The sequence below is a fragment of the Agathobacter sp. genome (assembly GCF_977054825.1).
Genome location: NZ_CDRTEH010000007.1, coordinates 1 through 57,671 on the forward strand (window position 1 = coordinate 1; position 57,671 = coordinate 57,671).

At 42.5% G+C, this 57,671-nt stretch carries 49 protein-coding genes (1 of these 49 running past the window's edge); 48 read left to right on the forward strand and 1 reads right to left on the reverse strand.

The window, feature by feature from the left end:
- The 45 genes from ACW6PM_RS07770 to ACW6PM_RS07990 form a co-directional block, all read left to right on the forward strand.
- On the forward strand, positions 1 to 1,937 hold a 1,937-nt coding region (locus ACW6PM_RS07770; protein ID WP_456056777.1), incomplete at its 5' end, for a polysaccharide biosynthesis protein.
- Positions 1,938 to 1,975: 38 nt separating this feature from the next.
- Positions 1,976 to 3,193: a DegT/DnrJ/EryC1/StrS family aminotransferase gene (locus ACW6PM_RS07775; RefSeq protein ID WP_456056778.1), complete on the forward strand. Its 1,218-nt coding sequence runs from the start codon at positions 1,976 to 1,978 to the stop codon at positions 3,191 to 3,193.
- Complete coding sequence (locus ACW6PM_RS07780; RefSeq protein WP_456056779.1) at positions 3,186 to 3,875, forward strand: sugar transferase; 690 nt, start codon at positions 3,186 to 3,188, stop codon at positions 3,873 to 3,875. The genes ACW6PM_RS07775 and ACW6PM_RS07780 overlap by 8 nt, the downstream gene beginning before the upstream one ends.
- A gap of 26 nt (positions 3,876 to 3,901) precedes the next feature.
- Positions 3,902 to 4,729 carry a glycosyltransferase gene (locus ACW6PM_RS07785; protein WP_456056780.1) on the forward strand — a complete coding sequence of 276 codons (828 nt, stop codon included), beginning with the start codon at positions 3,902 to 3,904 and terminating at the stop codon, positions 4,727 to 4,729.
- Positions 4,730 to 4,816: 87 nt separating this feature from the next.
- A complete protein-coding gene (locus ACW6PM_RS07790; RefSeq protein WP_015517254.1) occupies positions 4,817 to 6,547 on the forward strand; it encodes a phospho-sugar mutase in 1,731 nt (576 codons plus the stop codon).
- Between the two features lie 5 nt (positions 6,548 to 6,552).
- Entirely contained in the window at positions 6,553 to 6,753 is a 201-nt protein-coding gene (locus tag ACW6PM_RS07795; RefSeq protein ID WP_012743432.1) for a hypothetical protein, read from the forward strand.
- Between the two features lies 1 nt (position 6,754).
- Positions 6,755 to 7,981, forward strand: coding sequence for an LCP family protein (locus tag ACW6PM_RS07800; RefSeq protein ID WP_456056781.1), 1,227 nt, complete (start codon positions 6,755 to 6,757; stop codon positions 7,979 to 7,981).
- Positions 7,982 to 8,172: 191 nt separating this feature from the next.
- A complete protein-coding gene (locus ACW6PM_RS07805) occupies positions 8,173 to 9,381 on the forward strand; it encodes a UTP--glucose-1-phosphate uridylyltransferase (RefSeq protein WP_456056782.1) in 1,209 nt (402 codons plus the stop codon).
- 241 nt (positions 9,382 to 9,622) lie between these two features.
- Positions 9,623 to 11,206: a S1C family serine protease gene (locus ACW6PM_RS07810; RefSeq protein ID WP_456056783.1), complete on the forward strand. Its 1,584-nt coding sequence runs from the start codon at positions 9,623 to 9,625 to the stop codon at positions 11,204 to 11,206.
- Positions 11,207 to 11,346: 140 nt separating this feature from the next.
- Complete coding sequence (locus ACW6PM_RS07815; RefSeq protein ID WP_456056784.1) at positions 11,347 to 13,116, forward strand: NTP transferase domain-containing protein; 1,770 nt, start codon at positions 11,347 to 11,349, stop codon at positions 13,114 to 13,116.
- Between the two features lie 2 nt (positions 13,117 to 13,118).
- Entirely contained in the window at positions 13,119 to 13,835 is a 717-nt protein-coding gene (locus tag ACW6PM_RS07820; RefSeq protein ID WP_456056785.1) for an NTP transferase domain-containing protein, read from the forward strand.
- A gap of 4 nt (positions 13,836 to 13,839) precedes the next feature.
- The gene (locus ACW6PM_RS07825) at positions 13,840 to 15,363 is read left to right on the forward strand and encodes a BCCT family transporter (protein ID WP_306771856.1); all 1,524 of its coding nucleotides are present in this window, start codon (positions 13,840 to 13,842) and stop codon (positions 15,361 to 15,363) included.
- A gap of 171 nt (positions 15,364 to 15,534) precedes the next feature.
- The gene (locus ACW6PM_RS07830; protein WP_306774135.1) at positions 15,535 to 16,416 is read left to right on the forward strand and encodes a carbohydrate ABC transporter permease; all 882 of its coding nucleotides are present in this window, start codon (positions 15,535 to 15,537) and stop codon (positions 16,414 to 16,416) included.
- Positions 16,417 to 16,426: 10 nt separating this feature from the next.
- Positions 16,427 to 17,275: a carbohydrate ABC transporter permease gene (locus ACW6PM_RS07835; protein ID WP_456056786.1), complete on the forward strand. Its 849-nt coding sequence runs from the start codon at positions 16,427 to 16,429 to the stop codon at positions 17,273 to 17,275.
- Between the two features lie 30 nt (positions 17,276 to 17,305).
- Positions 17,306 to 18,640, forward strand: a complete 1,335-nt coding sequence (locus ACW6PM_RS07840) for an ABC transporter substrate-binding protein (protein ID WP_456056787.1) — start codon at positions 17,306 to 17,308, stop codon at positions 18,638 to 18,640.
- 98 nt (positions 18,641 to 18,738) lie between these two features.
- The gene (gene arcC, locus ACW6PM_RS07845) at positions 18,739 to 19,671 is read left to right on the forward strand and encodes a carbamate kinase (protein ID WP_118257388.1); all 933 of its coding nucleotides are present in this window, start codon (positions 18,739 to 18,741) and stop codon (positions 19,669 to 19,671) included.
- Positions 19,672 to 19,811: 140 nt separating this feature from the next.
- Positions 19,812 to 21,617: an oligoendopeptidase F gene (gene pepF, locus ACW6PM_RS07850; protein WP_456056788.1), complete on the forward strand. Its 1,806-nt coding sequence runs from the start codon at positions 19,812 to 19,814 to the stop codon at positions 21,615 to 21,617.
- A gap of 15 nt (positions 21,618 to 21,632) precedes the next feature.
- Positions 21,633 to 22,091 carry an S-ribosylhomocysteine lyase gene (locus ACW6PM_RS07855; RefSeq protein ID WP_012743422.1) on the forward strand — a complete coding sequence of 153 codons (459 nt, stop codon included), beginning with the start codon at positions 21,633 to 21,635 and terminating at the stop codon, positions 22,089 to 22,091.
- A gap of 48 nt (positions 22,092 to 22,139) precedes the next feature.
- Positions 22,140 to 22,835 (forward strand): 5'-methylthioadenosine/adenosylhomocysteine nucleosidase, encoded by a 696-nt coding sequence (locus tag ACW6PM_RS07860; protein WP_456056789.1) that lies wholly within the window; start codon positions 22,140 to 22,142, stop codon positions 22,833 to 22,835.
- A 48-nt stretch (positions 22,836 to 22,883) separates the two neighbouring features.
- Positions 22,884 to 23,735: a polysaccharide deacetylase family protein gene (locus tag ACW6PM_RS07865; protein WP_456056790.1), complete on the forward strand. Its 852-nt coding sequence runs from the start codon at positions 22,884 to 22,886 to the stop codon at positions 23,733 to 23,735.
- A 126-nt stretch (positions 23,736 to 23,861) separates the two neighbouring features.
- Positions 23,862 to 24,008, forward strand: coding sequence for a hypothetical protein (locus tag ACW6PM_RS07870; protein ID WP_015568255.1), 147 nt, complete (start codon positions 23,862 to 23,864; stop codon positions 24,006 to 24,008).
- Positions 24,009 to 24,268: 260 nt separating this feature from the next.
- Positions 24,269 to 28,036: an efflux RND transporter permease subunit gene (locus tag ACW6PM_RS07875; protein WP_456056791.1), complete on the forward strand. Its 3,768-nt coding sequence runs from the start codon at positions 24,269 to 24,271 to the stop codon at positions 28,034 to 28,036.
- A 49-nt stretch (positions 28,037 to 28,085) separates the two neighbouring features.
- Positions 28,086 to 29,582, forward strand: a complete 1,497-nt coding sequence (gene glpK / locus ACW6PM_RS07880) for a glycerol kinase GlpK (RefSeq protein WP_456056792.1) — start codon at positions 28,086 to 28,088, stop codon at positions 29,580 to 29,582.
- An 84-nt stretch (positions 29,583 to 29,666) separates the two neighbouring features.
- Positions 29,667 to 31,103, forward strand: a complete 1,437-nt coding sequence (locus tag ACW6PM_RS07885; protein WP_456056793.1) for an FAD-dependent oxidoreductase — start codon at positions 29,667 to 29,669, stop codon at positions 31,101 to 31,103.
- 74 nt (positions 31,104 to 31,177) lie between these two features.
- Positions 31,178 to 32,509 carry an NAD(P)/FAD-dependent oxidoreductase gene (locus tag ACW6PM_RS07890; RefSeq protein WP_456056794.1) on the forward strand — a complete coding sequence of 444 codons (1,332 nt, stop codon included), beginning with the start codon at positions 31,178 to 31,180 and terminating at the stop codon, positions 32,507 to 32,509.
- 4 nt (positions 32,510 to 32,513) lie between these two features.
- A complete protein-coding gene (locus tag ACW6PM_RS07895; protein WP_456056795.1) occupies positions 32,514 to 32,882 on the forward strand; it encodes a DUF1667 domain-containing protein in 369 nt (122 codons plus the stop codon).
- A gap of 716 nt (positions 32,883 to 33,598) precedes the next feature.
- Positions 33,599 to 36,247, forward strand: a complete 2,649-nt coding sequence (locus ACW6PM_RS07900) for a valine--tRNA ligase (RefSeq protein WP_443753497.1) — start codon at positions 33,599 to 33,601, stop codon at positions 36,245 to 36,247.
- A 224-nt stretch (positions 36,248 to 36,471) separates the two neighbouring features.
- On the forward strand, positions 36,472 to 37,860 hold the full coding sequence (locus ACW6PM_RS07905; protein ID WP_456056796.1) for a DUF342 domain-containing protein: 1,389 nt from the start codon (positions 36,472 to 36,474) through the stop codon (positions 37,858 to 37,860).
- Positions 37,861 to 37,985: 125 nt separating this feature from the next.
- Positions 37,986 to 38,141 carry a hypothetical protein gene (locus ACW6PM_RS07910; RefSeq protein ID WP_012743396.1) on the forward strand — a complete coding sequence of 52 codons (156 nt, stop codon included), beginning with the start codon at positions 37,986 to 37,988 and terminating at the stop codon, positions 38,139 to 38,141.
- Entirely contained in the window at positions 38,138 to 39,505 is a 1,368-nt protein-coding gene (locus tag ACW6PM_RS07915) for a tetratricopeptide repeat protein (RefSeq protein WP_456056797.1), read from the forward strand. Before ACW6PM_RS07910 ends, ACW6PM_RS07915 begins: the two co-directional genes overlap by 4 nt.
- Positions 39,506 to 39,605: 100 nt before the next feature.
- Positions 39,606 to 39,914, forward strand: coding sequence for an STAS domain-containing protein (locus ACW6PM_RS07920; RefSeq protein WP_456056798.1), 309 nt, complete (start codon positions 39,606 to 39,608; stop codon positions 39,912 to 39,914).
- Positions 39,915 to 39,956: 42 nt separating this feature from the next.
- Positions 39,957 to 40,436 (forward strand): ATP-binding protein, encoded by a 480-nt coding sequence (locus ACW6PM_RS07925; protein ID WP_456056799.1) that lies wholly within the window; start codon positions 39,957 to 39,959, stop codon positions 40,434 to 40,436.
- The gene (locus tag ACW6PM_RS07930; RefSeq protein WP_456056800.1) at positions 40,433 to 41,107 is read left to right on the forward strand and encodes a sigma-70 family RNA polymerase sigma factor; all 675 of its coding nucleotides are present in this window, start codon (positions 40,433 to 40,435) and stop codon (positions 41,105 to 41,107) included. Before ACW6PM_RS07925 ends, ACW6PM_RS07930 begins: the two co-directional genes overlap by 4 nt.
- 692 nt (positions 41,108 to 41,799) lie before the next feature.
- Entirely contained in the window at positions 41,800 to 42,579 is a 780-nt protein-coding gene (locus ACW6PM_RS07935) for an HAD family hydrolase (RefSeq protein WP_456056801.1), read from the forward strand.
- Positions 42,580 to 42,727: 148 nt separating this feature from the next.
- Positions 42,728 to 44,077 carry a sodium:proton antiporter gene (locus tag ACW6PM_RS07940; RefSeq protein ID WP_456056802.1) on the forward strand — a complete coding sequence of 450 codons (1,350 nt, stop codon included), beginning with the start codon at positions 42,728 to 42,730 and terminating at the stop codon, positions 44,075 to 44,077.
- A 12-nt stretch (positions 44,078 to 44,089) separates the two neighbouring features.
- A complete protein-coding gene (locus ACW6PM_RS07945; protein WP_456056803.1) occupies positions 44,090 to 45,085 on the forward strand; it encodes a cytidylate kinase-like family protein in 996 nt (331 codons plus the stop codon).
- A gap of 127 nt (positions 45,086 to 45,212) precedes the next feature.
- Positions 45,213 to 45,707, forward strand: coding sequence for a CarD family transcriptional regulator (locus ACW6PM_RS07950; RefSeq protein ID WP_308668351.1), 495 nt, complete (start codon positions 45,213 to 45,215; stop codon positions 45,705 to 45,707).
- 208 nt (positions 45,708 to 45,915) lie between these two features.
- A complete protein-coding gene (locus ACW6PM_RS07955) occupies positions 45,916 to 46,626 on the forward strand; it encodes a CDP-alcohol phosphatidyltransferase family protein (RefSeq protein WP_456056804.1) in 711 nt (236 codons plus the stop codon).
- Positions 46,626 to 47,447 carry a phosphatidylserine decarboxylase gene (locus ACW6PM_RS07960; RefSeq protein ID WP_456056805.1) on the forward strand — a complete coding sequence of 274 codons (822 nt, stop codon included), beginning with the start codon at positions 46,626 to 46,628 and terminating at the stop codon, positions 47,445 to 47,447. The genes ACW6PM_RS07955 and ACW6PM_RS07960 overlap by 1 nt, the downstream gene beginning before the upstream one ends.
- Positions 47,404 to 48,063 carry a phosphatase PAP2 family protein gene (locus ACW6PM_RS07965; RefSeq protein ID WP_456056806.1) on the forward strand — a complete coding sequence of 220 codons (660 nt, stop codon included), beginning with the start codon at positions 47,404 to 47,406 and terminating at the stop codon, positions 48,061 to 48,063. The genes ACW6PM_RS07960 and ACW6PM_RS07965 overlap by 44 nt, the downstream gene beginning before the upstream one ends.
- Before the next feature lie 68 nt (positions 48,064 to 48,131).
- On the forward strand, positions 48,132 to 48,794 hold the full coding sequence (locus tag ACW6PM_RS07970) for a GTP pyrophosphokinase (protein WP_308656470.1): 663 nt from the start codon (positions 48,132 to 48,134) through the stop codon (positions 48,792 to 48,794).
- A 230-nt stretch (positions 48,795 to 49,024) separates the two neighbouring features.
- Positions 49,025 to 51,625 (forward strand): ATP-dependent chaperone ClpB, encoded by a 2,601-nt coding sequence (gene clpB / locus ACW6PM_RS07975; protein WP_015517283.1) that lies wholly within the window; start codon positions 49,025 to 49,027, stop codon positions 51,623 to 51,625.
- A gap of 235 nt (positions 51,626 to 51,860) precedes the next feature.
- The gene (locus ACW6PM_RS07980) at positions 51,861 to 53,672 is read left to right on the forward strand and encodes a GmrSD restriction endonuclease domain-containing protein (protein WP_456056807.1); all 1,812 of its coding nucleotides are present in this window, start codon (positions 51,861 to 51,863) and stop codon (positions 53,670 to 53,672) included.
- 231 nt (positions 53,673 to 53,903) lie between these two features.
- Complete coding sequence (locus ACW6PM_RS07985) at positions 53,904 to 54,161, forward strand: AbrB/MazE/SpoVT family DNA-binding domain-containing protein (RefSeq protein ID WP_456056808.1); 258 nt, start codon at positions 53,904 to 53,906, stop codon at positions 54,159 to 54,161.
- Between the two features lie 9 nt (positions 54,162 to 54,170).
- Positions 54,171 to 54,569: a putative toxin-antitoxin system toxin component, PIN family gene (locus ACW6PM_RS07990; protein ID WP_456056809.1), complete on the forward strand. Its 399-nt coding sequence runs from the start codon at positions 54,171 to 54,173 to the stop codon at positions 54,567 to 54,569.
- Between the two features lie 80 nt (positions 54,570 to 54,649).
- Here ACW6PM_RS07990 and ACW6PM_RS07995 read toward each other — a convergent pair whose 3' ends face one another.
- A complete protein-coding gene (locus tag ACW6PM_RS07995) occupies positions 54,650 to 54,757 on the reverse strand; it encodes a hypothetical protein (protein WP_456056810.1) in 108 nt (35 codons plus the stop codon).
- On the opposite strand from ACW6PM_RS07995, the gene ACW6PM_RS08000 reads away from it, so the two are divergent.
- The 3 genes from ACW6PM_RS08000 to ACW6PM_RS08010 form a co-directional block, all read left to right on the forward strand.
- Positions 54,756 to 54,965: a hypothetical protein gene (locus ACW6PM_RS08000; protein ID WP_456056811.1), complete on the forward strand. Its 210-nt coding sequence runs from the start codon at positions 54,756 to 54,758 to the stop codon at positions 54,963 to 54,965. The genes ACW6PM_RS07995 and ACW6PM_RS08000 overlap by 2 nt on opposite strands.
- A 215-nt stretch (positions 54,966 to 55,180) precedes the next feature.
- Entirely contained in the window at positions 55,181 to 56,509 is a 1,329-nt protein-coding gene (locus tag ACW6PM_RS08005) for a replication-associated recombination protein A (RefSeq protein ID WP_456056812.1), read from the forward strand.
- An 83-nt stretch (positions 56,510 to 56,592) separates the two neighbouring features.
- A protein-coding gene (locus tag ACW6PM_RS08010) for an aminotransferase class I/II-fold pyridoxal phosphate-dependent enzyme (RefSeq protein ID WP_308668361.1) crosses the window boundary here: on the forward strand, positions 56,593 to 57,671 show its 5' portion. The gene runs 205 nt beyond the window's last position; only the first 1,079 of its 1,284 coding nucleotides appear in the window; its start codon is at positions 56,593 to 56,595; the stop codon falls past the right edge of the window.

A 57,671-nucleotide genomic window follows, 5' to 3' on the forward strand; every position in this document is an offset into this window, starting at 1 on the left:
GACTTGACATGAAAAAAGATACAAATAATCGAAAAGACAAAACAAAATACGATGGTCCGGAGAAGCCGGACGCATACATGGGCAATGACAAGCAATGGGTTTTCAGGGCATTGGTTCTTGCTTTTGTAGATATGTGTATTATTGCAATCTCATTCTTTTTTGCTTTGATGATCAGATTTGAGTTTTCATATTCACATATTCCGCTCTCATATTTGGAGGGTTATCTGCACATTGTGCCATTGTTTATGGTGATTTCACTGGTGGTGTTTTATATTTTCAGGCTGTATCACAGTATATGGCGCTTTGCGAGCATCAACGAGTTTATGCATATTATTGGTGCCTTTCTGGTGCTTGCGGTTGTGTGCGTTATCATTCATGAGGTGTATGAGATTAAGATGCCTTATGCCTTCTGGATTATCGGACTGATGCTCAGCTTTGCACTGTGCACAGCGTGCCGTTTTGCATACAGATTTATCAGGACAGGTCAGAAGATGCTTGAGCAGAGAGGCTCCGCAAACGGTGATGAGAAGGTCATGATTATAGGAGCAGGAAATGCGGGCAGGATGCTTATCAGAGAGCTTATCATGAGCTCACATCTGCACACAAAGGCCTGCTGTATCATAGATGACAATCCGGCGAAGCTTGGGCGCTTCATAGATGGCGTGCCTATTGTCGGCAACAGAAATGACATTCCGGAGATGGTTGAGAAGTATGATATCACAAAGATTGTGTATGCTGTACCTTCCACATCGGGTAAGGACAGGAAGGATATACTCAATATTTGTAAGGACACAGGCTGTGATGTGTCTGTGGTTCCGGGAATCTATCAGATGGTGGACGGCAGGGTTTCGGTTTCCAATCTGCGTCCGGTAAGCATTGAGGATTTGCTTGGAAGAGATCCGGTTGTTGTGGATAATGATGGTATTCATTCATTTTTACAGGGCAAGGTAGTCATGGTTACAGGTGGCGGTGGCTCCATAGGTAGTGAGCTTTGCCGTCAGATAGCCAGGGAGAATCCGAAGCTTCTTATCATTTTTGATATTTATGAGAATAATGCATACGATATACAGCAGGAGCTGAAGCGCAAATATCCTTATGTAAGGGTGGAGACGCTGATTGGCTCTGTGCGCAACACTAACAGGCTGCACTATGTATTCCAGACATATCACCCTGAGATTATCTACCATGCGGCAGCACATAAGCATGTACCGCTGATGGAGGAGAGCCCGAATGAGGCAATAAAGAACAATGTGCTTGGCACTTTAAAGCTCTCAAGGATTGCAGCAGAGTACCATGTGAAGAAGTTTGTGCTTATCTCTACGGATAAGGCGGTCAATCCGACTAATATCATGGGTGCGTCAAAGCGTCTGTGTGAGATGGTTATACAGATGATGAACAGGCAGACTGAGACTGATTTTGTCGCTGTGCGTTTTGGAAATGTGCTTGGAAGCAATGGCAGTGTCATTCCGCTGTTCAAGAAACAGATAGAGGATGGCGGTCCTGTCACTGTGACGGACAAGCGTATTATAAGGTACTTTATGACAATTCCTGAGGCTGTGGCGCTTGTGCTGCAGGCCGGGCTCTATGCTCATGGAGGAGAGATTTTCGTTCTCGACATGGGTGAGCCAGTCAAGATTGATGATATGGCAAGGAATCTTATCAGGCTTTCGGGACTGGAGCCTGATGTGGATATTCAGATTGTATACACAGGTCTGCGTCCGGGCGAGAAGCTCTACGAGGAGATGCTGATGAGTGAGGAGGGCCTCAAGGAGACTCCGAACAAGCTGATTCATGTGGGTGAGCCTATTGAGATGGATGACGAGCTCTTTGAGAAGCAGCTTGAGATGCTCGAGAAGGCATGCACCTCAGAAGCAAAGGATATCAAGCAGATAGTTGCATCCGTGGTCAAGACATATCATCCGGATCTTGAGGACTAAAATATCTTTTGTTTAAACCGGAAGCGAGGAACATAACTATGGAAAAGAGACAGATTTCATTTTCACCACCTGATATAACAGAGGCAGAGGTATCAGCCGTTGCTGATGCTCTGCGAAGCGGCTGGATTACAACAGGTCCAAGAACTAAGGAATTCGAGAAGAGGATTGCTAAGCTATGCGGCACGAATAAGGCCGTGGCTCTTGGCTCTGCTACTGCGTGTCTTGAGTCGATACTCAGATTCTTAGGGATAGGTGCAGGTGATGAGGTCATTACAAGTGCATACACATATACTGCATCTGCAAGCCCTGCGGTGCATGTCGGGGCGACACTTAAGTTTATAGATGTAGCACCTGATTCCTTTGAGATGGATTACGATGCCTTAGAAGCTGCTATCACAGAAAAGACAAAGGTTATAGTGCCGGTTGATATTGCAGGCGTGCCTTGTGACTATGACAGGATTTTTGATATTGTGGAGAGGAAGAAGGCTCTTTTTCATCCGTCAAACGATGTGCAGAGGGCAATCGGGCGTGTGATTGTGGCGGTTGACTCAGCACATGCCTTTGGCGCCTCATACATGAGAGACGGTGAGAGGATTATGTGTGGCAATGTGGCTGATTTTACAAGCTTTTCGTTCCATGCGGTCAAGAACCTGACCACTGCAGAGGGCGGAGCACTCACCTGGAGACCTATAGAGGGCTTTGATGATGAGTATATCTATAAGCAGTTTATGCTGCTTTCACTCCACGGACAGACAAAGGATGCTTTACACAAGAATGGTCTGGGCAACTGGGAGTATGATATAGTGGCTCCTTCATATAAGTGCAATATGACTGATATACAGGCTGCCATTGGTCTGGTACAGCTTGACAGATATGATGGGCTTCTCAAGAGGCGCCGTGATATTATAGAGCGCTATGACGAGGCATTTAAGCCGCTTGGACTCTTGACAGTGCCTCATTTTACAGACAGGCATACATCGAGCGGACATCTGTATCTGCTTCGAATACCTGGCATCAGTGTGGACAGGCGCAATGAGCTTATAGTGCAGATGGCGGAGCGAGGTATCGCCACAAATGTGCATTACAAGCCACTTCCGATGATGACAGCATATAAGAATATGGGCTTTGACATAGCTGATTTTCCTAATGCTTATCATCAGTATGAGAATGAGATTACACTTCCTCTAAACACAAAGCTGAGTGATGAGGATGTGGAGTATATAATTAACAATTTATTGGAGATTTTACATGAGTAGATGGAGAACATGGGGAGAGATTCCTACATTCATGAAAAATGATTTTACACTTAAATATTACAGGCATCTGAGCAGAAAGAGGACAAGCATGGTATTCAAACGCATTTTTGATGTGATTATGTCCGCTGTTCTTCTTGTGCTGCTTTCGCCTGTTATACTGGTCCTTGCTGTCTGGATAAAGGTGGATAGCAAAGGACCTGTTTTTTTCAGGCAGGAGCGTATTACACAGTACGGCAGGAAGTTTCGCATATTCAAGTTCAGAACCATGGTGAATGATGCTGACAAAAAGGGCTCGCTGGTAACTGTCGGTGGGGATTCAAGAATCACGAGGGTCGGCGCTGTCATCAGAAAATACAGGCTTGACGAGATTCCGCAACTCATAAATGTGCTATGTGGTGATATGAGCTTTGTTGGCACAAGACCTGAGGTGGAGAAGTATGTCATGGCATATACACCAGCGATGATGGCGACGCTTCTGATGCCTGCCGGAATCACAAGTGAGGCAAGCATCAGGTATAAGGATGAGGACAGGCTTCTGGAGGCTTCTGATGATGTGGATTACACATATATCCACAAGGTGCTGCCGGGCAAGATGAGGTACAATCTTAAGTATTTAAAGAAGTTTTCGCTGATAAATGATATCAGGCTGTGCATTGAGACTGTGCTTGCGGTGATACATTAGTCTGCTTGTCTGGGAGGATGATATTTATGAATAAAGTTAAATTTTCAGTATTACTGTCAATTTATTACAAGGAAAAGCCTGAGTATTTCAGGGAGTGCATGGAAAGCATATATTCACAGACTGTTTTACCGGACGAGATAGTGCTTGTGGAGGATGGCAGGCTGACAGATGAGCTTTATGAGGCAATCAGTGAGTATGAATGCAGACCTTCGGAGATAAATTTTGTTACGGTAAAGCTTGAAAAAAACAGCGGGCTCGGTCTTGCTCTTGCTGAAGGCATAAAGCACTGCTCTAATGAGCTTGTGGCAAGGATGGACACGGATGATATATGCGTGCCTGACCGGTTTGAAAGACAGCTGAATGCTTTTTCGGAAAATCCAAAGCTTGATATCATAGGCGGCTACATCAGCGAGTTTTCCGATGATATGCATAATATTTTATCAGAGAGGACAGTGCCTCTCGGAAATTATGTGATAAAGCAGTATCAGAGAAGGCGCGATGCGTTTAATCACATGACTGTGATGTACAAAAGGTCTGCGGTGCTTGCAGCGGGAAATTATCAGGATTGTCTGCTTATGGAGGATTCTCTTCTATGGGCGAATATGATCAGAAATCACTGCCGTATGGCAAATATAGGCGAGACACTTGTATATGCCAGAACCGGTGATGATATGCTAAGGAGGCGAGGAGGCTTTGATTATTTCCTTAAATACAAAGCCGGAAGAAAGCGTATTTTAAAGACAGGGACCATAAGCACAGCCGATTATTTTGTTACGGTTGCGGCACAGCTTGTTGTCTGTATGATGCCACTTTGGATGAGGAGCCTTGTGTTTAAAAAAATATTAAGGAACTAAAACTTTTCAAATGCACGTTAATGTGGTAAAATCGTTATGGTTAACATTAATAGGCTTATAACTAGCTGACATAGGAGGTTAATATAAATGGATTTCAGAGCGGAGTACGAGAAATGGTGTACAGACCCATATTTTGATGAGGCTACAAAGGCTGAGCTTAAGGCTATCGCAGGTGATGATAAGGAAATAGAGGACAGATTCTATCGCACACTTGAGTTTGGTACAGCAGGTCTTCGTGGTGTAATAGGAGCCGGCACCAACAGGATGAATATATACACAGTCCGTCAGGCTACACAGGGACTGGCAAATTACATACTTTCACAGGGAGAGGACGCAGTAAAGAGAGGTGTTGCAATAGCACATGACTCACGTAATATGCATGATGAGTTCACAGATGCCACAGCACTCTGTCTTGCAGCTAACGGAATCAAGACATATGTATTCCCACAGCTCGCACCTGTTCCGGAGCTGTCATACGCAGTAAGGACACTCGGTACAATAGCCGGTGTTGTTATCACAGCAAGCCACAATCCTCGTGAGTACAATGGATACAAGGTATACTGGGAGGATGGTGCACAGGTTACTCCACCTCATGATACAAGCATCATGGCTGAGGTGGCAAAGGTTACATCGTTTGATCAGGTAAAGACTATGGACAAGGCTGCTGCTATTGAGGCAGGCCTTTACAATGTCATCTCTGATGAGGTTGAGGAGGGATATTTCGGAGAGCTCCGTAAGCTTTCTATCCATCCTGAGATTATCAAGGCTATGGCAAAGGATATCAAGATTGTTTACACACCACTCCACGGCACAGGTCTTCGCCCTGTACAGAGAGTACTTAAGGATATGGGCTTTGAGAATGTATACATTGAGCCAAGCCAGGCAGTACCTGACGGCAATTTCCCTACATGTCCTTATCCAAATCCTGAGAATCCTGATGCATGGAAGCTAGCACTTGAGCTTGCAAAGGAAAAAGATGCTGATATCGTTTTAGCAACTGACCCTGATGCCGACAGACTCGGTGTATACTGCAAGGATACAAAGACAGGTGAGTATGTGACATTTACAGGAAATATGTCAGCTATGCTTATCGGTGAGTATATTTTAAGCCAGAAGAGTGCCAATGGTACTCTGCCTGAGAATCCTGCATTTGTTGAGTCAATTGTTTCTACAGATATGGGTAAGGCAATTGCGGCAGCATATGGCGTAAAGCATATCGAGGTTTTAACAGGTTTCAAGTATATCGGAGAGCAGATGCTCAAATTTGAAAAGACCGGCTGCAACAACTATGTATTCGGTATGGAGGAGAGCTACGGATGTCTGCCGGGCACATATGCAAGGGATAAGGATGCTCCTGCAGCGGTATGTATGCTGTGTGAGGTAGCTGCCTTCTACAAGTCACAGGGCAAGACACTCTGGGATGGCATGATTGACATGTACGAGAAGTATGGCTACTACAGAGAGGGTATTTCCACAATGACCTTAAAGGGCATTGATGGTGCTGCACAGATAAATGAGATTATGACAAAGGCACGTGCCGCTGAGCCAAAGAAATTTGGTGATTATCAGGTGCTTGCTATCCGTGATTACAAGAATGACACAAGAAAAGATATGACAACAGGAAAGGTTGAGCCGACAGGTCTTCCTTCTTCTAATGTACTTTACTACGAACTTAACGATAACGCTTGGTGCTGTGTACGCCCTTCTGGTACAGAGCCTAAGATTAAATTCTATTTCGGAGTTAAAGGAGTGTCTCTTGAAGATTCACAGGCTAAGCTTGATGCTTTGTCAGCTGAGGTTCTCGGACAGTTTGAATAAAGACTATGATGAAAATATACATTTGCCCGGATTGTGGCTGGATACGGATGGTTTCAAGAAGGAAAGAGGTTGAATGCTTCAAGTGTGGCAGGCCGCAGATGCGTCTGACGAATCTGGAGTTTGGAAAGTATACCAATATGTCGGAGAAGGAGCGTCAGGACTACGCAGACGCGTGGCTTTACATTCATAGGAAAAAGGAAAAATAACATGGCAAAGAAGAGAAGAAGAAAAAAGAGAAGAAGTGGACGTAAGAAGATTATACTTTTTGTATTTGAAATCCTGTTGCTGTTAATTGTTCTGTTAGTGGTTTGGGCTTATAATAAGACACTCGGACAGGTTAAATATGAGGATGCGCTGACAGCTAGTGAGGCCGGAATCAATGAGGATATTGATGATGATGCTCTTGCCAATATGCATGGATATCTCAATGTAGCGTTGTTTGGTCTGGACAACAGAAGTAATGGTTCATACAATGAGGGAAATTCCGATTGTATTATGATTGCAAGCTTGAATTATGATACAAAGGAGGTTCAGTTGGTATCTGTATATAGAGATACGTATCTTCCTATCGGCAATGGAAAATTTGCGAAGGCGAATGCCGCATATGCTAATGGTGGGGCAAAGAGAGCAGTAGCTATGCTTAATTCAAATTTGGATTTGAATATTACGAAGTATGTTTGTGTTGATTGGAAGGCTCTTGTAGATGCTATAGATGATATCGGAGGTCTTGATCTTGAGATTACTAAGGCAGAGATGAAGGAAATCAATTATCTGATTCCTGAGGTTGATTCTACTACTGGATATAATACTCCTTATCTTGAGGGGGATGGTATGCAGCACCTTGATGGAACTCAGGCTACATGCTATGCACGTATCAGAAGCACCTCCGGTGATGATTTCTTAAGAGCTTCCCGTCAGAGAATCGTGCTTCAGGCTATGCTTGACAAGGCTAAGCAGTCAGATTTAGGCTCGCTCACTGAGATGTGCAAGGATATCATGAGTCAGATAAGTACCAATTTTACAGCTGCAGAAATTGTTCAGTATGCAACAGCTGTTACCAAATATCAGATGAAGGAGACAACAGGCTTCCCATTTGAGCTGACTACAATGAATCTTTCTACAACAGGCGATACAGTTATTCCGATTGATTTAGCAAAAAATGTTTCAGAGCTTCATCAGTTCCTGTTTAATGAGACTGATTACCAGCCGACAGATACAGTCCAGACTGTAAGTGACAAGATCGCTAAAAAGACAGGTGTTACATCAAAGACCTCTGCATTTGACCTTACCCAGTACAATGATACTGTTGGTTCTGATGGAACTGAAGGGGCAAAGAAAAAGAATAAGGATAAGCAGGATTCATTAAAGAAGAGTCAGTCGGAGTCTGAAAATAATTCTGGAACTAAATCGTCATCAGATGATTCAGATGAGTAATTACCTAAGGGTATTTATTAAGATGTTATGAGGAATAAGCTTTAGAAACAATATTAATATAAACAATATATCAGGGGCCAATCATTAGATTGGTCCCACATAATTTAATATGGTTAATAGAGTAATAACCTACAATTGATGAATAGTTAATGGAAAATCAATGACTAAATTACAAGAACAAGGGAGAATTTATGAAAACAGTAATTAAAGAAAAAATCACAGCAACAAACCAGAAATACTTAAAGAAATTCTTAACAGAGGAAGTACCGGCAAAGCTTGAGTCACAGCTTGAGCACATGGACTGGTCATACCTTGATATGATTCACAACAAGGAGCAGCAGAGAGGTACATTCTCACCGCTTGCTGCTATGGAGCTTTCAGAGATTGAGGAAAATAAGGACAAATATCTTGCAACAGGTCTTGAGGCAGTCAAGAATGGCAAGGTCGGTGCAATTCTTCTTGCCGGTGGACAGGGCACACGTCTTGGCTTTGACAAGGCTAAGGGCATGTTCAATATCGGAAAGACAAAGGAGCTCTACATCTTTGAGCAGCTTATCGCAAACCTCATGAAGGTTACAAATGAGGCCGGCACATGGGTACCTCTGTATGTCATGACAAGCGAGATAAATGATGGCATGACAAGAGAGTTCTTTGAAGAGCATGACTATTTTGGATATAACAAGGACTATGTGAAGTTTTTCGTGCAGGAGATGGTTCCGGCAGTTGATTTTGACGGCAATCTGCTCATGAAATCTGAGGATTCACTTGCCATGTCACCAAACGGTAACGGTGGATGGTTCAAGTCGCTTATCAATGCCGGTCTTGACAAGGATTTGAAAGACAAGGGTGTTGAGTGGCTCAATGTATTTGCAGTGGACAATGTGCTTCAGCAGATTGCAGACCCTGTATTTGTCGGTGCTACAATAGAGTCCGGCTGTGTCAGCGGCTCTAAGGTGGTCAGAAAATGCGATCCATATGAGAGAGTCGGTGCTATGTGCCTTGAGAATGGCAAGCCTTCGATTGTCGAGTATTACGAGCTCACTCCGGAGATGGCAGAGGCAAAGAACGAGAATGGTTCATTGCAGTATGGCTTTGGTGTTATCTTAAACTATTTATTCCGCGTGGACAAGCTCATGGCTATCGCAGAGAAGAGCCTTCCGCTTCATGTGGTAGAGAAGAAGGTGCCTTACATTGATGAGAACGGCACAGAGCATAAGCCTGAGACTCCGAACGCGTACAAGTTCGAGACACTCATTCTCGATATGGTATACATGATGGACAACAGCCTGCCATTTGAGGTAGACAGAGAGAAGGAGTTTGCACCTGTAAAGAATGCGACAGGTACAGATTCTGTTGAGACAGCGAGAGCGCTCCTTGAGAAGAACGGAATTGAAATTTAATATATGATTTATGGTAACTGTTCATTGGCAGGGATGTATTGATATTCTGCAATTTCTATTTATCGCAGATTAAGAGGTGCATCTGCTGATGAGCAGTTATTTTTATAATCGCGTAGTGGCCTGCAATGTGGAACATGGGCTATAAATAGTTAATTGATTTATGAAAAAATAAATAATCCCGTCACAAATTAAACACAGATTGACAGTATACTTCTAATTGTAAACGAAAGGAGAAATTATTATGGATAACAATTATGGAAATATGAATGATACAAATAATACAAACAACACAAACAATACAAACAATGTAAATTTCACCATGTCCGGTAATCCTTACAATCCGGATGAACAACAGAAGGCTGCACAGACTAATAATACGTCGGCTGAGAGATATTCACAGAGCTACAACCCATATTCGCAGGCTTCTGCAGCAGGACAGCCAAATGTAAATCAGTCATATGCAAACCAGCCTTATTCTAATCAGGCATATAATTCAGGCACAAATAATAATGCATATTGTGGCACATCAGCAGGTTCGACAGATAATTCATATAGCCGGACGAATATGAATGGTCAGGCATACCAGCAGACTGCAAAGCCTAAGAAACAGAGAGCACCTAGAAAGCCTGGTGCATTTGGACCATTTGCAGCAAAGACAGTAGCGGCAGCTCTTATCTTCGGACTCGTCGGAGGCGGCGTTTTCACAGGAGTAAGCTATATTGGCACGAGAGCTATTTCAAGTTCTTCTACTGCAAGTGCAAAGCTTACCACTACAACATCCGGTGGGACTAAGCAGACATCCTCAGGGGATGCAAAGGATCTGACAGATGTATCATCAGTTGTCGATGAGGTCATGCCTAGTATCGTTGCTATCACAAATACAGGAACAGTCACCTACAACAGCTTTTTCGGAAAGAAGTCGCAGCAGTCACAGAGCTGCGGCTCAGGTATCATTGTGAGTGAGGATAATGATTATCTCTACATTGCTACAAACAATCATGTTGTGGCAGATTCAGAGGAGCTCACAGTACAGTTTGATGATGATTCAGTGGTAAAGGCAGAAATCAGAGGAACGGATCCTGACGATGATCTTGCAGTTGTACGTGTAAAGAAATCAGATCTTGGAAAAGATACTTACTCAAATATCAAGATTGCGACAATCGGAGATTCAGACAGTGTAGCTGTTGGAAGCCCGGCAATCGCTATCGGTAATGCACTCGGATACGGACAGTCTGTCACAACAGGTATAGTAAGTGCACTTAACAGAACTGTTACTACACAGGATTCACAGACAGGCGAGACTGTAACTAACAACAATCTCATCCAGACAGATGCAGCAATAAACCCTGGAAACAGTGGTGGAGCACTCTTAAATGAAAACGGTGAGGTTATCGGTATCAACTCCGTAAAATATTCTTCGACAGATGTTGAGGGTATCGGATATGCAATTCCGATGTCAGTTGCAAAGCCTATTATTGAGAGCCTCATTCAGGATGGAAAGTATACAAACGAGAATCAGGCATACCTTGGAATAAAGGGTGGCGATGTTTCGTCTGAGATGGTAGCCTACGGCTTCCCACAGGGTGTGTATGTTTCATCTGTTTCAGCTGGTTCAGGTGCCGCAAATGCCGGCTTACAGGAGGGAGATATCATCACCGCTGTTGACAGCACAAAGATTTCTTCTATGACAGAGCTGCAGTCAGCGTTAAAGAGCTACAAGGCCGGAGATAAGGTTACTCTTACTGTTGCCCGTCAGAGTGGCAGACAGTACGAAGAGAACAAGGTTGAAGTAACCTTAAGCTCTGCAAAGGATATTCAGCAGTAATTAATTTATTTATATTTATGAGTAAAAAACGCGCCAGGTTTGGTGCGTTTTTTGTTTGGAAAAATATAGTTAAGGGTTGATTTTTTAAATAAAAAGGTGTAATATTATGAATGTTCATAAAAGCATAAGGAGAGACGAACATGAACAAACAAGAGAAAGATATACTGAACACGTTATATCATCATTCTGTTACAAACCAAAGAGAAATATCAGAGATATCCGGTCATTCTCTGGGAGTTGTAAATAAATCAATAAAAGAATTGATGAATGAAGGTTATATAAATGAAAAATGTGCTGTTACACCTAAGGCACTTAAAGAATTCAAAGAAAAGGTTCCGAGGAATGCTGTGATTCTTGCAGCTGGATATGGCATGCGAATGGTGCCTATAAATACTGAGATTCCAAAGGGACTATTAGAGGTAAATGGGGAAGTTCTTATAGAGCGGACAATCAGGCAGCTTCATGAAGTGGGAATTTATGAGATATATGTAGTTGTCGGCTTTATGAAAGAGAGGTATGAGTATCTCATTGATGATTTTGGAGTGGAGCTCGTTGTCAATGAAGAGTATACGACTAAAAATAATCTTTATTCAGTAAAGAAGGTTTTGAATCATTTATCAAATACATATATCATACCGTGTGATATATGGTGTGACAAGAATCCGTACCATCACCATGAATTATATTCCTGGTATATGGTCAGTGATTTGATTGATGATGACAGCACGGTGCGTGTTAATAGAAAAATGGAACTGGTTACCATACCGAAGGCTGCCGGAGGCAATGCTATGATAGGAATTAGCTATTTGCTTGATGATGATGCACAAATTGTCAAAGGCAGAATTGAAAAACTGTGTAGTAATTCGGCTAATGATGGTGCCTTTTGGGAAACTGCACTGTATGATAAGGACAGAATGTTTATTACTGCCAGGGTAGTGCATTCGTGGGATGTGGTTGAAATCAACACATATGAGCAGCTCAGAGAGATGGACAGCGATTCGAATCATCTGAAAACTGATGCAATACAGGTTATCTGCGATGCTTTATCTGTATCAGCGGATGATATTGTAGATATTACGGTATTGAAAAAGGGCATGACAAACCGCTCGTTCCTGTTTTCATGTAATGGGAAAAAATATATCATGAGAATTCCGGGAGAGGGAACAGATCAGCTGATAAACAGACGTAATGAAGCAATGGTTTATAATACTATTGATGGCAGACATATATGTGATGATATCGCTTATATAAATCCGGATAATGGATATAAAATCACTGCGTTTTTAGAAAATGCGAGAGTATGTGATCCGGAAAATAATGATGATGTTTGTAAATGCATGAAGCGTCTCAGAGAATTTCATGATATGAAGCTTAAAGTAAATCATGAATTTGATATATTCGGTCAGCTTGAGTTTTATGAGAGCCTGTGGGATGGTTCGCCTTCTGCATACAGACATTACAAGCAGACTAAGGAAAATGTCCTTTCACTCAGACCGTATATAGAAGCTCATGTAAATGAAAAGGTTCTTACGCATATTGATGCTGTTCCGGATAATTTCCTTTTTGTTAAGAATGAAGATGGAAATGAGGACATCAGACTTATTGACTGGGAATATGCAGGAATGCAGGATCCGCATGTAGATATAGCCATGTTCTGCATATATTCTATGTATGACAGGGAGCATGTGGATAAGTTAATTGATGCATATTTCACAGAAGGGTGTTCAGCTGAAGTCCGAATAAAGATTTATTGTTATATCGCAGTATGTGGACTTTTATGGAGTAACTGGTGTGAGTATAAGAGAAATCTGGGCGTTGATTTTGGTGAATATTCACTTAGACAGTACAGATATGCAAAGGATTATTACAAAGTAGTACAGGATGAAATGCAGAAATTGGAGGATAATTAAGAATGCATGAAGTAAAACGCGCGATTATCATGGCAGCAGGACTGGGTAATCGTATGAGACCGGTAACGCTGACTACTCCGAAGCCATTGGTAAGGGTGAATGGAAAGCGTATGATAGATACGGTTATTGAAGGCTTACATGATAATGGAATCATGGAGATTTATATTGTTGCCGGATATTTAAAGGACCAGTTTTATGAATTGGAACAGGAGTATCAGGGCGTGACTATAATTGAAAATCCTTATTATGAAAGCTGCAATAATATTTCATCACTATATGTTGCAAGAGATCATATTGAGGATGCCATTATACTTGATGGCGACCAGATTATATATAATCCTGAAATTCTTTCAAAAGAATTCGAACGCTCAGGTTATAACAGTGTATGGACTGATGAAGAAACAGATGAGTGGCTTCAGACAGTAGAAGATGGAATTGTAACATCCTGCAGCAGGAGTGGCGGAAGTCATGGATGGCAGCTTTATAGCATCTCCAGATGGACAGCAGCAGATGGACGCAAACTGAAAAAACATCTTGAAATAGAATTTGAGGACAAAAAAAATACTCAGATATACTGGGATGATGTTGCCATGTTCTGTTATCCGGATGAATATCAGCTTGGTATATATGAGATGAAAAAAGGCGATATTATTGAAATCGACAATTTGCAGGAGCTTGTTGAGATAGATAGTAGCTACAAGAAATATATGGAGGATTAGTATTATGAAAGAGAAAAAAATTGATTGGATTATCACACTTGTGCCATTAGGTATAATTGTAGCATTGTGTATATTATTTTTCGCATTACCTGAGCAGTCAAATGCCATACTCAGTCAGGTGAGATTTTTCTTTGGAGATACGTTTGGTATTTATTACCTGATTATAGGTTTAGGCATATTTTTGATATCGATATTTATAGCAGGCTCGAAGTATGGAGATATTGTTCTTGGAGAGCCGGATGAAAAACCTAAGTACTCATTCTTTTCATGGGGATGTATGATGTTTACATGTGGTCTGGCAGCAGATATTTTATTCTACTCATTTTCTGAGTGGATTATGTATGCAACCAATCCCCACATTAAGGAGCTTGGAAGTATACAGGAATGGGCCGGGGTATTTCCTTTGTTTCACTGGAGCTTTATTCCATGGGCGTTTTATCTTGTTTTAGCTGTTGCATTTGGTTTTATGCTTCATGTAAGGAAAAGAAACCGTCAGAAATATTCGGAAGCATGCAGACCTGTTCTTGGAAAACACACAGATGGTTTTGCAGGACGTATTATCGACCTGTTAGCTGTATTTGCGCTTTTAGCAGGAACAGCAACCACATTTAGTGTTGCAACACCTCTTATGGCAACAATTATTGGAGATGTGTTCCATATATCGCTTAGCAGAACAGCAATCAATATAATTATCCTTATAATTACATGTATAGTTTATACATACTCATTATTACATGGATTTAAGGGAATCAGCATTTTGGCAAAAGTCTGTATCTATTTCTTCTTTGGACTGCTTGCTATTGTACTGCTGTTTGGCGGTGAAACAAGATATATTCTTGAGACAGGATTGTCATCTCTTGGCACTATGGTGCAGAATTTTATAGGATTATCTACATATACCGATCCATTGCGTAAAACAAACTTTCCTCAGGACTGGACTATATATTACTGGGCTTACTGGATGGTATGGTGTGTGGCAGCTCCTTTCTTTATTGGAAATATATCAAGAGGCAGAACTATCAGACAGACAATTCTTGGAGGATATGGATTTGGTGTAGGCTCTACACTCATCAGCTTTATCATCTTAGGTAACTATTCAATGGGAAAACAGATGTCCGGAGCTGCAGATTTTATTGCGCAGTACAATAAGAGCGGTGATTTATATGAGCTGATAGTTACTATTCTTAAGACATTGCCGTGTGCACCTTTGATAATGATAATAGTTTTAGTGACAATGATTGCTTTTTATGCTACATCATTTGATTCTATTGCCTTAACTGTATCATGTTACAGCTACAGGAAATTAGGTGAGGATGAGCAGCCACACAAACTCATTCAGCTGATGTGGTGCATACTGCTTATACTTTTACCAATTGCCCTGTTATTTGCTGAGAGCTCTATGAGTAACTTACAGTCTGTAAGTATAGTTGCTGCATTTCCGATAGGTATAGTTATTGTGTTGATAACAATCAGCTTTATGAAGGATGCGAAGAAATATATGGGAGAATTAAAGAATAAGCAGAAATAAATAAAATAGTGTAATATATATGTGAAAGAATGCTTCGCTACGTGGTAGTAAGAGCATTCTTTTTTTGTAAAAAATAAATTTTATATTGACAATGTGTACACGAAATATTATTATAGATATGTTCATGAAAATAGCTATTTCAAATAATATGAACAAACAGAGGATATCAATATGAATAAACAAAGATATTTGAAGAAAAGCATAAGTGTCTTAGTGTTTACAATTCCGGCACTTATTCCGTTATTTGTGTTTTGGGTATATCCAATTTGCAGATCATTGTGGATTAGCTTCACGGATTGGGATTATATGACACCTACGTATCATTTTGTATTTTTAAAAAATTATATATCATTATTTAAAGATACAAGATTTTATGAAGCTTTATTAAATACATTTATTTTTACAATAGGAACGCTCGTGCCAACAATAGCGATAGGACTTGTACTTGCGGTATTTCTGCAAAAACCATTTCCGGGAAGCGGAATTATAAAATTTGTTTTATTTTCACCCTGGATTACGCCTACGGTTGCCATATCAATTGTGTGGACATGGATTTTTCAACCGGACAAAGGCTTGGCAAATTTGGTATTATCTTTCTTTGGATTACCTGGTTTGAAATGGATTAGTAGTTCGCAAACGGCAATGCTGTCAGTAATAATAGTTACGGTCTGGAAGAGTATAGGATATGCAATGATTTTTTATTTGTCTGCTTTAGAAAAGGTACCTGAAGCATTGTATGAAGCATGTGCACTTGATGGTGGCGGTAAATGGCATAAATTTAAATACATTACAATTCCAAATATTTCACCAACTACGTTCTTTTTGATGATAATAACTATGGTTAATTCGCTTCGGGCATATGACCAGATTCAAATTTTGACACAGGGTGGACCGAGTGGAAGCACTAGAACGCTATTGTATATGTACTATCAATTAGGATTTGAGGAATATAATATGGGGCAGGCAACAGCTGTTGCAGTTGTAATGATTATAATTACGGTTTTACTTTCAACGATTCAGTTTTACGGGTCTAAGAAATGGGTGAATTATTAGGAGTGTGTTTATGGTTAAGAAATATACGGTAAGAGACCGGATAGATACAATTGTAAAATGGATTATATTAATTATAGTCGGTGTTTTTACTGCGTTTCCGTTTTTATGGATGGTAGTCAGTGCGTTTAAAACAAAAGAAGAAATAATGGATACGAGTAAATTTTTGCCACAAAGTCTGCATTGGGAGAACTTTATAACAGTTATCTTTAATTCGCCGGTGCCAAGATATATTTTTAATAGTTTATTTATCTCATTAGCTATTGTATTTATTCAGGTTATAACAGGAGCTTTGATTGCATATGCAATTGTGTTTATGAAATTTAAAGGTCGCGGAATTTTGTTTGGAATAATTATGGTGACTTACATGCTTCCAACCGCGGCAACATATATTCCAAGCTATATAATTCTTGCAAATCATCAGCTGCTTAATACATATACAGGATTGATTATTTCAAGTTCGGTTAGTATTTTTGGTATATTTTTATTAAGACAGGCATTTATGCAGGTGCCTAGTGCGATGGTAGAAGCGGCACAGATTGATGGAGCTTCACATTTTAGAATATTGCACTTGATTGTATTTCCTATGACTAAATCATCTTTTATTACATTTGGATTAATGAGCTTTATTGCTTCGTATAATAATTATATGTGGCCGTCTTTAATAACTAATGATTCTGATAAATATATGGTATCTCAAGGGTTGAGGAGTTTTTTTATTGAAGGTGGTGCGTATGGAACAGAGTGGTCACTTGTTATGGCTGCGAGTGCAGTGGTTGTAATACCATTGTTGATTATGTTTGCTTTTGCACAAAAATGGTTTATAGATGGTATAGGTGGAGATACCGGAGTAAAAGGTTAAAAAGACAAAGATAGAAAGGACAAATTTGAAATGAAAAAAAGATTATTAGGTACATTAATGACAATTGCGATGTTGACAACTTCCTTGATGGGGTGTAGTACAGGTAATACTACATCAGAGAATAGTCAGGCACATGGAACTGAAAATATGAAAGGAAAGACAGAAGTAGATTTTTGGTATTCAGGCGGAAAGACGGCAGTAAAGGTCGTCCAGGATATCGTTGATGATTATAATAAGTCTCAAGATACATATTTTGTGAAAACAGTTACCCAGGCGGATTATTCTGAGACTTATGAAAAATTACAGGCCGCTATTGCGGGAAATGTTGCTCCGGATGTTGCTTTGATTGAGAAAGATGCAGCACGAGGGTTATCAGATAAAAATCTTGTGGTTGATCTTTCAGAAAAAATGAAGAAAGATAATGATTTTAACGAAGATGATTATGTTTCAACATTTTTTGAACAGGTAAAGGATGATAAAGGTAAAATATACGGTATTCCGGCATATGGAACAACCCAAGTACTTTATTATAACAAAAAAGCATTTGAGAATGCAGGTATTGATCCAAATAGCATAAAAACATGGCAGGATTTAAGCCGTGCCGCTTCTAAAATAAAAGATGATGGGCAATGTATATATGGCTGGGAACCTATGTGGGGAGCAGATAATTTGACGGATGCGGCACTATCAAATGGCGGTACAATTTTCAGTGAAGATGGCAAGAAAGTTACTATAAATTCAGAGGAATGGATTGAAGCATGGGATGGATTTGGTAAATGGATTCATGATGATAAGACTATGGCAATCCATTCTGGTGGACAGGGCTGGGAATACTGGTACAAGACTATTGATGATGTTATTCAAAATAAGGCAGGTGGCTACACCGGTTCATCAGGAGATCAGGCAGATTTGGATTTTTCTATTGTAGGAGCAATTGAACAGCCTTCGTGGAAGGATGGAACTGAATCAAAGCCGGTAGCAAGGGCTTTAATGTTAAGTGTACTGGCAAAGTCTTCAGAGGAAAAACAGGCTGGAGCATATGATTTTATGAAGTATTTTACTAATGTTAAGAATCAGGCAAAATGGTCTATGTCAACTGGTTATGTTCCAGTGAATAAGGGTGTACTTGATGATGATGATTATATGAAGTATACTCAGGAAAATCCACAAGCACTTGTTCCGTATACTCAGGCAGAACATGGTTCTATTTATCCATATGATCCGACAAATGGTGCTGTAAAGGATGCATTGAAAATTGCAGCTGATAAGGTAGAAATAGATGGTGTGCCTGCAAAGGAAGCTTTGGATGAAGCACAAAAAACAGCGCAAAAAGCCTTAGATGAGGTATTGACTGACAAAAAATGAGAAAATGTTATATCCTTCATGTTCTAAGTACTAGACAAATTCCACAAAATATTAGATAATAGAAGCAAATTAGTTTTCATTTTGCATAGGAGGTCGGCATGAAGAAGAAAAAAATAGTTATCGCACTCGGACATGATGCCCTTGGAACAACTCTTCCGGAGCAGCACGAGGCTACAAAGCATACAGCAAAGGCAGTTGCAGATTTTATCAGGGACGATTATGAGGTTGTTATCACACACAGCAACGGACCGCAGGTGGGCATGATTCACACCGCGATGTCTGAGTTTTGCAGGATTTATCCTGAGTATACAGCTACACCTACAGCAGTCTGCTCTGCAATGAGCCAGGGCTATATAGGATATGATTTACAGAATGCTATCCGTACAGAGCTTCTTGGCAGAGGTATTTACAAGACTGTTTCTACAATACTTACACAGGTGGTTGTTGACCCATATGATGAGGCTTTTTATCATCCGACAAAGATCATCGGCCGTGTTATGACAGAGGCTGAAGCTGAGGAAGAGGAGAAGAAGGGCAACCATGTGACACAGGTTGAGGGAGGCTACAGAAGAGTTGTGGCAGCTCCAAAGCCTGTTGATATAGTGGAAAAGGATGCTATCAAGGCTCTTGTTGATGCAGATCAGGTTGTTATCGCATGCGGCGGTGGCGGAATCCCTGTTTTAGCACAGGACAATAAGCTTCAGGGCGCAAGCGCTGTTATAGAGAAGGATCTTGCAGCAGGAAAGCTTGCAGATACTCTTGATGCTGACAGACTTGTTATACTTACAAGCGTTGACAAGGTGTGCCTGAACTACGGCAAGGAGGATGAGAAGCCACTTGACACCATGACTGTCGAGGAGGCAAAGAAGTACCTTGCAGCAGGCGAGTTTGATGAGGGTACCATGGCTCCAAAGATTGAGGCAGCTATCGACTTTATCGGTGACTCTGCCATCCGTTCAGTGCTTATCACAAAGCTCAACAAAGAGGGCAAGACAGTTTCAGGTGGCATGGGCACTTTAATTACAAAGTAGAGCTTAATTGTTATAATTCACATATATCCCACACGTCTATATGCATTTTGCATGCCGGATGTGTGGGAAGTTTTATAAGAAACAAGGTAACTATTCTAAGCTACTGAGAACAAGAAAAGTAAGATAGAAGGTAACACAAAATGAGTGAGAAAAGGCTTCAAAAGAGAGAAGAAATCTCAGACGAGTACAAATGGAAGCTTGAGGATATGTATGAGACAGATGAGCTGTGGGAGGTTGAGTGCGAAAAAGCGTCACAGCTTGCAGAAAAGCTCTCGGGCTTTAAGGGACATCTGGCAGATAGTGCAGCAACGCTGCTTGATTTTTTTAAGAAGCAGGATGAGCTGTCTTATTATTTGGAGCGCATAGTGGTCTATGCGAATGAGCGCTCGCATCAGGACACTGCCGTGTCGAAATATCAGGCATATGTGTCAAAGGCTGAGACACTGACTGTTCAGGCATCCGGGGCACTGGCATTTGCGAGTCCGGAGATTTTGCAGATAGATGATAAAAGGCTTGAGAGCTTTTACAGTGAGAGCAAAGAGCTTGTGCACTATAAGCGTGCAATTGATGAGATAATGCGCCAGAAAGCACATACCTTATCGGCCGCAGAGGAGAATATCCTGGCACAGTGCGGTGAGATGGCTGCGGCACCGGAGAATATTTTTAGCATGTTCAACAATGCGGATATCAAATTTCCGTATATCACTGATGTCGAGGGAAATAAAATCCGTATCACGCACGGCAATTTCATAGATTTTTTAAGCAGCAAGGACAGAAGCCTGCGCAAGCAGGTGTTCCGCGGTGTGTATGATTCGTACAAGAAGTGGAGCAATACTGTTTCCATGATGTACATCAGCAAGCTGAAAAATGACACTTTTTATGCAAGGGTCAGAAAATATGACAGCGCAAGGGCCATGTATTTATCCGGTGGCGATATTCCGGAGAGCGTATATGACAATCTGATTGAGACGGTTCACGCACATCTGCCGGCTCTGCACAGGTACATGGCGCTTAGGAAGAAGCTTCTTGGTGTGGAGCATCTGCACATGTATGATTTATTTGCACCGATTGTGGACAATGTACAGACCACCTACACCTATGATGAGGCGAAAAAGCTTGTGGCAAAGGCACTTGAGCCTATGGGCGATGAGTATGTCAGCACACTTAAGTCCGGCATGGAGAGCGGCTGGATAGATGTATATGAGAATGAGAACAAGAGAAGCGGTGCGTATTCCTGGGGCGCTTACGGCACTCATCCGTATGTGCTTTTGAACTATGCCGACAATCTGGACAGTGTATTTACACTGGCTCATGAGATGGGACATGCTATGCATACATACTATTCAAATGAGCATCAGAGCATTACATACGCGGGATACCTGATTTTCGTGGCAGAGGTTGCATCCACCTGCAATGAGTCGCTTCTCATGCACTATATGCTAAAGCATTGCGAGGATGAGAATGAGAGAAAATATCTCATGACACATTTTCTGGACGGCTTCAGGACGACACTTTTCAGACAGGCGCAGTTTGCAGAGTTTGAGCATATAGCTCACCGGAAAATGCAAAAGGGCGAGCCGGTTACCAAGGATGTGCTGAATGAGCTGTGGCATGAGCTGAATGTGCAGTACTACGGACCGGATATGCGCGTGGATGATGAGATATCATATGAGTGGATGCGCATACCGCATTTTTACACACCGTACTATGTATATCAGTACTCGACAGGCTATTCGGCAGCAGTCGCTTTTTCAAAAAAGATACTTGAGGAGGGAAAGCCAGCTGTGGATAAGTATATAGGAAATTTCCTGTGCGGTGGATGCTCGAAGAATCCAATAGAGCTGCTAAAGAGTGCCGGTGTTGATATGAGCACGCCAAAGCCTGTGGATGACGCACTCAATGTATTTGAGGATTATCTGAAGCAGTTTGAGGCAGCGACTGAGTAAGGAGGAAACATTTTCATGGAAAGAATTAAAAGCTTTACAATCAATCACAATATTCTTAAACCTGGATTTTATATTTCAAGAAAAGACGGAGAAATCGTTACATACGACCTTCGTACAAGAAAACCAAATGCAGGCGATTATATGTCCAATTCGGCTATGCACTCAGTGGAGCATATGTTTGCAACATGTGTGAGAAACTCTGAGATTGCAGATGATGTGGTATATTTTGGACCGATGGGCTGTCAGACAGGCTTCTACCTCGTAGTGAGGGATGTTGAGCCGGGAAAGGTTTTTGAAATCACAAAAGAGGTTTTAAAACAGATACTCGAGTATGATGGACCGGTGTTTGGCGCATCTGCCATAGAGTGTGGACATTACGAGAATTTGTCACTTGACGAGGCAAAGAAGGAGTGCCGTGCATATCTAAAGGTGCTTGAGAGCCAGACGAATATGGAGTTTACTTACCCACAATAAACGAGGACTAAAAATATAATAGTAATATAGCAGGAATGGAGAAATAAAATGACAATAGGTGTAATTGGTGCAATGCAGATGGAGGTCGATGATTTAAAGGCTCAGATGACAGACACACAGACTGAAGTTTACAGCGGAGTGGAGTTTGTCGAGGGCAAAATCGGTGATCAGTATGTAGTTGCGGCAAAATGCGGAATAGGAAAGGTGTTTGCGGCAATATGTGCAGAGGCCATGATTTTGAAATATGATGTCGACATGATCGTCAATATCGGAGTGGCCGGCACTTTGACAAAGGACTTAAATGTGCTTGACGTGGCAGTTGCCACAAACGTGCTGCAGCACGATATGGATACATCGCCAATCGGAGATCCGAAGGGGCTTCTTTCTGGCATCAACATGATTCTGCTTCCGGCAGATAAAAAAATGGTGGAGCTCATGTGCTCCTGCTTAGCTGACAGGAATATCCACTACAAAAAGGGCAATATCGCGACAGGAGATCAGTTTATTGCCACAAAGGAGCAGAAGGATTACATATCAAATACCTTTGATGCAATCGCTGCAGAGATGGAGGGCGGCAGTATCGGTCATGTGTGCTATGTGAACAAGGTGCCATTTGCCATTCTTCGTTCAATATCAGACGGCGATGGCGGTGAGACAGACTACCAGACCTTTGCGGAGAAGGCTGCGCATCAGTCGATTGAGGTAGTGCTTGAGTTCATCGGAAGAGCAGAAGAACTGAAATAGAGTTATTTCATTACTCATAATTTGTGATAATAAAGAATAGTATATAGCATGAGTGAATACAGAGCATACATGCAAAATACAAAACTACATAATGGGACAAAACGAAAGAAACGCCGACACAGATTCCTTTTTGGAGTGCTGTTGTCGGCGCTTCTTATTACAGGCGCTTTATATGGCAGAGATTATGACATATCACAGCTGAAAAATATAGAGGTGATGGAGACACTTAGCAGTGCTGTGAGTCAGTTCGGGGACAGAAAGCTGCCTGTATATTCGGTTCAGACAACAGAAAAAAAGATAGCCCTCTCATTTGACTGTGCCTGGGGAGCAGAGGATTTTGACGGTATGATGGAGACACTTGACAAGCACAACGTAAAGGCTACATTTTTTATGACCGGAGGGTTTGTGAGCGATAATCCTGAATGTGTAAAGACGCTGGTTGAAAAAGGGCATGAGCCGGGAAATCACAGTGAGCACCACTATGATATGGCAACAATCACGGCAGGCGAGATGAAGACGGAGATAATGGATGTGCACAAAAAGGTCAAGGAGCTGACCGGAAAGGATATGAAGGTATTCAGACCGCCATACGGCTCGTACAACAATGAGCTGATCGACACAGTGTATGGCTGTGACTATTATCCAATCCAGTGGGATGTGGATTCGCTTGACTGGAAAAACTATGGTGTGCAAAATGTCATAGATACTGTGTGCAATCATAAAAGCTTAGATTGCGGCTCGATAATACTCTGCCATCTTGGAGCCAAGTACACCTCACAGGCACTCGATGAGATGCTTACAAAGCTGCAGGGCATGGGCTATGAGATAGTTCCGGTATCAAAGCTTATTATGACAGAAGGCTATCATATGGATGCAAATGGTATGCAGATCAAGGACTGATCGATTTTTTAAATTAATATTTTAGTCAATATTTTAGCCTCTTACGATATTGTTATTTACAGACAAGTGTGATAAACTAAAACTATATTTTAAAGAAGCTGTGAGACAGCTATGGGGGTAAATTATATGACAGATACAGGTTTTTTAGTAGCATTCTTTATAGTTATATTTTTAGTTATCATCTTCGCACTTGTCGCTGTGATAGGAGCCGTTACAAGTGCTGTTGCAGGTATCAATGATGATGAGGATGAGACAGAGGAAGAGGGCATCTGAAGCTGCAATAAATAAAAAATCTTAAAAGAGATTAAAAGAGATTAAAAGACATTTAAGGACATCGAATTATATTAATCGTATAATTGGGTGTCTTTTTATTGTCAAAATCTCTTAAAAAAGTATAAACCAATTGAGTTGCAATCCGCCACATTGTATAATAAAAGTATAACAGCGAATTAAATTTATTGTGAAAATCACAGTAATCATTGTTTATCAACCTAAGGCAAGAATTATCAAAGAAAAAGAAAAGGAGGGTTCAGATGATATCCAGATATAGTGTAAAAAAGCCGTTTACCGTACTTGTGGGGGTACTGTTGGTAATTGTACTCGGTGTTGTATCACTTAGCAGGATGACGACGGATCTGCTGCCGGATATGAGCTTTCAGTATGCTCTAATCGTGACAACAGATATGGGAGCAAGTCCACAGGAGGTGGAGAGCAATGTCACAGCGCCGCTTGAAGCAGCCATGGCAACTACGTCCAATATCAAAAATGTAAGCTCAATGTCATATAACAGCTATTCTCTGGTGACCTGCGAGTATGAGCAGAATGCCAACATGGATTCTGTAGTGATAGAGATGCAGCAGAAAATAGATCAGGTCAAGGCAGGCTGGAAGGATGGAGTGGGGACTCCGACCATCATGAAGATAAATCCGGACATGCTTCCAATAATGATGACTGCTGTGGATATGGATGGGAAAAGCAAGTCGGAAATCACCGACTTTGTGGAAAACACACTAAAGCCTGCCATTGAGAGTACAGAAGGAGTCGCATCAGTGACTGCAACAGGTGAGCTCACCGAGCAGATACAGGTCACAATGAATCAGACCAAGATAGATGCGCTCAATGAGAAAATTAAAAATGCCGTTTCAAAGAAATTTGACGATGCAAAAAGTCAGATGGATGATGCAAGCGCAAAGATAAAGAGCGGACAAAATGCGATCACATCGGCATCAGACCAGATGAGCGCAGGCGTGGATACGCTAAAGGATCAAAAGGCAAAGCTTGCAGAGCAGAAGACTCAGCTTGAGAGCACGCTTACAAGCTTAAACGAGCAGAAGAGTCAGCTTGAAACAATTCAGTCAGCTCTTTCAGATTTCATGAATAGTGACACATATACAAAGACAATTCCGTCACTCAAGGAGGGCGCAAATGCACCGGGTGAAGCAGGAACTGCTTTAAAAGCACAGCTTGAGCAGGTTGATAAGCAGATTGCATCACAGTTTTCAGGGCTTTCGGCGCTTGGAATCACCGTAAACGGATCAGATGATCTGCCGGCGGCAGCGTCAGCGATAGCACAGACTCTTATTCAGGTGAATACAGGGATAGAGCAGTGCCAGAGCGGGCTTGACCAGATAGCACAAGGAGAGACAGCGCTTTTAGATGCCTATGATAATCTAAACAGCCAGGCGGCTATAAGCTCTATAAGCATAGGCCAGCAGTCGGCACAGCTTGCAACAGCAGCGGCATCTCTTGACAGCTCAAAGAAAGAGCTTGAAAAGAGCAAGGATGATGCACTCGACAAGTCAAACTTAAATGCAGTTTTAACAATTGACTCACTTTCTCAGCTCCTTGTCGCACAGAACTTTGACATGCCTGCAGGCTATGTAAATGATTCAAACGGCACGCAGTACATAGTACAGGTGGGAGATAGGGTAAAATCAATTGATGATTTAACAAATCTTGTGCTCATGGATATGAATCTTGACGGAATAGATGCAATCCATGTCTCAGATGTAGCTGATGTTGAGATGACTGACAACTCGGATGAGACATATGCCATTATAAACGGCAATCCGGGCATCATTCTTTCTATGGAGAAGCAGACCGGCTACTCTACCGGAGATGTCACAGACCGCCTTTTAGACAAATTTGATTCATTGGAAAAGGAAAATGACGGATTACATACCACAGTGCTCATGAACCAGGGTGTATACATCGATATGGTCGTAAAGAGCGTTATGCAAAATATGATAGTCGGAGCAATCCTTGCAATTATAGTATTGCTTTTATTCCTAAAGGATATAAAGCCGACACTTGTTATCGCGGCATCAATTCCTCTTTCAGTGATTGTTGCAGTGGTGCTTATGTACTTTACGGATATCACACTAAACATCATTTCGATGTCGGGACTTGTGCTTGGAATAGGAATGCTGGTGGATAACTCAATCGTAGTAATCGAGAATATCTACAGACTAAGGGGCGAGGGTTATTCGGTAAAGAAGGCGGCTGTCGAGGGTGCCAATCAAGTGGCAGGAGCCATTTTTGCCTCTACACTCACCACGGTAAGTGTGTACGCACCGATTATCTTTACCGATGGAATCACAAGACAGCTCTTCGTGGACCTTGCGCTTACGGTAGCGTTTACACTTATGGCTTCTCTTGTCGTGGCGCTCACATTTGTACCGGCAATTGCATCAGGAATGCTTAAAAGGACTAGGGATATAAAGCATCCGTGGTTTGACCGCTTTAAGGACTGGTATGGAAATGTGCTCGGTGCATGTCTGAGATTTAAGCCGGTGGTATTTATCGTGTCAGTAGTGCTTTTAGTCGGCAGTGGTGCACTTTGCATGTCAAGGGGCATGACCTTTATGGATATGGACATGGAGTCGAATCAGATTTCACTCACCATAGAGGCAAAGGATGACGAAAAGCTTGACTTCAAGCAGCTTACAGAGATGTCCGATAAGGTCATGGACAAAATCTCTGATATAAAGGGCATAGACACAATAGGAGCTACGGCCGGAGGCAGCTCGACCATGAATCTGATGAGCTCCGGAAGCGACAGCGTGAGCATGTATATACTGCTTGATGAGAAGTCGGATGTTTCGTCTGATAAGGTAATAGACGAGATTGAGAAGCGCACAAAGGATTTTGACTGCAAGGTGACTGCAGACTCTTCATCAATGGACTATTCAGCTTATTTTGGAAGTGGTCTTTCAGTCAGGATAAAGGGCAATGATATAGACAAGCTGCAGGAACTGGCAGGTCAGGTGGCAGATATCCTTGAGGATACAAAGGGCGTGACAGATATAGATGACGGTCTTGGTGATACAACCAATGAGCTTAAGATAGCTGTGGATAAGGAAAAGGCGGCAAAGTATGGTTATACGGTGGCTCAGGTATACCAGCTCGTATCAGGTGAGATATCATCTCAAAAGAGTGCAACAACCATTACGACCGACATAAAGGACTATGAGGTATACTTACAATCCGCAGAGCAGTCAGATGTGACTGTGGACGACATCAAAAACCTTACATTTACATACACGGATAACGAGGGCAGTAAGAAGGAGATTCCACTCAGTGATATCTGCACTATTTCGCAGGAGCAGACGCTTAGCACCATCCATCGTGATGCGCAGACCAGATATATCACAGTATCAGGTGCAGTTGATGAAAACCACAATGTTACATTACTTAGCGGTAAAGTTAAATCAAAAATTAATAAAATAGACATACCTGACGGCTATTACATAGACATGGAGGGTGAGGATGAGACAATAAATGAGTCCATGAATCAGCTCGGACTTATGCTCGTGCTTGCAGTGATATTTATCTACCTTATCATGGTGGCACAGTTCCAGTCATTGCTATCACCGTTTATTATCATGTTCTGTATACCGCTTGCGTTTACAGGAGGCTTTATTGCTCTTTTCATCACGGGAAATGAGCTTGGAATCATATCAATGCTTGGCTTTATCATGCTGGCAGGACTCATTGTAAATAATGGAATCGTGCTCATTGATTACATCAATCAGGCAAGGAGAGAGGGAATGAGCAAGCACGAGGCAATCATAGATGCAGGCCGCACAAGGCTTCGTCCAATCCTTATGACAGCGATGACCACCATCCTTGCCATGCTTACATCGGCAGTAGGTATCGGAGACGGCTCGGATATGATAAAGCCGATGGCAATCGCAATAATAGGAGGTCTCGTATACGGAACCGTTCTCACGCTTATCGTAATTCCATGTATTTATGATGCTTTCAACAGGGAGAAGAGCATGGTTGAGGAAGAACTGTAGGAAGATAGAAAGGGAAAGCTGGAAATATAGAGAGTTGGAGGATTTTTACATGGCAAAGTATATTATGGCATTAGATGCGGGCACTACCAGCAACAGATGTATACTTTTCAATGAGAAGGGCGAGATGTGCAGCGTGGCACAGAAGGAATTTACGCAGTTTTTTCCAAAGCCCGGCTGGGTGGAGCACGATGCAGAGGAAATCTGGGCCACACAGCTTGAGGTGGCAAAGGAGGCCATGGCCAATATCCAGGCTACGGCAGCCGACATATGTGCGATAGGCATTACTAACCAGAGAGAGACCACGATTGTGTGGGACAAAAATACAGGGGAGCCGGTTTATCACGCGATAGTATGGCAGTGCAGGCGCACGGCAGAGTATGCGGATTCACTGAAGGATAAGGGGCTTACCGAGACCTTCAGGAAAAAGACAGGCCTTGTGATAGATGCTTATTTTTCGGCAACTAAGCTCAAGTGGCTCCTTGACAATGTGCCGGGAGTAAGGGAGAGAGCCGAAAGAGGCGAGCTTTTGTTTGGAACAGTCGAGACATGGCTTATATGGAAGCTCACTCAGGGGCAGGTGCATGTCACGGATTATTCCAATGCTTCAAGAACAATGATGTTTAATATCAATACCCTAAAGTGGGATGATGAGATACTTAAGGAGCTTGACATACCAAAGAGCATGCTTCCAAAGCCTATGCCGTCAAGCTGTGTGTATGGTGAGGTGAATCCGGTGTTCTTCGGGGGACCGATTCCTATCGCGGGAGCGGCAGGAGACCAGCAGGCAGCACTTTTTGGACAGACCTGCTTTAGGGCCGGAGAAGCCAAAAATACATATGGCACCGGTTGCTTCCTTCTCATGAACACAGGTGAGATGCCTGTTTCGTCAAAGAACGGACTCGTAACTACAATAGCCTGGGGCATAGACGGCAAGGTGGTATATGCGCTGGAGGGCTCAATATTTGTGGCAGGAGCCTCCATCCAGTGGCTTCGCGATGAGATGAAATTTATCGATTCATCAAGTGATTCAGAGTATATGGCAAGAAAGGTAAAGGACACAAACGGCTGCTATGTGGTGCCGGCCTTTACAGGGCTTGGAGCACCGTACTGGGATCAGTATGCGAGAGGAACTATTGTGGGTCTTACGAGAGGTGTAAACAAGTACCATGTCATAAGGGCCACTTTGGAATCAATGGCATTTCAGGTAAATGATGTGCTTGAGGCAATGAAGGCTGATTCGGGCATCAATCTCACCTCGCTTAAGGTGGACGGCGGCGCCAGTGCCAACAATCTGCTCATGCAGATGCAGGCTGATATCAGCAATGCACCGGTCAACAGGCCTGTGTGCGTGGAGACAACAGCCATGGGTGCAGCGTACCTTGCAGGGCTTGCAGTGGGCTATTGGGACAGCATGGATGATATAAAGAGAAACTGGGCTATTGACCGTGTGTTTGAGCCGGAGATAGCGGATGATTTAAGGGAAAAGAAACTTAAAATGTGGAAAAAGGCTGTCACCTGCGCATTTAACTGGGCGAAGGATGACTAAGAGCTGATGTTTACAATGCTTTGAATGAGCTTAGTGGTATAGAAAGTAAAAATATATAAATGGAAATTGGTAGGAGAAAATAACATGTATGATGTAGTAATTATAGGAGCGGGAGTATCCGGAAGTGCCTGTGCCAGAGAGCTTTCGAAATATAACCTGTCCATCTGTGTGGTGGAAAAGGAGGAGGACGTGTGCTGTGGCACCTCAAAGGCCAACAGTGCTATTGTCCATTCCGGAATTGACTGTAAGACCGGTACACTAATGGCACAGATGAATCTCCGTGGAAATGAGATGATGGACGACCTTTCGAAGAAGCTTGATTTCGAGTTCAGAAGAAACGGCTCGCTGATATTGTGCTTTAGCGAGGACGATATGCCAAGGCTTAAGGAGCTTTACAATCAGGGAATCGCAAATGGCGTGCCGGGACTTGAAATTCTTGATTCAAAGAAAGCACATGAGATGGAGCCAAATCTGTCTGATGAGGTGGTGGCAGCTATTTACTGTCCGACAGGAGGCATTGTATGTCCGTTTGGCATGAATATTGCATTTGCTGAGAATGCTGCGGCAAACGGTGTGGAGTTTTTATTTAACACCGAGGTGAAGGAGATACAAAAGGAGCAGGCAGGCTATATCCTGACTACTCAAAATGGAGAAATTCATGCACGCTGCGTTGTAAATGCAGCCGGTGTATATGCTGATGTATTTCATAACATGGTGAGCGAAAACAAAATACATATCACACCAAGGCGAGGAGAGTACAAGCTTTTAGACAGGGCAGCCGGTGGTATCGTTGACAAGACAATCTTCCAGCTTCCGGGAAAATACGGCAAGGGTGTGCTTGTAACCCCGACAGTACACGGAAATATCCTAATCGGACCTACAGCAGATGATCATGTGGACAAGGATGGTACAAATACAACAAGAGCAGGCTTAGAGCATGTTACGACATCCGGCACACGCTCAGTGCCATCGCTTCCTATGCGTCAGGTCATCACATCGTTTGCGGGAAACCGTGCACATGAGGACGGACATGAGTTTATCATCGAGGAGCTTTCTGACGCACCGTATTTTATTGACTGCGCAGGTATAGAGTCACCGGGCTTATCAAGTGCACCGGCTATCGGCGAGAGAGTGGCAGCAATAGTTGAGGGGCTTTTTAAGCCTTCTGAAAATCCGGACTTTATCGATACAAGAAAAGGTATTTTAAATCCAAAGAAGCTTTCAGAGGATGAGTATAAAAAGCTGATAAAAGAAAAGCCTGAGTATGGCAATATAATCTGCCGCTGTGAGATGATTACGGAGGGCGAGATAATGGATGCGGTAAACAGACCACTGGGTGCAAAGTCGCTTGATGGTGTGAAGAGACGTACCAGAGCCGGAATGGGCAGGTGCCAGGCGGGCTTTTGTTCTCCGAAAACTATGGAGATTATCGCCAGGGAGAGAGGTATTTCTCAGCTTGACATCACTAAAAGCGGTGGAAGGTCAAGGATAGTCGTTGGAATGAGTAAGAATCGCGGGTAGGCTGTCACACTTTAGTGTGAACGGTAACGATAGCTTGATATTGGATTAATATCAGATTAACATAGGGGGACAATATGGAATTTTACGATATTGTGATAGTAGGAGGCGGTCCGGCAGGCCTTGCGGCAGCAGCTTCCGCTAAGAAAAATGGAATAGATAAAATACTTATACTGGAAAGAGACTGCGAGCTTGGCGGTATCTTAAATCAATGTATACACAATGGCTTTGGTCTGCACACCTTTAAGGAGGAGCTCACAGGCCCTGAATATGCCGGCAGATTTATCAAAGAGGTCAAAGAGCTTGGCATAGAGTACAGGCTGAATACGATGGTCATGGACATCTCGACCGGTGACGAGGATGAACATGGGGCAGATGACAGGCATGATGTAAAGATAAAAGATAGGGCAAACGATAAAATAGTCACGGCTATGAACCGTACAGACGGACTTTTTCATATCGCTGCAAAGACTGTGATACTAGCGATGGGCTGCAGGGAGAGAGCAAGAGGTGCCCTAAACATACCGGGCTACAGACCGGCAGGAATTTTCTCGGCGGGTACAGCTCAGAGACTGGTGAATATAGAGGGATACATGCCGGGACGAAAGGTAGTAATACTCGGCTCAGGAGATATCGGTCTTATCATGGCAAGAAGAATGACCCTAGAGGGTGCCAAAGTGCAGGTGGTTGCAGAGCTCATGCCGTATTCAGGAGGCTTGAAGCGTAATATCGTGCAGTGCCTTGATGATTTTAATATCGCGCTTAAGCTCAGCCACACAGTAGTTGATATAAAGGGCAGGGAGCGTGTGGAGGGCATCACTCTCGCTCAGGTTGACGAGCATAACAAGCCTATTGAGGGAACAGAGGAGTTTTACGAGTGTGATACCCTTTTACTCTCATGCGGACTCATTCCGGAAAATGAGATTTCAAAAACAGCAGGTGTAGAGCTCAATCCTGTAACAAGCGGACCTGTTGTAAACGAAAGCCTTGAGACCAATGTGCCGGGTGTATTTGCCTGTGGAAATGTGCTTCATGTGCACGACCTCGTGGATTATGTGTCAGAGGAAGCAACAGCAGCAGGCCGCCATGCCGCAGAGTATGTGAAAAACGGCGGTGATAAGAGTTGCGATGGCAAAGAGATATCAATAACTGCTATAGGCGGAGTCAGATATACTGTTCCAAGCACTATAAATACTGCACAGATGGATGATACTGTAACGGTGAGGTTTCGAGTTGGCGCTGTGTATAAGAATTGTTATATTGCAGTATATCTGGATGATAAACAATTACAGCACCGCAAGCGTCCTGTAATGGCACCGGGTGAGATGGAGCAGGTGGTGCTTCAGAAGAAGCAGCTCATCGAAACAGACAATCCTCGCACAATTACGATAAAGATTGAGGAGGCATAGTATCATGGAAGAGAAAAATTTGACATGTATAGGCTGCCCTCTGGGCTGTGCACTTAAGGTGACAATAGACGGAGAAAATGTCACAGTAACCGGAAATACCTGCAAGCGCGGAGCAGATTACGGAGCAAAGGAAGTGACACATCCGACACGAATCGTGACAAGCACAGTCTGTGTGAAAAACGGCACAATACCTATGGTATCCGTAAAGACAGCACAGGATATTCCAAAGGAAAAGATAATGGATGTGATGGACTGTATTAACCAAATCACGGTAGAGGCACCGGTGCATATAGGTGATGTGCTGCTAAGTGATGTTGCAGCAACCGGTGTGGATATAGTTGCAACAAAGAATGTTGTGCAAAAATCATATTGACAAATCATCCAATGCACTTTAATATTGTAGAAAGAAACAGGCAAATATTTAAAGGCATAAGAAAGAGGAGTACATGACGAAAGCTTTCAGAGAGAGCATCCGGTCCGTAAGATGGAGATACATCTTGGGCAGGCTGAAAGGTGCTTAAGACAGAAATCATGGAAGGTAGCTTTTGAGCCGAAGAACCCAGAAAGCCGCAAGCGGCATAAGTTCTTCCGATTCGTCCACGTTACAGGACAAGAGGCATTCGAGCGAATATGTTATATATTTTGTTCTGATGTGAACGAAGGTGGTACAGCGCTAATTCGCCCTTCCGGTCGTAGACCGGAGGGGCTTTTTTTATGTACCCAGACCGGAAGATTGCGAATGCAATCCAATCGGTCGCCCGTAGCTAAATGAAAAGAAAAACAGCAAAAGCTCACAGCCTGAATTATCAGGCCGCGCATTATGTATGGAATTATGTGATTTATGGAGCTGCCTAGAGACTGTTAAAATTATGTACACATCCCAGCAACGCACGCACATGGACGTGCGGGCGAGGCGTTAGCGCCATGGACGGCGCTAAAAGCCGGTTGCGTCATGGTCTAAGCAATCCTAAATCATAATTTTTACAGTGTCTTGGCAGCGTAATCATGAACATAATTCCATACATAATGCGCGACCTGATACAAAACACCCCCAAAGCTTTTGCGTCATTCATATAAAAGGAGGAAAACATGAGCAAAGAACTAAACAAAACCTATGATCCAAAGGACATCGAGGACCGTCTTTACAAAAAGTGGGAAGATAATGGCTACTTCCATGCAGAGGTAGACCGCAGCAAAAAACCATTCACCATCGTGATGCCACCACCAAACATCACAGGACAGCTGCACATGGGCCACGCCCTTGACAATACCATGCAGGATATCCTTATCAGATACAAGAGAATGCAGGGCTACAATGCACTCTGGCAGCCGGGAACAGACCACGCATCCATCGCGACAGAGGTAAAGGTCATCCAGGCACTTAAGGAGCAGGGAATCAACAAGGCAGACCTTACAAGAGAAGAGTTCCTCGAGAAGTGCTGGGACTGGAGAAAAGAGTACGGCGGACGTATCGTAAAGCAGCTTCGTAAGCTCGGATCATCAGCAGACTGGCAGCGTGAGAGATTTACCATGGATGAGGGCTGCTCACACGCAGTACAGGAGGTATTTACAAAGCTCTATAAGAAGGGCTGGATTTATAAGGGCTCAAGAATCGTAAACTGGTGTCCGGTATGTAAGACATCTATTTCAGATGCAGAGGTAGAGCATGAGGAGCAGGATGGCTTCTTCTGGCACATCAACTATCCGGTAGTTGGCGAGGAAGGCAGATTCGTAGAAATAGCAACAACACGTCCTGAGACACTTTTCGGAGATACAGCCGTAGCTGTAAACCCTGATGATGAGCGTTATCAGGATATCATCGGAAAGACCTTAAAGCTTCCATGCACAGACAGGGAGATTCCTGTAATAGCAGATTCATACGTAGATAAAGAGTTTGGAACAGGCTGTGTAAAGATTACACCGGCACACGACCCTAACGATTTTGAGGTAGGAAAACGCCACAGCTTAGAGGAAATCGTTGTAATCAATGATGATGCCACAATGAACGAAAAGGCCGGAAAATATGCCGGAATGGACAGATACGAGTGCAGAAAGGCACTGGTTGAGGATCTTAAGGAGCAGGGACTTTTGGTAAAGGTTGTACCACACTCACACAACGTAGGTGTGCATGACCGCTGCCACACAACAGTTGAGCCAATGATCAAGCAACAGTGGTTCGTCAAGATGGACGAGATGATAAAGCCTGCAGTTGAGGGCGTAAAGAACGGAGAAATCAAGCTTCTTCCTTCAAGAATGGACAAGACATACTTCAATTGGACAGACAATATCCGCGACTGGTGTATCAGCCGTCAGCTCTGGTGGGGACACAGAATACCTGCATGGTACTGTGATGACTGCGGAGAAATGGTAGTTTCAATAGAAAAGCCGGGCAAATGTCCTAAGTGTGGCAAGGAACACTGGACACAGGATCCTGATACACTCGATACATGGTTCTCATCAGCACTCTGGCCATTCTCAACACTCGGCTGGCCTGAAAAGACAGAGGATCTTGATTATTTCTATCCAAACGATGTGCTCGTAACAGGCTACGATATCATTTTCTTCTGGGTAATCAGAATGATTTTCTCAGGCTATGAGCAGATGGGCAAGGCACCATTCCATACAGTGCTTTTCCACGGACTTGTAAGAGATTCTCAGGGCCGCAAGATGAGTAAATCACTCGGAAACGGAATCGATCCGCTCGAGGTTATCGACAAGTATGGTGCAGATGCACTTCGTCTGACTCTTATCACAGGAAATGCACCGGGAAATGACATGCGTTTCTACTGGGAGAGAGTTGAGGCTTCAAGAAACTTCGCCAACAAGGTATGGAATGCATCAAGATTTATCATGATGAACCTCGAAGGTGTAGAGCTTAGGGAGCCAAAGCTTGACGAGCTTCACGCAGCAGACAAGTGGATTCTTTCAAGGGTAAACACACTTGCAAAGGATGCCACAGAAAACATGGACAAGTTCGAGCTTGGAATCGCAGTACAAAAGGTATACGACTTCATCTGGGATGAGTTCTGCGACTGGTATATTGAGATTGCAAAAGTTCGTACCTACAAGAAGGATGAAAATCCTGAGTCAGCAAATGCAGCACTCTGGACACTTAAGACAGTACTTGTAAATGCACTTAAGCTCCTTCATCCATATATGCCGTTTATCACAGAGGAAATCTTCTGCACACTTCAGTCAGATGAGGAGACCATCATGCTCTCTAAATGGCCTGAGTACAAGGATGAGTGGAATTTCCCGGCTGAGGAAGCAGCAATCGAGCACTGCAAGGATCTCGTAAAGGGTATCAGAAATGTCCGTACACAGATGGATGTTCCACCTTCAAGAAAGGCAAAGCTTTTCATCACAAGTGATGATGAGGCAGTCAGAAAGGTATTCGAGGACAACAAGGAGGTATATGTAAATCTTGCATTTACCAGCGAGATTACAGTACAGCAGGGCAAGGCCGGCATTGGTGATGACGCTGTATCGGTAGTGATACCTGATGCGGTTGCATACCTGCCACTTGAGGACCTCGTTGATTTCGAGAAGGAAAAGGAAAGACTCAATAAAGAAAAGGATAAGCTCACAAAGGAGCTTGCGCGCTCAAAGGGCATGCTCTCAAATGAGAAATTCCTTAATAATGCAAAGCCTGAGAAGGTTCAGGAGGAAAAGGACAAGCTTGCGAAATATGAGCAGATGATGGCTCAGGTAGAGGAACGTCTGGCTCAGTTTAAATAATTAAATACAGATTATATTTTAAAAGCGCTGCTTGGCATAAAAGTCCGGGCATATTATCAGTAGGATGATATTGCCCGGATTTTTTATATTTAGTGGCTTTTCTTAAAATTCAAATGATGATATAATGATTAAAAGTAAGAAGAATGCGTTTATTAAATGAAAGAAATAGCAGGATGATTATCCTTAACAGGAACAAAGAAGGTCTGATATAGCGAGGAAATAATATGGATGATACCGGTATAATGAGAGAGCCAGTTATCAGAATAAGCAGCGACAGGATGGAGGCATTTATCATGCTGCCTGTTGTTGAAGAAGAGCAGCACTATACAGTGGACGAGGTGCTTGAAGCTGTAAAACGAAATGGCGTGATATATGGCATCAATTGCGAGATAATTTCAGATATGGTAGACAAGGGGCTTATGGGCAGGGAAGTTCTTTTTGCAAAGGGAAAGCCGGCTGTTGACGGTACTGACGGATACTTTGATTTTTACTTCGACAGCGATTTGAACCACCGCCCAACGATTAATAGTGATGGCTCAGTGGATTACTGGAGTGTGCACTCGGTTGAGGTGGTCAAAAAGGGCAAGACCATTGCAAACTATTATGAGCCTGTTGCAGGCGAGGATGGTATTGACGTGCTTGGCAGGACAATTACCGCAAAGAAAGGCAAGGGGCAGCCACCTCTCGTTGGGCGAGGCTTTGACAAATCTGTCGATGGACTTACATATACAGCTGCTATCGATGGTAAAATTGAAAGGCACAAGAACAGAATCATTATTCTTCCTATTCTAGAAATAAACGGTGATGTGGATGTGGGAACAGGAAATATAGATTTTGTCGGGGACGTGGTCATACATGGCAGTGTGAAGACCGGAGCCAGAATAAGGGCTGCAAAGTCTATCACTATAGATGGTGTCTGCGAGGGCTGTGTGCTTGAGGCCGGTGATGACCTGATTCTCAGGAAGGGCATGATTGGTATGGGCAAGGCCCGGATTATTGTAAAGGGCAATCTGTTTGCCAAGTTTATGGAGTATACCGATGTGGAGGTAGATGGCTTTGTGGAGGCTGATTCGGCAATCAACTGCAATGTGGTCAGCAATGACAAGGTGATCTTCAATGGCGGACATGCAAGCATAGTCGGTGGAAAAGTATACGGCTGTGCAGGCATTGAGGTGCAAAACCTGGGCAATGATGCATTTATCAAGACCGAGGTGAATGTGGGTGTACATAAAAAAATCAAGATAAAGATAACAGAGCTTGAAAAGCTTGTTGATCAAAAGCAGATGCTGCTTAACAATATCAATGCAGGCATAAAGCAGATAGAGCGGATGATGGGCAGTGCCGATGACAGCATGAATCTGGAGGAAAAGAAGCTTGCACTTGTCAGGGCCAAGATTGAGAAAACAGCAGAGCTTACCGAGGATAAGGAGGAACTGGAGAGGCTTAAGAGCATAGTGGAGCGCTCGACAGGTGCGACAGTACAGGTATTTGAGCATGTCTATCCGAATGTCGAGGTGTGTATTAACAACTCAAAGCTCGTCACCAAAGAGGAATTTGACAAGATTGAGTTCAAGGAGAAGGATAAGGCAGTCGTGATGTTGTCGATGAAATAAAAAAATTGCGATATTTTTATTAAATCTTAATGGAAATATACTTGCATAAAGGGGTTACTTTATTATAATATATAGTGACCCTTTTTTGATGAGATTATTTAGCAGATAATTATGGAGGCAGGATTATGATAAATTTTGATGAAGAAATAAAGAACTATGAGCCAAGTCTTGAGATAGAAGAGGCCGAATCTGCGATTTACAGCCATGATCTGACAGATGTCACAGATATCATTGCACAGTTATTACGTGAGCAGGACAAAAGGCAGGGTGAATTGAGATGATTTGTTATAAATGCGGACAAGATGCGGGCTGGGAGGATAAGTGCCCTGTATGTGGAGCAGATCTTTCGCTTTTCAAAAGAGCTGTGAGAATATCCAACTCGTACTACAATGATGGTTTACAAAAGGCACAGGTAAGGAATCTGTCAGGAGCGATTATCTCTCTGAGACAGAGTCTTAAGTTTTATAAGTACAATATCCAGGCAAGGAATCTGCTGGGACTCATATATTATGAGATGGGTGAGATGGTTGACGCCTTAAGCGAGTGGGTCATCAGTGCCAACTATCAGCCTGATGATAATCTGGCAAAGAAGTATATAGAGCAGATTCATAATAACAGAAATCAGCTCGAAACAATCAACCAGACTATTAAAAAATATAATCAGGCTTTAACTTACTGCAAGCAGGACAGTAAGGACCTTGCTGTTATACAGCTTAGAAAGGTCTTATCATTAAATCCAAAGCTTGTAAAGGGACATCAGCTTTTAGCTCTTTTATATCTGGAGGAGGGGCATCTGGACAAGGCAAAGAAGGCTTTACGCGATGCCGGCAAGATAGATACAGACAATACCACTACACTCAGATACTTAAAGGAAGTGAACAGGCGTCTCAAGGAAAAAGGCTCTGAAAGGAAAAAGAAAAATGATGATTTAATTTCTTACCAGAGTGGAAACGAAACAATCATTATGCCGAAGCGATTCAGGGAAAGCTCAATGTGGGCAAATATACTCTATATCATAATAGGTCTGGTAGTAGGAGTTGCGGTTACGTGCTTCCTTGTAGTTCCGGGCATAAAAAGCCAGTCTAAAACAGATGCAAAGAAGCAGCTTCTATCGGCCAATGACACCATTTCCACAAATGGGCAGACTATCAGTGGTCTGAATGATCAGATAGACAAGCTAAAGAAGGAGCTTGAGGACGAAAAGAAGAAAAATGATGGAGTATCAGACCAGATTTCCACATATGAGGCTCTGCTCAATGCCTATGTATACTTCACATCCAATGATGTAATAAAGGCGGGAGAGGCACTTGAAAATATCAATACAAGCTACCTGAGTGACTCTGCTAAGCAGACATATGATACTCTCAATGGTTCAATTGCTGATTCATATAAGGAAGCACTGTACAATCAGGCATACTCATCATACAGCAGTGGCGATTATCAGAACGCAATCCCTACCTTCCAGAAGCTGGTCGGCATGGACGAGGCATACAGGGATGGTTCGGCTGCATACTACCTGGCACAGTCGTTCAGGAAATCAGGAGACCTAGCATCAGCAAAGCCATATTATCAGTATGTGGTAGACAACTACGCAGGCACTGAGAAGGCCAGAACCTCAAAGAATTATCTTGCACAGGAACAGTAGTAAACAGCTGCTGTGAGACAATAATTAAATATAGAATTACGAAAGACACCAGATAATCTCCGGTGTCTTTTTTATATGAGCAGGAAAGGAAGAGTGTGAAATGATAGAAAATTATATCAAAGAAGCAGACCGGGTGACATACCTTATGCCAAAGGAGGTGGACCACCACTGCGCCGGGCAGATAATCGCCGAGCTTGATACACTTATAGAGGGCTGTGGCGTCAGAAAAATAGTATTTGACATGAAAGCTACAGAGTTTATGGACAGCTCGGGGATTGGAGTGATAATCGGAAGAACAAAGAAGCTTAAGTACTTTAATGACAGCTGTGTATCAGTGTGCAATATGTCAGACAGAGTGGACAAGCTTTTGAAATGCGCCGGCATATACACTATTGTGCACAAGCTTTAAAATGAATTGAATCAAAATTTAATCAGACAGAAAGGGAGCATAATGAACGCAACAAAAACAAATCATATATCGCTAAGCTTTGATGCAATTTCAGAGAATGAGGCATTTGCGAGAATGACAGCAGCAATGTTTATGGCACAATTAAACCCCACACTAGATGACGTGGAGGACGTAAAGACAGCAGTGTCTGAGGCGGTGACAAACGCAATTATCCACGGCTATGAGATGGGGGATGACAATATCTCATCCGGTCAGACAGATCATCAGGCGGCAGAAGAAAAAAGCTGTCCACAGGTACATATGGAATGCAGCTACACGGGCAGGGAGCTTTACATAGAAATATCAGATAAAGGAGTAGGCATACAGGATGTAGCAAAAGCAATGGAACCGTTATACACATCAAAGCCACAGCTTGACAGATCGGGCATGGGCTTTTCATTCATGGAAGCATTTATGGACGCTCTCACAGTAACATCAGAACCGGGACACGGAACAACTGTAAAGATGAAAAAAGTACTATGAAAAGTGACAAAATCAGCAGACTTGTCACAGAAAATATAAACCTGATTTATTTAGTTATGAAACGCTTTAGAAATAGAGGCGTTGAGCAGGACGATTTATTTCAGATAGGAGCAGTGGGACTGACAAAGGCAGCACAGCGATTTGATGAAGATAAGGGCTTTGCCTTCTCTACATATGCAGTACCCTTGATAATAGGGGAAATACAGCGCTTTCTTCGTGATGACGGAATGGTGCATATCAGCCGAAAAATACAGGATGATGCAAGAAAAATTGCAATTATCAGAGAAAAATACAAAATGAGAGAAAATAGTGAAATATCACTCGAAAAATTGGAGGATATTTCCGGTATATCAAAACAGGATATAATAATTGCCATGGAAGCCGATAAAAAAGCATCATCAATAGAAAATGAAAGTGTGCTTGATTTTCTGGACAATAAAATGAGTGCAGAGGCATCTGATAAAGCATCTGAGACGGATAAAGTGATAAATCATATCGCAATGCAGCAGGCATTTGACTCACTTGATGATAGCGAGCGCAGACTCATTATACTTAGATATATGCAGGATAAGACACAAAAGCAGGTGGCAGAAGTGCTTGGGCGCAACCAGGTGGCCATATCACGAATGGAGAAGAATACATTGTCGAAGCTTCGCAGGGCGATGCTGTGAGTGGGAAGCAGTGGAGGCTTTGAGCTTCCCACGTAAAGGCTGTGAGGATGCCGGGGTGGCATGTAGTATATTCTTCAGAAAATTATGAAGTCAGCCACGAGCCCATGTGCGGATAGATTGTGGATATGCCGCAGATTTTTTTGCTATTAGGGAATATGGAACCTCGCGGCAGTTCATAATTTTTTTCAGAACACACTGCATACCTTCCGGCAAATGTAGTGTGTCGAGTGGGAAGCATTGCAGGCTGTGAACATCGTGCCGTACGAACCGCAGGAGAGGACCGGCACAATTATTATCTCAGCGTAAGTGGCGTAAGCAGGTGGCGGGGGCAGGCGGTACTGTCGGGCGGGCGAATAGCGCAGCTGTTTAGTGACTGTAGAATTATGCTGTGAAGCACTGAAATGCCGAGGCATGGACGCCGAGGCAAGGAGAAATCGAGCCATGGAGGGCGAGTTTCGACGGTTTCGTCGGGCATAGAAAGCCTGGGGCATAATTCGTACAGACACTTGACAGCGAAGCGTAGCATGCACGACAGTACCGCCTGCCCCCGCCACCTGCTTCCGCCACGCACTATTGAAACTATTGAAATTATTGGAAACTATTGAAAAAACAAAAGTACTTGCACCCAAACCCCAAAGCATATTACAATGGGGACTAAAGGAATAAAATTGGAATGTCGAAAGGAGAAAAGCATGAAACTTCCACTCACATATGATAACTATATATTTGACCTCTACGGTACGCTCGTGGATATCCACACAGACGAGAGCGACACTGCAATCTGGGAAAAGCTCGCCATGTTCTATGGCTATTACGGAGCACTGTATGAAGCAAAGGAGCTTAAGGAGCGCTATGAGACACTTGTAAAGAGCAGCGAGGCAGAGCTTAAAAAGAAAATTGAAAATATGGATATTGAAAAGCAAAATGAAGCTTCAGATGCGCAGTTTGCCATCTCATATGCCCACGAAGCATCACCGGAGATACATATAGAGGATGTATTTGAAAAGCTCTATGAGGAAAAGGGCGTGAATCCGACAAAGGAGCTTTCGGTGCATACCGGACAGTTTTTCAGGGTGATGAGCACAGAATACATAAAGCTTTACCCGGGCACCAAGGAGATGCTAAAGGAGCTTAAGGCGGCAGGGAAAAATGTATATCTGCTTTCAAATGCGCAGCGTATATTCACAGCCTATGAGATGAGAAGACTTGATATCTTTGATTTGTTTGATGACGTATTTATCTCGTCTGACTACAATACCAAAAAGCCTGATGTCAGATTTTATAAGGAGCTGATAAATAAGCATGATATTGATGTATCAAAATCGCTTTTTATAGGAAATGATTCGACTACCGATATCAAGGGCGCAAAGGAATGTCATATGGACGCATTTTATGTGAAATCAAATATATCGCCAAAGGATGATATGGCTCATGATGCAGACTATGTTATAGATAATTTTACCAACTGGTAATGCATTATTGTTTATAAAAATGTGAATACTACATAAAAAACATATATAAATTAAAAACTTTTTATAAACAGTTGCAAATAAAATATAATGGTGTAAAATGAACTAGATTTGAAATAGTTTATTTTTTAACAAAGTCGAGGTGAAAAGAATGTCAAACACATTATTAATGTTGTGTATCCCATTTGCGGGCTTATTGCTGTGCATAGCAGTTATGCCGCTTGTGAAGCCTGAATGGTGGGAGAAGCATCAAGCTCACGCAGTTATCTTATGGTCACTGCTTTTTGCCATTCCGTTCGCGCTGTTTTATGGAGCACCAAAAGCCGTAGAGACGGTACTGGAGTGTCTGATAGGCGACTATCTGACCTTTATCGTGCTGCTCTTTGGACTGTTCTGCGTAGCCGGAAATATCAAGCTGGAGGGAAGTCTGGTCGGCAACCCAAAGGTAAACGTTATCATGCTTGCAGTTGGAACACTTTTTTCAAGCTGTATAGGAACTACAGGAGCCAGTATGCTCTTTGTCAGACCGATCATCCAGATGAACTCATGGAGAAAGAACAAGCGTCACATCATGGTATTTTTCATTTTCCTTGTGTCAAATATCGGAGGATGCCTTACACCTATCGGTGACCCGCCACTGCTCATGGGATTTTCAAGAGGAGTATCGTTCTTCTGGAGCATGAGACTGTTTCCTGTTCTGATAATAAATATGATATTGCTTCTGACCGTATTTTATCATTTGGACAAGAAAGCATATCAGAAGGATATCACTATGGGACTTATGCCTGAGGTAAAGGAAAATGAGCCACTCATCAGGATAAAGGGCGCCCACAACTTTTTATATATAGTAATGATTGTCATAGCCGTTATACTAAGCGGTGTGCTTCCTAAGCTTTCTGCATTCCAGAACGCTTCAGGAGAGGTTATCGGTATTCCGATATTTAAGGAGGTTACACTCACTGTGCCTGCAATTATTGAGATTGCAATCATTCTGCTTGCTGCTTTACTTTCCTTCAAGACAACACCGAAGGAGGTTCGTGTGCAGAACCATTTCACATGGGGAGCAATCCAGGAGGTTGCGGTGCTTTTCATCGGAATCTTTATCACCATGCAGCCGGCTCTTATGGTATTAAAGAGTGCCGGTTCAGGTCTTGGAATCACAGAGCCGTTTGAGATGTTCTGGGCAACAGGAGCGCTTTCAAGCTTCCTTGACAATACACCGACATATCTGGTTTTCCTTACTACAGCAGGCGCCATGCATTTTACTACAGGTGTTGCAACCACACTCGGAGTGGTGCCGGTCAAGATGCTTATGGCAATTTCCTGTGGCGCTGTATTCATGGGAGCCAACACATATATTGGAAATGCGCCAAACTTTATGGTCAAGTCATTATCAGACGAAAACGGTATCAACATGCCATCATTCTTTGGTTACATGTGGTGGTCAGTGCGTTATCTGATACCTGTTTTCATCATAGATATGCTCATATTCTTTTTATAGGAGGGATGAATTATGGAATTTTATGACGAGAAAATCAAAGCTCTTGCCATCGAAATCTATGAGCTTGATGCCGAAGTGTACAAGAAATTAGGCTCATCCCTCGGCAGGGTATTTGGTGGAGAGAAGGATATATGTATCCGCAACATCATGGAGGATCTGCACTCAAGGCAGAACAGCTCGAGAATCCGAAGCGAGCTTGCCCTGATAAGCAACATGGCAAGAACAATACCTGATCACGATATAAGGCATGACATCATGGTCAGATACAACAACATAGTAGAGGAGATAGCGGAGCTTCCGACAGGCTTTGCTGACGGAGATATCCTCGATCCAAAGATAGCGGATTTAAATACCGTAAATCTGAAGGACCGTTTCAAGACAGGCGATCATCTGATCATCTGTATCGGACGTTCCTGCGGATGTGGTGGAAATGAGATTGGATTTGCGCTCGCAGACAAGCTTCGTATGAATTTCTATGATGTGTCTGTTATGAATGAGGTGTTCAGACAGAAGGATGGAGAGGAAGCAGCACAGGCGACAGCTACCTTCCAGAAGAAGGAGAGAATGGGAATCAAAAAGCGCATCAAGGCTTTTAAGAGATACCACGGACTTTCATCAGAGGATGTGCTTTTCTTTGATACAAGCAAGTTCCTTGTAGAAAAGGCAAAGCAGGAGGACTTCATTGTCATGGGACGTTTCGCGGATGCGATTCTGACCAACAATCATATTCCTCACATCAGTATCTTTATCACAGCACCGGAGAAGAGACGTGTCCAGCGTTTCCTTGAGATAAACAAGAATGTGACTCCGAACCAGGCAAAGAAATGGATAGAGTCTGAGGATAAGAGACATCTGAAGACCTACAAATTCTACACAGGCAGAAAATGGAGCAAGGCAAGTAACTATGATATCTGTATCAACAGTGCCAGCTACGGTATCAAGGGCTCAATAGAGCTTATCATCCGTATGCTCCAGCTCGATGACCGCGTGAAGCAGCTGATTGAGTAATTTTGTAAAGCGTGTTTTATTGACGTAAAACACGCTTTTTTGATATATTTGACATTTTTGAAAAAATCCTCTTACAAAATTCGTGAAAAAGTGATAAAATAATATCGTATAACGAAAGAGGTGTGATATGTTCGAAATAGGTGATTACGTATTGAATGCTACAAATGGTATTTGCAAAATAAGCGAAATCGTGGAGTTAGACATGTCAGGAGACAAGAAGCTCAAGTCATATTTTTTACTTCGCCCTGTTGAGGAGGAGAATGACAGAGTGTATATACCTGTTGACAATGCCGATAAGAGGATACGTAAGGTAATAACACAGGATGAAGCACAGGCAGTGCTTAATAGAGTACCTGAGATAGAGGCACTCGTGGTAAACAATGAGAAGGAGCGCGAAACGCGCTATAAGGAGGCGGTCAGAAGCTGCGAGCCGGATAGTGTGGTCAGTCTCTTAAAGTGTTTACATATCAGAAATGAGCAGCGTGCACAGGCAGGCAAGAAGGCCACTGCAGTGGATGAGCGCTATGGCAAGATGGCAGAACACAATCTAAATGCAGAGCTTGCATTTGTTCTGGAAAAGGACAAGCAGGAGATTAAAGATATAATTAATGATATGCTATAGTATGAGGGCAGAATCAGAAAACAGATTCTGCCTTGTTTTTTGCTAAAAGTAAGAGATATTAAGAAAAGCTTAAACAAATAATTAATGAGTTTATGTTGTGAATATGTTATTATATATCAGGTAAGGGCATATAATGTTTAATGTTAAATGAGAAAACTTATCATGTTTTATCTGATAAAAACAAAAGAATGAAAGTAAGGGAATCAATATGGAAAATATGGATAATATGAATATTAATTCTGCAATAGCAGATACTCTGGATATAGGAGATACAAACACAGAAAAAAAGACAGGGCTCATAGGCTTTTATAATTACACGGTAGTGCTTACATACATAGGCATGTGGATAGGCTTCCTTGGAGTGATGCTTGCCATAAAGGATAGGTATGTGGGGGCGTTAATCTGCCTTATGCTCGCCGGTGTCTGCGATATGTTTGACGGCACCATTGCATCCACAAAGAAGGACCGTACCAGGGACGAGCGTACATTTGGCATACAGATAGATTCGTTAAGTGATATCATATGCTTCGGTGTGCTTCCGGCAGTGTGGGTATTTTGTGTGACTCCAAAGATATCAATAGCATTTATCGCCATATTTGTATTCATTCTTTGCGGGCTTATCCGTCTGGCATACTTCAATGTGGATGAGGCCAACAGACAGGCTGCCACAGCAGAGCGCAGACAGTACTATCTGGGGCTTCCGATTACCTCCAGCGCCCTTGCTATCCCGGCGGTATATCTGATTGGAGAGTTCACTGCTATACATATTGAGACAATCGCGGCAATTGCCCTTTTAGTCATAGGCATATGCTACGTGCTCCCGATAAAGCTCAAAAAGCCATCGCTTTTAGGTGAGGTTCTGATTGTGGGCATAGGAGCAGTTGAGTTTTGTATTCTCATTGCGGAGGTTCTTATTTAATGGCAAAAAAATCGTTTGTAGACTGGCTTTATACCACGGCACCGGGGCGTGTGACGCTTAAGGTGCTTCTGTATACAGGCGCGCTTAAGCTCGGAGAAGTGGTTGCACGCTCCCCGCTGTCAAAGCCGCTTATCAGCCGGTATATAAAGAATAACAATATAGATATGTCTGATTTTAAGGGGCAGAAATATAACAGCTTTCAGGATTTTTTCTCCAGAAAGCGTGGTGATATTGAGGTGGACAGGCAGGCTGAGCATCTTATCAGTCCGTGTGACGGCTATCTGAGTGCCTACAGGATAAAAAGCAACAACAGCTTTTTTATCAAGGGCTCATGGTACAAGGTGACGGATCTTGTCACCGACAGGAAGCTTGCAAAGGAATTTGTCGGAGGAGACTGCGTGATACTGCGTCTTTGTGCCAACGATTATCATCATTACTGCTATATAGATGATGGTTTTCAGGGCAGGAATCATTTTGTGAAGGGGCTGCTTCACAGTGTACAGCCTATTGCACTGGAGAATGCTCCGGTTTACAGGCAAAACAGGCGTATGTGGACCATTCTTGATACAGTTAATTTTGGCAAGGTGGCACAGATTGAGGTCGGCGCGCTGCTCGTGGGCGGCATAGTCAATGACCACGAGAATGTCATGATGAGAAAGGGTGCAGAGATGGGGCATTTTGAGCTGATTGGCTCCACAATAGTGCTTTTGTTTAAAAAGGGTCATATAGACCTGCTTCCGGAAATCAAAGAGTGTATAAAAGGAGACAAAGAGGTACGTGTTATCCAGGGACAGCATATCGCAAACAGGACAGCTTTTTAACAGAATACTTCCAAAATACAGCCGTATTCCGCTGCTTTTTACGGTAGTGCTCAATTTCAGTGTATACTGGGGTGCGAGAGTGATTGCAGGCGGTTTTATACATCACAATATAGAGACCGCACTCGATGACATGATACCGGTTGTGTACTCTACAGTAGTCATTTATTTTGGCTGCTATATTTTTTGGATTATAGGATATCTGTATAATGCAGCGATGGATAAAACACATTGTTATCGTTTTCTAATGGCAGACTGGCTGGCAAAGGCAGTCTGTTTTATCTGCTATGTCGTATATCCCACAACCAATACCCGCCCGGAAATAGTGGGCACGGATATATGGGCGCAGCTCATGCGCTTTTTATACAGCATAGATGCTGCGGACAATCTCTTCCCGTCTATACACTGCCTTGTAAGCTGGCTGTGCTATATCGGTATCCGCGGTAACAAAAAAGTACCGCAGTGGATACGTACAACCTTTTGTATTTGTGCTGTAGCAGTATTCATATCTACATTGACTACGAAGCAGCATGTGATATATGATGTAGTGGCAGGAGTGATCCTCATTGAAGTAACATACCGAATTTCACGGCTGTTACTTACTAAATTAAGTAAATAATTAATTAGAAGGCTTGCATAGATTATAAAGTGGAAAGCGGAAATATATTATATGTAAGGGGTATAAACATGGATGATATACAGATAGAGATGCTGCCGGTGCTGGGTGAATTCAGCTCAATTGCCTCGCAGTATGAACACATCATGTTCTACTACGAATCGGGCATACAGCAGATAGTCGCAAAGCTGCAGATATTAAATAATGAATTTAAAAACAATCACGAAAGAAATCCAATCGAGAATATAAAGAGCCGTGTAAAGTCGCTTGACAGCATAATAGACAAAATGAAGCGAAAGGGTATTCCGCTCACCATCAACGCCATGAAGCGTGAGATAAAGGATATTGCAGGAGTCAGAGTGGTCTGTCCATTCATATCCGATGTATATCAGGTGGCCAATATGCTCGTAAATCAGGCGGATGTCGAGATTGTCACAATAAAGGACTACATAAAAAAACCAAAGGAAAATGGCTACAGAAGTCTTCATATGATAGTGCTGGTTGATGTGTATTTTTCGGATCACAAGGACAAGGTGCCGATAGAGATACAGTTTCGTACCATTGCAATGAATTTCTGGGCCAGCACAGAGCACCAGCTTCGTTACAAGAAGAGCCGTGTATTCACGGAGGAGATGCAGCAGGAGCTTAAGAAATGTGCGGATATCATGGCAGATGCTGATGACAAGATGCAGAATCTGGCAAATGTATCCGGCATTGTGCAGCCAATTGAGTAAGAGAGAGTGATATAAGTCACTCTTTTTTGCTTTAAAATCAAAAGTTTATATTTATTTAATAAAAATTGTTAGCACTCTCACTTGACGAGTGCTAATTTGCGTGCTATAACATACTCACAAGGAATATTGAAGAATTATTTAAAGGATTATTTAGATATAAAATTTTGATATTACCTGTATGACACATAAGAATTATATTTATGGATAACATAGTAGAAGGGAGTGAGACTATGAACATTCAAAAATTTACACAGAAATCAATAGAGGCAGTCAATGACTGCGAGAAGCTTGCATATGATTACGGCAATCAGGAGATAGAACAGGAGCATCTGCTTGTGGCATTACTTTCACAGGAGGATGGACTGATACCGAAGCTGATTGACAAGATGGAGATAAATGTGGAGCATTTCACAGAGAATGCAAAGCGTCATCTGGCAGCGCGCACAAAGGTAAGCGGCAGCAGTGCACAGGTCTATGTGGGCAATGATTTAAACAAGGTTCTTATCCATGCCGAGGATGAGGCAAAGGCAATGGGAGATGAGTATGTTTCGGTAGAGCATCTTTTCCTGTGTCTGCTCAAGTATCCAAACAAGGCAATGAAGGAGCTGATAAAGGAGTACGGTCTCACAAGAGACAGATTCCTCACAGCGCTTTCTACGGTCAGGGGCAATCAGAAGGTCACTTCTGACAACCCGGAGGCCACCTATGATACACTTGAGAAATACGGCTATGACATGGTGGAGCGTGCAAGGCAGCAAAAGCTTGATCCTGTCATCGGCCGTGATGATGAGATACGAAATGTAGTGCGTATCCTCTCGCGTAAGACGAAAAATAACCCGGTGCTTATCGGTGAGCCGGGTGTTGGTAAAACAGCAGTCGTTGAGGGACTGGCACAGCGTATCGTAAAGGGCGATGTGCCTGAGGGCTTAAAGGACAAAAAGCTTTTTGCACTCGATATGGGCTCTCTGATTGCAGGAGCCAAGTACAGAGGTGAGTTTGAGGAGAGACTAAAGGCAGTGCTCGAGGAGGTAAAGGCCTCTGACGGACAGATAATTCTCTTTATTGATGAGCTTCACACAATAGTAGGAGCCGGAAAGACAGACGGAGCCATGGATGCAGGACAGCTTCTTAAGCCGATGCTTGCAAGAGGCGAGCTGCACTGCGTAGGTGCCACCACACTCGATGAGTACCGTGAGTACATTGAGAAGGATGCTGCACTTGAGAGACGTTTCCAGCCTGTTATGGTAGACGAACCGACAGTAGAGGACACTATCTCAATACTTCGTGGTCTTAAGGACAGATACGAGGTATTCCACGGCGTCAAAATTACAGACTCGGCACTTGTCACAGCGGCAGTGCTTTCAAACAGATATATCACAGACAGATTTTTGCCTGATAAGGCAATAGACCTGGTGGATGAGGCCTGTGCCATGATAAAGACGGAGCTTGATTCAATGCCTGCAGAGCTTGATGAGCAGAATCGTAAGATTATGCAGCTTGAGATTGAGGAGACAGCGCTAAAGAAAGAGACAGACCACCTAAGTCAGGACAGGCTCGCAGCACTCCAGAAGGAGCTTGCAGAGCTGCGTGATGACTTCAATGCCAAAAAGGCTCAGTGGCAGAACGAAAAGGGTGCTGTTGACAAGGTCAGCAAGCTGCGTGAAAAGATTGAGTCCACAAAGAATGAAATCAAGACAGCACAGCAGAACTATGACCTTGAAAAGGCAGCAGAGCTGCAGTACGGCGTGCTTCCAAACCTGCAAAAGGAGCTGGAATCAGAGGAGGCACTGCTTAAGGACAGAGACCTATCGCTTGTGCGTGAGAACGTGGGCGATGAGGAAATCGCACTCATTATATCACGCTGGACAGGAATACCTGTTGCAAAGCTTACGGAGAGTGAGCGTAATAAGACACTTCACCTCGATGAGGAGCTGCACAAGAGGGTAATAGGACAGGATGATGGAGTCACAAAGGTGACAGAGGCTATCATCCGTTCAAAGGCAGGCATCAAGGATCCTACAAAGCCGATAGGTTCGTTTATGTTCCTCGGACCTACAGGTGTAGGTAAGACAGAGCTTGCAAAGGCACTTGCTGCAAGTCTTTTTGATGATGAGAACAACATGGTCAGACTTGATATGAGTGAGTACATGGAGAAGTACTCAGTGTCACGACTCATCGGAGCGCCTCCGGGATATGTAGGCTATGATGAGGGTGGACAGCTCACCGAGGCTGTAAGGCGTAAGCCATACTCGGTAGTACTCTTTGATGAGGTGGAAAAAGCCCATCCGGATGTATTCAACGTACTGCTTCAGGTGCTTGATGACGGACGAATCACTGACTCACAGGGACGTACCGTGGATTTCAAGAACACTATCATCATTATGACAAGTAACCTCGGCTCACAGGAGCTTCTTGAGGGCATAGAGGCAGACGGCAGCATCAGCACAGAGTGTGAGAACCGTGTCATGGATGAGCTTAAGGGTCATTTCAGACCGGAGTTTTTGAACAGACTTGATGAGATTATCATGTTCAAGCCTCTCACAAAGGATAACATCGGTCATATCATCACCCTGCTCATGGCAGACTTAAACAAGCGTCTTGTCGACAAGGAAATCACAGTCGAGCTGACAGACACTGCAAAGCAGTTTATCACCGACAATGGCTATGATCCGGTATACGGAGCAAGACCACTCAAGAGATATCTGCAGAAGCATGTAGAGACACTCGCAGCAAAGCTGATTCTGGCAGATGGTGTGAGAGCAGGAGATACCATCCTTATAGATGTGAAGGATGGACAGCTTAGTGCATCCGCGGTGCAGAAAAATGCATAAGTGAATGCATAAATAAATGCATATAATTGAAGATATATTTGCAAAACAGGCGCAGGGATTTTCTCCGCGCCTGTTTTATTTTGCACTTTGGCATGGAGGGCAGAATTATGACAAAGGATGAAAAAATCCTTCTCTTTTTTAATTGTGTTATTATTTGAAAAAATATATAATTAATGTAAGCAACTAGAAAATAAGTCGAAAATTTTAATAATCAAATGTTTGAGGTGATAAGATTATGCAAGGAGAAAAGTTTACATTAATGCAATATAATGTTAATGCAATATTGGGCTTTATTGAAGCAGGGCAATTTGTTATTCCTGAGATTCAGAGACCATTTGTATGGAAAAGAGCTCAGGTAAGGGATTTGATTGATTCTTTGTATAATGGATACCCTACAGGGTATATTATTACATGGAAGAATCCTGATGTTAAGACAAAGGATGGAACAGTAGCAAATGGAAAGCATGTATTAATTGATGGACAACAGAGAATTACAGCATTGATGGCATCAATAGCAGGTCTTGAAGTGTTAGATGAAGATTTTAATAGGGATAGGGTTAAAATCGCATTTAATCCGCTTGCAACAGATTCAGATAAGAGATTTGCAGTACAAGATGCATCTCATTTAAAGGATAAAAAATGGATTCCAGATATTTCAGAAGTGTTCAAAAATGATTTTGATCCATTTGATTTTGTTCCTAAGTATTGTAAGAACAATCCGGGTGTGAAACCCAATGAAGTAAATAATGCAATTATGAAGCTAAGAGGAATTGCAAATAGACAGATTGGCGTAATTGAGCTTGATCATTCTCTTGATATTGATGAAGTAACGGAAATATTTATTCGTATCAATTCTAAGGGAACTGCATTAAGCCAGTCTGATTTTGTTATGTCCAAAATGGCGGCAGATACGGTTCATGGAGGAAATATACTGCGTAAGGTTGTTGATTATTTTTGTCATTTAGCTGTAAAACCGGATTTTTACCCTCAAATGATTAAAGATTTAGAATTTGAAAAAACAGAATTTGCATCTAAAATTAAATGGCTAGCTAAAGATAATGAGGATATTTATAATCCTGATTATAATGATATGCTTCGTGTCGCTTTCATGTATAGTTTTAATCGTGCAAAGCTCTCCGATTTAGTTAGCTTGCTTTCAGGTAGAGATTTTGAAACACGTGAGTTTAAGGAAGAAATTGTAGAAGATTCATACAATAAACTTTGTGAAGGTATCAAAGTATTTATCAATGAACATAATTTTGAACAATTTGTATTGGCTATTAAAGGTGCTGGATTTAAATCTAGCAAGCAGCTCAATTCTCAGATGACACTTGATTTTGCATATATGTTATATCTTAAACTATCAAAAGATTCTTCAATACCACATGATCAAGTAAAGCATCATGTGCAAAAATGGTTTGTTCTTTCAACACTTACAGGAAGATATGTTGGATCGCCTGAGTCTGTAATGAGCAGAGATATTAGATTAATAAATGAAAAAGGTTTTATTAACTTCTTTTATGAGATTGAAGCATCGGTTCTTTCAGATACATTTTGGGATATATCTTTGCCACAGAATCTAGAGACAACGTCAACTAATAGCCCGGCATTTAATACGTTTCTTGCAGCACAGATTAATCTCAATTGCAATTCATTATTTATGCATGGAACAATGATTTCAGATTTAATTAATATATCAGGAGATGTACATCATATATTTCCTAAGGCATATTTGAAAAATAATGGCATTGATACAAAGGGAAGGTATAATCAGGTTGCAAATTTTACATATCTTGATACTCAAGTGAATAAGGCTATAAGTGACGATGCACCGAATGTATATTTTCAAAGTGCATTGGAACAGTGTGACAAGAAGAACATTGCATTTGGAAATATATTTGAAAGAGATGCTCTTATGAAGAATCTTAGTGAAAATGCAATCCCAGAAAACGTTGTATCAATGACTGTAGAAAACTACGATGATTTCTTGGCTGATAGGAGAAAGCTGATGGCACAATTGATGATGAGATATTACAAGGGACTATAGATTATTCTATTGTTTTAGTAAATAAAACAGTAAGGGAGAAGGTGAGATTTTATGGATATAAAGCAACTAATTGGGGAAATTACAGACCATGTATGATAAAAAGATTGCACTTTAGAGAAAAGACAACCAAGTTTTTTATCGGTGGATTGTGGTTGATAAACTTATGAAAAATGGATATAATTATATTGTAAGAAAAGTAAGGGATTCATTACTTGGGAAGGAGGCTTTTGTATGGAATTAGCAAAAGTAACATCAAAAGGGCAGATAACAATACCTATTGAAATTAGAAAAAGACTTGGAATTAAGAATGGCGATAAGATATTGTTTGTGGAAGAGTCTGGAAGAGTGTATATGATGAATTCATCTATGGATGCACTTCGTGAAGCACAGAGATCATTTGCAGGAGAGGCAGAAAGACTCGGGCTTAAAGACGATGATGATGTAATGGAAATGATAAAATCTCTTAGGCAGGAAAGTGTGGTGAAGTAGATGAGAATTATGCTTGATACCAATGTATTGATATCGGCATTACTTTTTCCGGGAACTAAGATGGATGCAATGATGAACTATATATTTACTAACCATCAGCTTGTGTTGTCATCTTACGTTGTAGATGAGTTAAAAAATGTAGTCAGGAGAAAGTTTCCCGGAAAAGAAATGATAATCAACAAATTACTTATGATGATGAGCTTTGAGTATGTTTATACACCTGGTAGTATGGAAAGTGGACTCTTTAATATCAGAGATATCAAAGATTATCCAGTACTTTATACGGCTATTATTGAGAATGTTGATATTCTGGTGACAGGAGATAAAGATTTTTCAGATATAGATGTCGAGAAGCCGAAAATTATGTCTCCAGCACAGTTTATGGAGCATTTTTTAGAAGAATGGTAAAAATGTTCGGGAACTATAAAAACACTCAAAATTAATATGACACGGTTTGCTTTGTAGACTGGCAGACTGCAAAAGAGTCTTCAACAGCTCTTTCTCTTTACAATTTTTGTGCTTATTTCAATTTTTACATGGCTTGCAGAGATAGAATTTATAATCTCTGCAAGCCTTTTTACTGCAATTTCACCCATGTACTGCTTAGGCACATGTACGGTTGAAAGAGGCGGTGTAATACTGGCTGCAGTTGCAAACGGCTGCTTTGAAAATGTGGAGGCTGCGGCAGAGGCGATTGTGAGAAAGAAGGATACAATCGTGCCAAGCCCACAGCTTGTCGAAAAATATGAGAAGGGCTATGCAACATTTAAGCAGTTTTATCCTGCATTAAAGGGCAAATATTAGTCATTTCGTAGAAAAATAAATTTAGTGTTGTAAAGTGGTGCAAATTCATGTATCTTATTATAGGGAAATGAATTTTGCGCCACTTTTTTATGCATAATTGGTGTTTATAGAATACATAAATACCGATAATAGTGTTGCAAAATGAATTTTTTGCTAAGAGAAATTGCAAAATGATATAACAAATATATCAAATATGCATTTCAGGCGGGGATGATATGGATTTATTTGATTACATGAGAGAACAGAATAAGGAGACAAGCGGACCTTTAGCCTCGAGGATGCGTCCGACAACGCTTGATGAGGTGGTCGGGCAGCAGCACATAGTGGGAAAGGACAAGCTTTTGTATCGTGCGATTAAAGCCGATAAGCTTAGCTCCATCATCTTTTACGGGCCGCCGGGCACCGGAAAGACTACTCTTGCAAAGGTCATAGCCCACACTACCAGTGCTGAGTTTATGCAGATTAATGCAACCTCAGCAGGCAAGAAGGACATGGAAGAGGTCGTGGAGCAGGCGAAGAATAATCAGGGCATGTATCAGAAGAAGACGATACTTTTTATCGACGAGATACACCGCTTCAACAAGGGACAGCAGGATTATCTGCTTCCGTTTGTGGAGGATGGCACCATTATTCTGATAGGAGCTACCACTGAGAATCCTTACTTTGAGGTAAACGGTGCTTTGCTTTCGCGCTCAGTCATTTTTGAGCTTAAGAAGCTGTCAACGGATGATATAAAGGTACTTCTTAAGAGAGCACTCACTGACACAGAAAAGGGCATGGGTGCATACAATGCACAGATAGATGATGATGCGCTTGATTTCCTTGCAGATGTGTCAAACGGAGATGCGAGAGCAGCGCTCACAGCGATTGAGCTTGGAGTACTGACCACGGACAGGTCGGACGATGGCATCATTCATATCACTATTGATGTGGTGAGCGAATGTATACAAAAAAGAGTTATCTCCTATGATAAGAAGGGCGATAACCATTACGATACCATTTCTGCTTTTATAAAGAGCATGCGAGGTTCAGACCCGGATGCGGCGGTCTATTATCTGGCGAGGATGCTGTATGCCGGTGAGGATGTGAAATTTATCGCAAGACGAATCATGATACTTGCATCGGAGGATATAGGCAATGCAGATCCGATGGCTATGGTTGTAGCGGCATCGGCGGCGGCAGAGGTCGAGCGCGTGGGAATGCCTGAGGCACAGATTATTCTGTCACAGGCTGTCACCTACATGGCATGCGCGCCAAAGAGCAATGCAGCATATAATGCGATATCGGCAGCGATGAGCTGTGTGAAGCAGACCAAGACACCGGCTGTTCCGGCACATCTGCAGGATGCCCATTACGGTGCGGCTGAAAAGCTCGGGCATGGAGTCGGGTACAAATACGCGCACGATTATCCCAATCACTATGTGAAGCAGCAGTATCTGCCGGATGGCCTTACAGACAGAGTGTTTTACAAGCCTACGGATATAGGCTATGAGGCAAAGATAAGAGCACACATGGATGAGCTTCATAGAGACTGTGATACATGAAAGTGCATATATGAAGCTTGAATAATAACAAATAGTTAATAATAACATAAATATTTAGAAAATCAAACCAGGAGGATCTTTAAATGAAAAAGTATACAGAAATGACAAAGGATGAGTTAATGCAGGAAAAGACAGCACTTGAGGCCGAGTACGAGAAGATTAAGAATCTTGGCTTAAGCCTTGACATGTCGCGTGGAAAGCCGGGAGCAGACCAGCTTGACCTCTCACTTCCTATGCTCGATGTTTTGAAATCAGACAGTGATATGAAGAGTGAATCAGGGCTTGATGTGAGAAACTATGCATGTCTTGACGGAATCCCTGAGGCAAAGGCACTTATCGCAGGCATGGTTGGAGCAAAGCCTGAGCAGGCTATTGTATATGGCAACTCAAGCCTTAATATCATGTACGATCAGGTTGCCCGTGCATTTATCTTTGGTCTCTGCGGCAACACACCATGGTGCAAGCTTGACAAGGTGAAGTTCCTTTGTCCTGTACCTGGCTATGACAGACATTTTGCAATCACCGAGGAGTTCGGCGTTGAGATGATCAATATCCCTATGACTGAGGCTGGCCCTGACATGGATATGGTCGAGAAATATGTCAATAACGATGCTTCTGTAAAGGGAATATGGTGTGTTCCGAAATACTCTAACCCACAGGGTGTTGTATACTCAGATGAGACTGTTGAGCGCTTTGCAAAATTAAAGCCTGCAGCAGATGATTTCAGAATCTTCTGGGACAATGCATACACAGTTCATCATCTCTATGACGATAAGCAGGCAGAGATTCCAAATATCCTTGAGCTCTGCGAGAAAGAGGGCAACCCTGATATGGTATTTGAGTTCTGCTCTACAAGCAAGGTGACATTCCCGGGTGCCGGTGTGGCAGGTATATGCACATCTGAGAAAAACCGCGAGGATATCAAGAAGCGTCTTACTATACAGACAATCGGACATGACAAGATTAATCAGCTTCGTCATGCGAGATTTTTTAAGGATGCAGATGGTATCAAGGCTCATATGGCAAAGCATGCAGCACTTATCAGACCTAAGTTCGAGTTGGTTGAGAATATCCTCACAGATGAAATAGCATCAAGAGGCATCGGAACATGGGTTAAGCCGCTCGGCGGATACTTCTTCGGATTTGAGGCTCTTTCAGGCTG

Coding starts and splice junctions, on each gene's coding strand:
- ACW6PM_RS07775 (WP_456056778.1), top strand. CDS start 1,976: ATGGAAAAGAGACAGATTTCATTTTCACCACCTGATATAACAGAGGCA.
- ACW6PM_RS07780 (WP_456056779.1), top strand. CDS start 3,186: ATGAGTAGATGGAGAACATGGGGAGAGATTCCTACATTCATGAAAAAT.
- ACW6PM_RS07785 (WP_456056780.1), top strand. CDS start 3,902: ATGAATAAAGTTAAATTTTCAGTATTACTGTCAATTTATTACAAGGAA.
- ACW6PM_RS07790 (WP_015517254.1), top strand. CDS start 4,817: ATGGATTTCAGAGCGGAGTACGAGAAATGGTGTACAGACCCATATTTT.
- ACW6PM_RS07795 (WP_012743432.1), top strand. CDS start 6,553: ATGATGAAAATATACATTTGCCCGGATTGTGGCTGGATACGGATGGTT.
- ACW6PM_RS07800 (WP_456056781.1), top strand. CDS start 6,755: ATGGCAAAGAAGAGAAGAAGAAAAAAGAGAAGAAGTGGACGTAAGAAG.
- ACW6PM_RS07805 (WP_456056782.1), top strand. CDS start 8,173: ATGAAAACAGTAATTAAAGAAAAAATCACAGCAACAAACCAGAAATAC.
- ACW6PM_RS07810 (WP_456056783.1), top strand. CDS start 9,623: ATGGATAACAATTATGGAAATATGAATGATACAAATAATACAAACAAC.
- ACW6PM_RS07815 (WP_456056784.1), top strand. CDS start 11,347: ATGAACAAACAAGAGAAAGATATACTGAACACGTTATATCATCATTCT.
- ACW6PM_RS07820 (WP_456056785.1), top strand. CDS start 13,119: ATGCATGAAGTAAAACGCGCGATTATCATGGCAGCAGGACTGGGTAAT.
- ACW6PM_RS07825 (WP_306771856.1), top strand. CDS start 13,840: ATGAAAGAGAAAAAAATTGATTGGATTATCACACTTGTGCCATTAGGT.
- ACW6PM_RS07830 (WP_306774135.1), top strand. CDS start 15,535: ATGAATAAACAAAGATATTTGAAGAAAAGCATAAGTGTCTTAGTGTTT.
- ACW6PM_RS07835 (WP_456056786.1), top strand. CDS start 16,427: ATGGTTAAGAAATATACGGTAAGAGACCGGATAGATACAATTGTAAAA.
- ACW6PM_RS07840 (WP_456056787.1), top strand. CDS start 17,306: ATGAAAAAAAGATTATTAGGTACATTAATGACAATTGCGATGTTGACA.
- arcC (WP_118257388.1), top strand. CDS start 18,739: ATGAAGAAGAAAAAAATAGTTATCGCACTCGGACATGATGCCCTTGGA.
- pepF (WP_456056788.1), top strand. CDS start 19,812: ATGAGTGAGAAAAGGCTTCAAAAGAGAGAAGAAATCTCAGACGAGTAC.
- ACW6PM_RS07855 (WP_012743422.1), top strand. CDS start 21,633: ATGGAAAGAATTAAAAGCTTTACAATCAATCACAATATTCTTAAACCT.
- ACW6PM_RS07860 (WP_456056789.1), top strand. CDS start 22,140: ATGACAATAGGTGTAATTGGTGCAATGCAGATGGAGGTCGATGATTTA.
- ACW6PM_RS07865 (WP_456056790.1), top strand. CDS start 22,884: ATGAGTGAATACAGAGCATACATGCAAAATACAAAACTACATAATGGG.
- ACW6PM_RS07870 (WP_015568255.1), top strand. CDS start 23,862: ATGACAGATACAGGTTTTTTAGTAGCATTCTTTATAGTTATATTTTTA.
- ACW6PM_RS07875 (WP_456056791.1), top strand. CDS start 24,269: ATGATATCCAGATATAGTGTAAAAAAGCCGTTTACCGTACTTGTGGGG.
- glpK (WP_456056792.1), top strand. CDS start 28,086: ATGGCAAAGTATATTATGGCATTAGATGCGGGCACTACCAGCAACAGA.
- ACW6PM_RS07885 (WP_456056793.1), top strand. CDS start 29,667: ATGTATGATGTAGTAATTATAGGAGCGGGAGTATCCGGAAGTGCCTGT.
- ACW6PM_RS07890 (WP_456056794.1), top strand. CDS start 31,178: ATGGAATTTTACGATATTGTGATAGTAGGAGGCGGTCCGGCAGGCCTT.
- ACW6PM_RS07895 (WP_456056795.1), top strand. CDS start 32,514: ATGGAAGAGAAAAATTTGACATGTATAGGCTGCCCTCTGGGCTGTGCA.
- ACW6PM_RS07900 (WP_443753497.1), top strand. CDS start 33,599: ATGAGCAAAGAACTAAACAAAACCTATGATCCAAAGGACATCGAGGAC.
- ACW6PM_RS07905 (WP_456056796.1), top strand. CDS start 36,472: ATGGATGATACCGGTATAATGAGAGAGCCAGTTATCAGAATAAGCAGC.
- ACW6PM_RS07910 (WP_012743396.1), top strand. CDS start 37,986: ATGATAAATTTTGATGAAGAAATAAAGAACTATGAGCCAAGTCTTGAG.
- ACW6PM_RS07915 (WP_456056797.1), top strand. CDS start 38,138: ATGATTTGTTATAAATGCGGACAAGATGCGGGCTGGGAGGATAAGTGC.
- ACW6PM_RS07920 (WP_456056798.1), top strand. CDS start 39,606: ATGATAGAAAATTATATCAAAGAAGCAGACCGGGTGACATACCTTATG.
- ACW6PM_RS07925 (WP_456056799.1), top strand. CDS start 39,957: ATGAACGCAACAAAAACAAATCATATATCGCTAAGCTTTGATGCAATT.
- ACW6PM_RS07930 (WP_456056800.1), top strand. CDS start 40,433: ATGAAAAGTGACAAAATCAGCAGACTTGTCACAGAAAATATAAACCTG.
- ACW6PM_RS07935 (WP_456056801.1), top strand. CDS start 41,800: ATGAAACTTCCACTCACATATGATAACTATATATTTGACCTCTACGGT.
- ACW6PM_RS07940 (WP_456056802.1), top strand. CDS start 42,728: ATGTCAAACACATTATTAATGTTGTGTATCCCATTTGCGGGCTTATTG.
- ACW6PM_RS07945 (WP_456056803.1), top strand. CDS start 44,090: ATGGAATTTTATGACGAGAAAATCAAAGCTCTTGCCATCGAAATCTAT.
- ACW6PM_RS07950 (WP_308668351.1), top strand. CDS start 45,213: ATGTTCGAAATAGGTGATTACGTATTGAATGCTACAAATGGTATTTGC.
- ACW6PM_RS07955 (WP_456056804.1), top strand. CDS start 45,916: ATGGAAAATATGGATAATATGAATATTAATTCTGCAATAGCAGATACT.
- ACW6PM_RS07960 (WP_456056805.1), top strand. CDS start 46,626: ATGGCAAAAAAATCGTTTGTAGACTGGCTTTATACCACGGCACCGGGG.
- ACW6PM_RS07970 (WP_308656470.1), top strand. CDS start 48,132: ATGGATGATATACAGATAGAGATGCTGCCGGTGCTGGGTGAATTCAGC.
- clpB (WP_015517283.1), top strand. CDS start 49,025: ATGAACATTCAAAAATTTACACAGAAATCAATAGAGGCAGTCAATGAC.
- ACW6PM_RS07980 (WP_456056807.1), top strand. CDS start 51,861: ATGCAAGGAGAAAAGTTTACATTAATGCAATATAATGTTAATGCAATA.
- ACW6PM_RS07985 (WP_456056808.1), top strand. CDS start 53,904: ATGGAATTAGCAAAAGTAACATCAAAAGGGCAGATAACAATACCTATT.
- ACW6PM_RS07990 (WP_456056809.1), top strand. CDS start 54,171: ATGCTTGATACCAATGTATTGATATCGGCATTACTTTTTCCGGGAACT.
- ACW6PM_RS08000 (WP_456056811.1), top strand. CDS start 54,756: ATGTACTGCTTAGGCACATGTACGGTTGAAAGAGGCGGTGTAATACTG.
- ACW6PM_RS07995 (WP_456056810.1), bottom strand. CDS start 54,757: ATGGGTGAAATTGCAGTAAAAAGGCTTGCAGAGATTATAAATTCTATC.
- ACW6PM_RS08005 (WP_456056812.1), top strand. CDS start 55,181: ATGGATTTATTTGATTACATGAGAGAACAGAATAAGGAGACAAGCGGA.